This window comes from Micromonospora sp. M61 (genome assembly GCF_018070245.1).
Lineage (GTDB): Bacteria > Actinomycetota > Actinomycetes > Mycobacteriales > Micromonosporaceae > Micromonospora > Micromonospora zamorensis.
Genome location: NZ_JAGPYA010000055.1, coordinates 1 through 47,371, shown reverse-complemented (window position 1 = coordinate 47,371; position 47,371 = coordinate 1). Strand labels below are relative to the sequence as shown.

42 protein-coding genes are annotated in these 47,371 nt (G+C 69.4%); 27 read left to right on the top strand and 15 right to left on the bottom strand.

Annotated elements, in window-relative coordinates; genetic code table 11:
• Positions 1-108: 108 nt before the first annotated feature.
• Both KBX34_RS25960 and KBX34_RS25955 read left to right on the top strand, forming a co-directional pair.
• Positions 109-393: a hypothetical protein gene (locus tag KBX34_RS25960; RefSeq protein ID WP_210792697.1), complete on the top strand. Its 285-nt coding sequence runs from the start codon at positions 109-111 to the stop codon at positions 391-393.
• A gap of 179 nt (positions 394-572) precedes the next feature.
• Positions 573-1,100: a cupin domain-containing protein gene (locus KBX34_RS25955; RefSeq protein WP_210792696.1), complete on the top strand. Its 528-nt coding sequence runs from the start codon at positions 573-575 to the stop codon at positions 1,098-1,100.
• 45 nt (positions 1,101-1,145) lie between these two features.
• Here KBX34_RS25955 and KBX34_RS25950 read toward each other — a convergent pair whose 3' ends face one another.
• Complete coding sequence (locus KBX34_RS25950; RefSeq protein WP_307871496.1) at positions 1,146-1,658, bottom strand: DUF1772 domain-containing protein; 513 nt, start codon at positions 1,656-1,658, stop codon at positions 1,146-1,148.
• A gap of 194 nt (positions 1,659-1,852) precedes the next feature.
• Here KBX34_RS25950 and KBX34_RS25945 point away from each other — a divergent pair, with 194 nt between their 5' ends.
• Both KBX34_RS25945 and KBX34_RS25940 read left to right on the top strand, forming a co-directional pair.
• Complete coding sequence (locus KBX34_RS25945; RefSeq protein WP_210927487.1) at positions 1,853-3,001, top strand: sensor histidine kinase; 1,149 nt, start codon at positions 1,853-1,855, stop codon at positions 2,999-3,001.
• Entirely contained in the window at positions 2,998-3,660 is a 663-nt protein-coding gene (locus tag KBX34_RS25940) for a response regulator transcription factor (RefSeq protein ID WP_141908968.1), read from the top strand. The genes KBX34_RS25945 and KBX34_RS25940 overlap by 4 nt, the downstream gene beginning before the upstream one ends.
• A 53-nt stretch (positions 3,661-3,713) precedes the next feature.
• Here the strand turns inward: KBX34_RS25940 and KBX34_RS25935 are convergent, their stop codons facing one another.
• The 3 genes from KBX34_RS25935 to KBX34_RS25925 all read right to left on the bottom strand — a co-directional run bounded on the left by KBX34_RS25935 (position 3,714) and on the right by KBX34_RS25925 (position 5,536).
• Positions 3,714-4,118 carry an alpha/beta fold hydrolase gene (locus KBX34_RS25935; RefSeq protein WP_210927485.1) on the bottom strand — a complete coding sequence of 135 codons (405 nt, stop codon included), beginning with the start codon at positions 4,116-4,118 and terminating at the stop codon, positions 3,714-3,716.
• A gap of 176 nt (positions 4,119-4,294) precedes the next feature.
• On the bottom strand, positions 4,295-5,359 hold the full coding sequence (locus tag KBX34_RS25930) for an N-acetylmuramoyl-L-alanine amidase (protein WP_088947661.1): 1,065 nt from the start codon (positions 5,357-5,359) through the stop codon (positions 4,295-4,297).
• A gap of 9 nt (positions 5,360-5,368) precedes the next feature.
• Entirely contained in the window at positions 5,369-5,536 is a 168-nt protein-coding gene (locus tag KBX34_RS25925; RefSeq protein WP_210927483.1) for a hypothetical protein, read from the bottom strand.
• A 230-nt stretch (positions 5,537-5,766) separates the two neighbouring features.
• Here KBX34_RS25925 and KBX34_RS25920 point away from each other — a divergent pair, with 230 nt between their 5' ends.
• Entirely contained in the window at positions 5,767-6,048 is a 282-nt protein-coding gene (locus KBX34_RS25920; RefSeq protein WP_210927481.1) for a hypothetical protein, read from the top strand.
• A 541-nt stretch (positions 6,049-6,589) separates the two neighbouring features.
• On the opposite strand, the gene KBX34_RS25915 is transcribed toward KBX34_RS25920, so the two are convergent.
• A complete protein-coding gene (locus KBX34_RS25915) occupies positions 6,590-9,772 on the bottom strand; it encodes a penicillin acylase family protein (RefSeq protein ID WP_210927479.1) in 3,183 nt (1,060 codons plus the stop codon).
• 385 nt (positions 9,773-10,157) lie between these two features.
• On the opposite strand from KBX34_RS25915, the gene KBX34_RS25910 reads away from it, so the two are divergent.
• Complete coding sequence (locus KBX34_RS25910; RefSeq protein WP_210927476.1) at positions 10,158-13,817, top strand: family 78 glycoside hydrolase catalytic domain; 3,660 nt, start codon at positions 10,158-10,160, stop codon at positions 13,815-13,817.
• 69 nt (positions 13,818-13,886) lie between these two features.
• Here the strand turns inward: KBX34_RS25910 and KBX34_RS25905 are convergent, their stop codons facing one another.
• Complete coding sequence (locus tag KBX34_RS25905) at positions 13,887-14,918, bottom strand: LacI family DNA-binding transcriptional regulator (protein ID WP_210927474.1); 1,032 nt, start codon at positions 14,916-14,918, stop codon at positions 13,887-13,889.
• Positions 14,919-15,143: 225 nt separating this feature from the next.
• Between KBX34_RS25905 and KBX34_RS25900 the strand changes: the two genes are divergently transcribed.
• The 9 genes from KBX34_RS25900 (at position 15,144) to KBX34_RS25860 (ending at position 26,539) form a co-directional block, all read left to right on the top strand.
• Positions 15,144-16,664, top strand: coding sequence for a sugar ABC transporter ATP-binding protein (locus KBX34_RS25900; RefSeq protein ID WP_210927473.1), 1,521 nt, complete (start codon positions 15,144-15,146; stop codon positions 16,662-16,664).
• A complete protein-coding gene (locus KBX34_RS25895; protein ID WP_088947656.1) occupies positions 16,661-17,722 on the top strand; it encodes an ABC transporter permease in 1,062 nt (353 codons plus the stop codon). The genes KBX34_RS25900 and KBX34_RS25895 overlap by 4 nt, the downstream gene beginning before the upstream one ends.
• Positions 17,712-18,767, top strand: a complete 1,056-nt coding sequence (locus KBX34_RS25890; RefSeq protein ID WP_210927470.1) for an ABC transporter permease — start codon at positions 17,712-17,714, stop codon at positions 18,765-18,767. The genes KBX34_RS25895 and KBX34_RS25890 overlap by 11 nt, the downstream gene beginning before the upstream one ends.
• A 44-nt stretch (positions 18,768-18,811) precedes the next feature.
• Positions 18,812-19,894, top strand: coding sequence for a rhamnose ABC transporter substrate-binding protein (gene rhaS, locus KBX34_RS25885; protein ID WP_088947654.1), 1,083 nt, complete (start codon positions 18,812-18,814; stop codon positions 19,892-19,894).
• Between the two features lie 65 nt (positions 19,895-19,959).
• A complete protein-coding gene (gene rhaI / locus KBX34_RS25880; protein ID WP_210927469.1) occupies positions 19,960-21,141 on the top strand; it encodes an L-rhamnose isomerase in 1,182 nt (393 codons plus the stop codon).
• 36 nt (positions 21,142-21,177) lie between these two features.
• Positions 21,178-23,211: a bifunctional aldolase/short-chain dehydrogenase gene (locus tag KBX34_RS25875; protein WP_210927491.1), complete on the top strand. Its 2,034-nt coding sequence runs from the start codon at positions 21,178-21,180 to the stop codon at positions 23,209-23,211.
• On the top strand, positions 23,211-24,647 hold the full coding sequence (locus KBX34_RS25870) for a rhamnulokinase family protein (protein ID WP_210927467.1): 1,437 nt from the start codon (positions 23,211-23,213) through the stop codon (positions 24,645-24,647). The genes KBX34_RS25875 and KBX34_RS25870 overlap by 1 nt, the downstream gene beginning before the upstream one ends.
• A gap of 148 nt (positions 24,648-24,795) precedes the next feature.
• On the top strand, positions 24,796-25,944 hold the full coding sequence (locus KBX34_RS25865; protein ID WP_210927466.1) for a zinc-dependent alcohol dehydrogenase: 1,149 nt from the start codon (positions 24,796-24,798) through the stop codon (positions 25,942-25,944).
• 19 nt (positions 25,945-25,963) lie between these two features.
• Complete coding sequence (locus tag KBX34_RS25860) at positions 25,964-26,539, top strand: hypothetical protein (RefSeq protein ID WP_210927465.1); 576 nt, start codon at positions 25,964-25,966, stop codon at positions 26,537-26,539.
• Positions 26,540-26,734: 195 nt separating this feature from the next.
• Here the strand turns inward: KBX34_RS25860 and KBX34_RS25855 are convergent, their stop codons facing one another.
• Positions 26,735-27,280: a GNAT family N-acetyltransferase gene (locus tag KBX34_RS25855; RefSeq protein ID WP_307871495.1), complete on the bottom strand. Its 546-nt coding sequence runs from the start codon at positions 27,278-27,280 to the stop codon at positions 26,735-26,737.
• Between the two features lie 123 nt (positions 27,281-27,403).
• Between KBX34_RS25855 and KBX34_RS25850 the strand changes: the two genes are divergently transcribed.
• Complete coding sequence (locus KBX34_RS25850) at positions 27,404-28,744, top strand: carbohydrate-binding protein (RefSeq protein ID WP_210927461.1); 1,341 nt, start codon at positions 27,404-27,406, stop codon at positions 28,742-28,744.
• A gap of 180 nt (positions 28,745-28,924) precedes the next feature.
• On the opposite strand, the gene KBX34_RS25845 is transcribed toward KBX34_RS25850, so the two are convergent.
• The gene (locus KBX34_RS25845; protein WP_210927459.1) at positions 28,925-29,956 is read right to left on the bottom strand and encodes an NADAR family protein; all 1,032 of its coding nucleotides are present in this window, start codon (positions 29,954-29,956) and stop codon (positions 28,925-28,927) included.
• A gap of 178 nt (positions 29,957-30,134) precedes the next feature.
• Here KBX34_RS25845 and KBX34_RS25840 point away from each other — a divergent pair, with 178 nt between their 5' ends.
• Positions 30,135-30,962, top strand: coding sequence for an SAM-dependent methyltransferase (locus KBX34_RS25840; protein WP_210927458.1), 828 nt, complete (start codon positions 30,135-30,137; stop codon positions 30,960-30,962).
• A gap of 109 nt (positions 30,963-31,071) precedes the next feature.
• Here the strand turns inward: KBX34_RS25840 and KBX34_RS25835 are convergent, their stop codons facing one another.
• Both KBX34_RS25835 and KBX34_RS25830 read right to left on the bottom strand, forming a co-directional pair.
• Complete coding sequence (locus KBX34_RS25835; RefSeq protein ID WP_210927454.1) at positions 31,072-32,412, bottom strand: hypothetical protein; 1,341 nt, start codon at positions 32,410-32,412, stop codon at positions 31,072-31,074.
• Positions 32,413-32,516: 104 nt separating this feature from the next.
• Complete coding sequence (locus tag KBX34_RS25830; RefSeq protein WP_210927452.1) at positions 32,517-33,362, bottom strand: helix-turn-helix transcriptional regulator; 846 nt, start codon at positions 33,360-33,362, stop codon at positions 32,517-32,519.
• A gap of 102 nt (positions 33,363-33,464) precedes the next feature.
• Here KBX34_RS25830 and KBX34_RS25825 point away from each other — a divergent pair, with 102 nt between their 5' ends.
• The 6 genes from KBX34_RS25825 to KBX34_RS25805 all read left to right on the top strand — a co-directional run bounded on the left by KBX34_RS25825 (position 33,465) and on the right by KBX34_RS25805 (position 38,041).
• Positions 33,465-34,145, top strand: a complete 681-nt coding sequence (locus tag KBX34_RS25825; RefSeq protein ID WP_210927451.1) for an SDR family NAD(P)-dependent oxidoreductase — start codon at positions 33,465-33,467, stop codon at positions 34,143-34,145.
• 18 nt (positions 34,146-34,163) lie between these two features.
• Positions 34,164-34,556 carry an ester cyclase gene (locus KBX34_RS25820; protein WP_210927448.1) on the top strand — a complete coding sequence of 131 codons (393 nt, stop codon included), beginning with the start codon at positions 34,164-34,166 and terminating at the stop codon, positions 34,554-34,556.
• A gap of 169 nt (positions 34,557-34,725) precedes the next feature.
• A complete protein-coding gene (locus tag KBX34_RS25815; RefSeq protein ID WP_210927446.1) occupies positions 34,726-35,274 on the top strand; it encodes an aspartyl/asparaginyl beta-hydroxylase domain-containing protein in 549 nt (182 codons plus the stop codon).
• A gap of 343 nt (positions 35,275-35,617) precedes the next feature.
• Positions 35,618-36,781, top strand: a complete 1,164-nt coding sequence (locus KBX34_RS25810) for an IS110 family transposase (protein WP_210927445.1) — start codon at positions 35,618-35,620, stop codon at positions 36,779-36,781.
• A gap of 203 nt (positions 36,782-36,984) precedes the next feature.
• Positions 36,985-37,110: a hypothetical protein gene (locus KBX34_RS34110; RefSeq protein WP_282102678.1), complete on the top strand. Its 126-nt coding sequence runs from the start codon at positions 36,985-36,987 to the stop codon at positions 37,108-37,110.
• 7 nt (positions 37,111-37,117) lie between these two features.
• The gene (locus tag KBX34_RS25805; RefSeq protein WP_210927441.1) at positions 37,118-38,041 is read left to right on the top strand and encodes an AEC family transporter; all 924 of its coding nucleotides are present in this window, start codon (positions 37,118-37,120) and stop codon (positions 38,039-38,041) included.
• A gap of 67 nt (positions 38,042-38,108) precedes the next feature.
• Here the strand turns inward: KBX34_RS25805 and KBX34_RS25800 are convergent, their stop codons facing one another.
• Both KBX34_RS25800 and KBX34_RS25795 read right to left on the bottom strand, forming a co-directional pair.
• A complete protein-coding gene (locus KBX34_RS25800; protein WP_210927440.1) occupies positions 38,109-38,819 on the bottom strand; it encodes an alpha/beta hydrolase in 711 nt (236 codons plus the stop codon).
• A 111-nt stretch (positions 38,820-38,930) separates the two neighbouring features.
• Positions 38,931-40,019 carry a hypothetical protein gene (locus tag KBX34_RS25795; RefSeq protein WP_210927438.1) on the bottom strand — a complete coding sequence of 363 codons (1,089 nt, stop codon included), beginning with the start codon at positions 40,017-40,019 and terminating at the stop codon, positions 38,931-38,933.
• 449 nt (positions 40,020-40,468) lie between these two features.
• On the opposite strand from KBX34_RS25795, the gene KBX34_RS25790 reads away from it, so the two are divergent.
• On the top strand, positions 40,469-41,224 hold the full coding sequence (locus KBX34_RS25790) for an SUMF1/EgtB/PvdO family nonheme iron enzyme (RefSeq protein ID WP_210792672.1): 756 nt from the start codon (positions 40,469-40,471) through the stop codon (positions 41,222-41,224).
• Between the two features lie 109 nt (positions 41,225-41,333).
• Here the strand turns inward: KBX34_RS25790 and KBX34_RS25785 are convergent, their stop codons facing one another.
• The 3 genes from KBX34_RS25785 to KBX34_RS25775 form a co-directional block, all read right to left on the bottom strand.
• The gene (locus tag KBX34_RS25785; protein ID WP_247672243.1) at positions 41,334-42,077 is read right to left on the bottom strand and encodes an alpha/beta fold hydrolase; all 744 of its coding nucleotides are present in this window, start codon (positions 42,075-42,077) and stop codon (positions 41,334-41,336) included.
• Between the two features lie 97 nt (positions 42,078-42,174).
• Positions 42,175-42,744, bottom strand: coding sequence for a DJ-1/PfpI family protein (locus KBX34_RS25780; protein ID WP_210792670.1), 570 nt, complete (start codon positions 42,742-42,744; stop codon positions 42,175-42,177).
• A gap of 89 nt (positions 42,745-42,833) precedes the next feature.
• Positions 42,834-43,577 carry a GntR family transcriptional regulator gene (locus KBX34_RS25775; protein WP_088947638.1) on the bottom strand — a complete coding sequence of 248 codons (744 nt, stop codon included), beginning with the start codon at positions 43,575-43,577 and terminating at the stop codon, positions 42,834-42,836.
• A gap of 462 nt (positions 43,578-44,039) precedes the next feature.
• On the opposite strand from KBX34_RS25775, the gene KBX34_RS25770 reads away from it, so the two are divergent.
• From KBX34_RS25770 to KBX34_RS25760, 3 genes are all read left to right on the top strand, one after another.
• Positions 44,040-45,404, top strand: coding sequence for an extracellular solute-binding protein (locus KBX34_RS25770; protein ID WP_247672240.1), 1,365 nt, complete (start codon positions 44,040-44,042; stop codon positions 45,402-45,404).
• 80 nt (positions 45,405-45,484) lie between these two features.
• A complete protein-coding gene (locus tag KBX34_RS25765) occupies positions 45,485-46,351 on the top strand; it encodes a carbohydrate ABC transporter permease (RefSeq protein ID WP_225854939.1) in 867 nt (288 codons plus the stop codon).
• Positions 46,351-47,262 carry a carbohydrate ABC transporter permease gene (locus KBX34_RS25760; RefSeq protein WP_210927432.1) on the top strand — a complete coding sequence of 304 codons (912 nt, stop codon included), beginning with the start codon at positions 46,351-46,353 and terminating at the stop codon, positions 47,260-47,262. The genes KBX34_RS25765 and KBX34_RS25760 overlap by 1 nt, the downstream gene beginning before the upstream one ends.
• Positions 47,263-47,371 lie beyond the last annotated feature (109 nt).

The window sequence follows — 47,371 nt, the reverse complement described above, 5'->3', positions numbered from 1 at the left end:
CCCGGGTCCTGTCCTGGGCGGCGCACGGCCGCTGTGCCGCCAGGGGCGCGCAGTGTCCCGGTTGCGCACCGCTGATTAGATGTGCTGATGGGTCCGTGGGAAGCAACATTGCTCGTCATCGCCACGATCGGGTCGGTCGGGGCAGCGGTCGGAGCCTGGTTCCAGGACAAGCGCAGCTCGGCGACCCAGCTCGCGGCCGTGCAGCACAAGCTCGACCTGGTTATGGATCACCTCGGCATCGTCGCGCCCGTGGAGTCGGAAGTGGTCCGGCACCTGGAGAGCGGCCGCGTGATCCAGGCTGTACGCGTGTACCGCCAGCAGACCGGCGCGAGCCTGGTCGAGGCGAAGCAGGCGGTGGACCGTATCGCCGCCGGGCTCCATCTCCAGCGGTAACGACGCGGCCCACGTCCTCTCGACACGTCGGAATTCGGCGCGGCCGGCGCTGTCCGCGTACCTCAGAGGTGGCGGTGATTCTAGGATTCGGGCAGGGCCGCGCAGCCCGGAGACCAAGGATCACCTCGGGCGACGGCTGCGCGCCTACTCGGAAGAACCACGGCAGGAAGGACAGCGGCATGACCGACCGCGAGCGCGCCACCCCGGCCATCCCGGACGACGATCCGAGCCGAACCCTGACCGTGGCCAACCCCGACGACCCCGCAACCACCTACATCTCTCTCGCCGGTGGCACCTACGCCATGCTGATCACCGGTGAGCAGACCAACGGTCAGTACTGCCTCATCGACATGCGCATCCCCGACGGCGGAGGACCGCCGCCACACCGGCACGACTTCGAGGAAATGTTCACCATTCTCGAAGGCGAGATCGAGTTCACCTTCCGCGGGGAGAAGCACCTCGTCCGAGCCGGTTCCACAGTCAACATCCCGGCCAACGCGCCGCACAATTTCCGCAACACCTCCGGCGCACCCGCCCGCATGCTGTGCGTCTGCACCCCGGCAGGCCAGGACGAATACTTCCTCCGCGTCGGCGACGAGGTCGCCGGCAAGGACGCACCGCCGCCGCAGCTCACCGACGACGAGATGGCGGAGCGCCGGCAACGCGCAACCGATCTGGCACCCGAGTACCGCACCGAGATGCTCTGACCGACCAGGGCCGGCCAGGAGACCCGAGAGTACGACGTCCGGCGCTCATCGCTCGACCCGTACCGGCGCGGTCTCCCGGGCGAAGCGCAGCAGGGCGGTGAATGCCAGCGCGGACGTCACCGCTCCACCGGCGAGGCGTACCCAGTGGCCGGCGACGAACTCCTCGGCGACCTGGCGCAGATACTCCGGGGAGTGCGTGCCGACCGGGTCGACGAACATGATCTCGTTGCGCGGCCAGAAGAACACCACCGAGAACAGGAACTCGCAGGCGATGAAGACCACCGCGGCGGCGGCTACGTACCACCGCAGCCGCCGATTGCGCCACGTGAGGGCGGTCGCGGCGACGCTCGTCAGGACGACCGAGGCGCCCAGCGGCGGGAAGTAGTCGCTCGGGCCGCCGGCGACCAGGAACTCACGGGCCCGGTCCAGCGAGGCGGGGGCGTCCCCGAAGATGTTCGGGTAGAGCATCACGGTCTCGGCCGCGACCCCACCAAAGGACATCATCGCCGCCCAGACGAGCACGATGAGCACGATCCAGGTCAGCTTGATACGGGACACAGCAGCACTTCTCCTTGGTTTTCGGGCCCTGCAGGCACGATCTGTGCGGTCGTCGTCGACGCTAGGTCGCCAACTCGGGACCGTCTGCCGCGCAGACGCGCGAGCTGGCATCGCTTCTCGACGTACGGGCCGGGGCGGGGATGATGCCTGCGGACGGCAGCGGCGCGGGCCCGCACCGACTTAGGCTCACGAACGTGCAGGCCACCTCACCCACCCGAACCGAGGCGCTGCTCGCCGTGGCCATCCTGGGCCTGGTTACGGCGGCGGTCGTGACCGAGGGCGCGTCAACCTCCCAGGCGGCGTTGGCCGGTGGATTCGGGATCGGACTGGCCGTACTGCTGCTGGTGGCCCGTCGTTGGACGGTTCCCGCGCTGCTGGCGACGGCCGCTGGCATCCTCGGCTACTACGCGCTGGAGCTGCCGCCGGTCGGCGTGGCCGCACCGGCCGCCCCCATCCTCTACGTGGCCGCGCAGCGGGGCCGCGTGGTCCCGGCCGCCGCCGTCGGCGGGAGCCTCCTGATCGTCTCGGTGGCCGCCCGGCTCGTCGAGGGAGACGACATCTCTGTCGTGATCGGTGCCGGTCTGGGCTCCGAGGCAGCCCTGATACTCGCCGTCATCGCTCTGGGTGACGCCGTCCGCAACCGGCGTTCGCTTCGGGCCGCGCTGGCCCGGCAGGCCGCCTTCGCGGCCGAGGAACGCCGCCGGGAGGCCGCCCGGCAGGTCGAGGCCGAGCGGCTGCGCATCGCCCGGGAGGTGCACGACACGCTCGGACACACCATCTCGGTGATCACCCTCCAGTCGGCTGTGGCGCGGGAGGCACTTGCCGATGCCGAGCCCGGGCAGGCCGAGGCCGCCCTGGCCGCGATCCACTCGGTGAGCGGCAGCGCCATGGCCGAGCTGCGCGCAACGTTGGGCACCCTGCGTCGCGAGCCCGGGCCACGCGAGCCGGCCCCCGGTTTCACCCAGCTGCGTACGCTCGTCGAGGGCGTCCGCCGAGGCGGGCTGCCGGTCGAGCTGCGTCTCGACGGCTCGGTCGACGCCCTGCCCACGGTGGTCGGCAGCACCGTCTACCGGATCGTGCAGGAGGCACTGACCAATGTGTTGCGCCACGCCCACGCCACCCGCGCCACGGTGACGATCCGGGCGACCCCGTCCGGGTTGTCGGTGGAGGTCGTCGACGATGGTCGGGGATCTGCCGGCGGCGCGGCAGGTGAGACGGGTCAGGGGCTGCGCGGCATGTCGGAGCGGGTTGCCCTGCTCGGCGGCACCCTCGATGCCGGCGAGGCCGCTGACGGCGGTTTCCGGGTCTCGGTCCACCTACCGCTGGCCGGGATCGCCGCATGAGCGACGTACGCGTCGTCCTCGTCGACGACCAGCACCTGGTGCGCACCGGGCTCCGCGCGTTGCTGGAACGCGCTCCGGACATCACAGTGGTCGGCGAAGCCGGCGACGGCCGGGCCGCGGTGGCAGTCGCCCGGGAGCAGCGGCCCGACGTCGTCCTGATGGATGTCCGGATGCCTGGTGGCGACGGCATCGAGGCAACCCGTCGCATCCTCACCGACCCGACGCTGGCCGACGTTCGGGTGGTCATGCTGACCACCTTCGACGACGACGAGTACCTCTTCGAGGCCATCCGCGCCGGCGCCGCCGGCTTCCTGCTCAAGGACACCCCGCCCGACGCCCTGCGGGACGCTGTCCGTGTGGTGGCCGGCGGGGACGCGCTGCTGTCACCGGCGGTGACCCGGCGGGTGATCGCCGCGGCGGCCCGCTCCCCCGTCGCGGATCCAGCCCGGCTGACCGGGCTCACCGGGCGGGAACGCGACGTCCTGGCACAGGTCGGCACCGGACGGTCGAATGTGGAGATCGGGGCGGCCCTGCATCTCAGCCCGGACACCGCCCGCACGTACGTGAGTCGCCTGCTGCACAAGCTGAACGCCCGCGACCGCGCCCAGCTCGTGGTCATCGCGTACGAGAGCGGGCTGGTCCGACCCGGCGACGGCTGAGCCTGGGTCGGCGAGCATCGGTCGTGGTGCGCGCCCCGACCCCCTATCGTCAATCAGCGATCTGGGTCGACGCTGTCCGGCTCGTCGTCGGGATCGTGGGCGGGCGGGGCACCGGAAATGCCGGGGCACGCCAGCACCATCCCGCGAACTCGATCCGGCTCGGCGAGGGCGAGGTCGAGCGCGGTGCCGCCGCCCATGCTGCAACCGACGAACAATGCCGGCCCGACGCCGAGCCGGTCAAGCACCCGACGCAGATCGTCCAACCGGGAGAATGGCCCGGACGGCGGCGCGGAGCGGCCGAAGCCCCGCACCTCGTACCGGATCAGCCGGTGCTGCCCGGCGAGTCGCTTCCAGACGGGGTCCCAGATGCGAGAATCGCCCTCGCCCTGGGTGCAGGAGCACGACCGGCGGCAGGCCGCCCCCGGTGTCTTCGGCCCAGACGGACCCGTCCCGCACATTGATCAACTGCCCCACGGCGACGAGCCTCCCACACGGGCGGCGCACAGACGCGGGGATATCGACTCGAGTGCGAAGTTCCTGCTTGGTCGCAGAACAAATACCGGAGACATCTTCTGTTATCGATCACTGCCACGCCGTGACCTCGACGCTGCCGGCCTGACTTACGAAACACGCCTCAGACTCGGGCAACCCGGACGGCGTCGGCCACGACGTAGCCGGCTGCGCTCGTCCACCGACTCACCGCAACCAGGTTGCGGTCACCGGCAGCGAGCGCAAAGGTGCCGAGCGAACGCCAGACGCCACCGTTGGAGCGCTGGTCCACGTTGAGTGTCTGGTTGCCGGAGGCGGTGACGATGACGTGCGGGGTGGTGCTGTTGTAACCCGGGTCGGCCGGGTGCCGTACCTCGATCCGATAGTTCCCGGCCGCCGGGATGTCGACCTTGAACCAGGCGGCGTCGCTGGCGGGGGTGGGGCTGGCGAAGCGGTAGTCAGCGCCGTAGCGCTGGCTGGAGTAGGCCGAGCTCCCCCAGTTGGCGCTCGCCGTGAACCGTCCTGCGGTGGCGTTGTCCACGATGACGCTGAAGGTGGGCGGGGTGGTACTGCCCAGTCCCAGATAGCTGGCGATGCCCTGGGCGTGCGCGCGGGCGGTGGCAGTGATGAAGTCGGCCCGTTTGAGCAGGTTCGCGTCCGCCACGGTGTCGATGAAGAGGTTCTCGGTGAGCACCGCGGGCATGGTCGTCTCGCGCAGCACATGGAAGTTGGCGCTCTTCAGCCCTCGGTCGGTGACTGCACCGACCGACCGCATACCGGCGATCACTCTCGGATGCAACGCGTTGTGCAGGTTGGTGGTGGCGGCGTCCGCCGTCAGGTACCGGTAGCTCTCGAAGCCGGTGCCGCCCCCGGAGTTGATGTGCACACTGACGAAGAGGTCAGCGCCCCAGGCATTGGCGTCATCGGTGCGGTAGGCCAGGCTGCGAGTGATGTCGGTCGTTCGGGACATGCGGACGTCGACGTTCCAGTTGGCCAGCAGAATACTGCGCAGTTGCAGGGAGATGTCGAGCGTCAGGGCCTTCTCCTGCAACCCGTTGCCGACCGCCCCAGAGTCGGTGCCGCCGTGGCCGGGGTCGATGTAGACCTTGGGCGACGCGGCCCGCGCGGGGCTTCCGAGAATGGGGACGGCCGCAGCACCAGCGAGGGCCGCCAGGAGGGTACGCCGCCGCAGCGCCAAGTCGTCGAACATGTGCACCTCTCAAGGGAAACCGAAGAGATCAACGATGCGCAAAATATAGCGGATCATCGATGGTCTTGAAAGATGTCTACGTGTCGCGATCTGATCGCCGGAGGTTTCCGCCAGCGCGCCGCCCGGTGCACCAATCATCAGGTGACGCACTGTGTTGGCGAGCCGCGCGTCCCACACGTTCGGTCCCATGTGTGGCGCGACTGGGCGTTGATCGCAGTCATCGCGCCGGCGATCATGTTGGAAGGAATACTCCGGCCCGATCTGCCGTGGCGGGTGGGCTGCGTCGTCGTCGCGCTCGCGCTGCTGCCGACGCTCCTTCGCGGCGTACGAAGCCGCTCGCGATGGTGGCGATAGCGTTCGGCCTCACGACGGTCGGCCCATTCGTGCGGCCCGGCGATGCCTGTCAGATGTTCACGGCGAGCTTCCTGGTCCTCCTGGTCTCCGCGCTGTTCCGCTGGGGCTCCGGCCGGGATGCCGTGATCGGTTCGTTCTTCGTGGTGGCCAAGGTGGCCGCCGCCAGCCTGGCCGGCTCGATCAACGGCGGCGAGTTGGCCACCGGCTTCGCGGTGATGTTCGCCGCCGCCACGCGGTTGGCCCGGACGTCAGCCACGGTCCTTCCGGCCAGTTCCCGCCGTCACGCCAGGTCGGCACCTCGCATGGCCTGGGTGAACGCCCAGGACCGTCGATAGTCGACGCCCGCGTGCTCGCCCGGCCCTTTGCTGAGGATCTGGTCGCACTGGAACAGCTCCTCCGCCCTGACCAGCAACCGCACCCTGCTCAAGCACGGCACCGACGGTGCGCGCCGCCACACCTGCACCGAGGTGCACACTCTGCACAAGGGAGACGCGCTCTTCGTCCCGCCGAACATTCCGCACGCCTTCGCCCCCGCCGACGGCCAGGATGCCGACTTCCTCGTCGTGATCACCCCCGGCAAGCCCCGTTTCGACTACTACCGACTGCTGGCCCTCCACGCCGCCGCGGGCGACAGCTCCCGACGAATGAGCCGAGCAGAAATAGGGTGTACGCGCGGACCTCGGGAGACTTCTAACCGCGCCCGTCCGGAGGCTGCTCTTTCGTCAGGTGGAGCAGGTGCCGATGTCGGCGATCGACTTGTCGGCATCCTCGTAGGTGAGGTGATCGAGGTGGTGGTCGGACACGGTCGCGCTCCATGGCGCTGCGCACGCCCCGAAAGGGCCGGCGGGTGGTTTCCGCCGGCCCCTCCGGCTGTGGTCACCGTCCGTAGAGCTCGAATTCGTAGAGCGAGAACCCGTACGAGGTGGCCCGCTTGACTCCGTACACCCGCACGTAACGGGCATTGACCGGGGCGAAGGTGGCGTTGTCGACGCCGCCGTTGCCGGTGGTGGTGCTGAACACCGGTTGCCAGGAGGTGCCGTCGCTGGAGACCTCGATCCGGTACTCGCTGCCGTACGCGGCCTCCCAGCGCAGCACCGCCCGACTGACGGTCCGCGTCGAGCCGAGGTCCACCCGGAGCCACTGGTTGTCGTTGTAGCTGCTGGACCACCGGGTGCCGAGGCTGCCGTCGACCGCCTTGTTCGGGGTGTTGCTGGTCAGGAACTGGGTGCTCGACGCGGTGGCCGGACGGCCCTGCGCCAGGTTCGTGAGGTTGTCGCCACGTCGCGCCGGGAACGACACGACCTGCTGGTAGGTGGGGCGGTTCTGCCAGGCGATCAGCGGCTGGGTGATGCCGCCCAGCCCGGACTGGGCGATGGAGTCGGCGCACCACTGGTCGCCGGCTCCGCAGGACGCGTCACCCGGGTAGACCGTGGCGGTCGGCACCGCGGCGGCCTGGCCGAGCGCGTCGAGCAGGGCCTGCCGGCACGCGCCGAGGTTGCCGTTGCCGCAGTACGCGCGCCCCGGCCCGCCTGCGACGGGGTCGCCGAGCACGGTGCGCAGGTCCTTGTCGACGTAGCCCCACCAGCCGTACTGGAACGACGAGCCCTTGTGCGCCTGCCCCTGCGGCGCCCAGCTCACGGTGCCGTCACGCCCGCCGTTCTGGCCACCGGACGGCGCCTCGTTCACCTCGATCGCGTCGACCAGGGCGGCGTACAGGTCGGGCCCGAGACCGGGGCGGAACTGGGCTGCGGCCAGCAGCGGCCACCACGCGTCGAAGATCCGGATGGCCTCGGCGTGCTGGTAGACCTTGGAGCCGGGTGCCGTCTCCACCCGGCGGGTGCCGGCCTGCTGCCAGGCCCGCAGTTTGCTCACGGCGGCGGTCAGCGCCGGATCGGTGACCGGCGTGCTGTCGAGCACCCGCAGCAGCTCGCCGAGGACCTGCTGGCCGCGCAGATCGGTCACCGCCGCGTCTGCGGTGATCTTCGCGACGTCGGCGCGGCCGAGCTTGCGTTGGGCGATGGCGGCGCGCACCGGACCGTCCAGCAGTTGAGCCCTGTGCACCGCGCCGTAGCTGAAGTTGCCGTCGGCCGCGCCGAAGTCACGCGCCTGCTTGTTGTTCCAGCTGACGTAGTAGTCCTGGTTGACCGACTGGGGGTGGGTCGACGCTGCGGCGTAGGTCGCGTCGTTGGTGTCCGGGTTCCAGCCCACCCACTCGTAGGCCTGCTCGGCCTTCGTCGGCAGGTTCGGGTCGGCGGTGGTGGGCCGGAGCGGGTTCGAGCCGGAGTTGTAGTACGCCGCCTGGGTCGAGTTGACGTAGAACCAGTTGAACGCGTACCCGACGTTCGCCGCGGATGCCTGGAACGCCGCCGCGCTGCCCATCGCCGACGGGTCGTTGAAGGCCTGGAAGCCGATCGCCGAGTCGGCCTCGTGCCGGTAGGTGGACCGCAGCTTGGTGAACGCGGTCGGCTGCCCGTTGACCAGGCCCCGGTAGGCCACCAGCCCGTACTTCGTGCGCAGCGCGCGCAGTGTGTAGGAGCCGGCCGGGGTGGAGTCGGCGAGCGTCGGTTTCCAGGAGTTCCGCTGCTCCAGCGTCTCCATGGCGAGGCACTGCCCGTGGTAGAGGTAGCGGTTGCTGCGCAGCGTCGGGGCGCTGCCGTCGGTGGTGCACAACGGCACCGCGTACGTGTCGGTCAGATCCTGGGAGGCGGAGGTGGCGCTCCAGGCGTAGTCCTGGCCACGACCGAGCAGCACGTAGAGGTTGAGCCCGGCGAACGCGGCACCGCGCGCGCTGATCCCCGGCCCCTGGAGTTCCTGGAGCATCAGCAGTTGCGGGGCGAAGTAGCCGGTCTGCGGGCCGAACACGGCCACCGGGTTGCCGGTGGTGCTGTGCCGGCCGGAGACCACCACCGCGTTGGACATGCCGTGCGCGCGCAGGTTGGACAGCCCGCCGAGCAGGTCCTTGGTGGCGGTGCTGGCGCCGGTGCGGGCGGCGGCGCCGCCGCTGGCGTCGTAGGCGAGCGGTTCGGGCGTCACCGTGCCGGCGTCGGGCAGCACCGCGCTGGTCGCGCCGCTCGGCGTGGCGCCGTACGGGAAGCTCTGCCCGTCGTGCAGCGTCAGCACGGTCTCCGGGTCGTTCTGCGAGCGGAATCCCTGCCAGATCCGGTCGCCCTCGGTGGCACCGTACTTGGCCCGGGCCGCGACCCGGACCAGCGCGGACTGGATCTCGCTGCCGCCGCCTCCGCCGAAGAGCCCGCCGACCACGCCGGCGGTGGCGATCAGGTCGGTCATGGTGAAGTGCGTCGGCTTGCCGGCACCGGTCAGCACGTACTCGCCGGGGTAGTTGTCGTCGGCGATCGACTTGTCGATGTAGGCGTTGATGCCGGCGATGTAGTCGACGACGTCGGTGTAGAGCTGCTGGCCCCGGGCGCCCTTGGTGCGCAGCGCGTCCACCTGGGCCTGGAGGTCCGCCTCCGTGTAGGGCGAGTTGGCCCAGACGCTCTGCTCCAGCTCCCGGTTGCCAGGCGCGCCGCCAGCGAACGAGGTGACGTTGCCGCGGCCGACGTGTCGCAGCAGGTCCATCACCCAGAGCCGGTCCTGAGCCCCGGCGTAGCCGGCGCCGAACATGGTGCCGCCGCGGGTGGTGCCGGTGACGTGCGGGACGCTGGTGGCCTTGTCCCGCACGATGGTGACGTCCGAGCGCGGCGACACGGTGCTCTCGACCTGCGCTGCGGGGACGCCGAACGAGGCGTCGTTGTAGAAGTGGGCGATCTGCTCGTCGGTCAGCCCGGCGTAGTTGTAGACCAGGTTGGCGTACTCGTCGAGTTGGTCGCTGGAATGCGCCGGGCGGGTGCCGAGCGCCTGGTGGGCCAGGATGTCGACCAGCGTGGCGTTGCCGTTCTGCCCGGGGGGCAGGATGTCCGCGCACTGGCCGAGGCAGTAGTCGTCGGGGGTGAAGGTGGCGGCGAGCGCCGGTGACGGCGGGATGGCCGTCAGGACGCTCGCAGTCAGGACGGCGGTGGTGAGCGCCGCGAGGCGGGCGCGCAGGGCGGGTCTGGGCATGACGGTCCTCCGGGGACGCGGAGTCGGGCCGTTCGGGTACGCCCGGCTGCCGCTGCCGACCTGTCGCCATCCGTGCCCGGGCGTCCTACCCGGAGGCGAGAAAGACTCACGTCGATCTCGACAATGATCGGCACAGGACGAGCCTTCGGGATAGTTCTCGTGCACCAGCTGCCAATGCCGACGTTTCGCCGCCCGCCGACGTCGGTTCGAGCCAGCTCATATTGATTGCCGTGAACGTCTTCACTTGACCAACGTGAGCGCGTAATCTTCGTGAAACACATACTGAAACGATTCATCCCAGCCCACCGCCCCTCCCCCGTTCCGGGCCAACCACCCGCCTGCGCCCGTGCCGGGAGACCGCCGCCCAGAAGGATGAGGCCCTGGAATGATGCGCAGAACGCGCCGTCGCGCCGCAACCTCCGCGCTTCTCGTGCTGCTGCTCGGCCTGACGCCGTTGGTGGCTCCCGGCCCGGCCACCGCAGCGCCGGCAGCCGCGACGCTGACCGCGACCGACCTGACCACCGAACGCGCCACCGAACCGATCGGCCTGGACGTGGCGCAGCCCCGACTCGGCTGGCGGATCGACGCCACCGCCCGGGGCGTGCTCCAGGAGTCGTACCAGGTGCGCGTCGCCACCAGCGCGGAGCGCCTCAACGCCCCCGATGTCTGGGACAGCGGCCGGGTCCGATCGCGGCAGAGCGTCCTCGTCCCGTACGCCGGCCCGCAACTGCGACCCCGCACCCGGTACGCCTGGCAGGTCCAGGTCTGGGACACCGCCGGCAACGCCTCCGGCTGGAGCGCGCCCGCGTCCTGGGAGACCGGCGTACGCGGTGGCGCTGGCTGGCAGGCCGACTGGATCGGCATGCCGTCGGTGACCGAAGCCTGGACCGACTACACGGTGCAGACGACGGTACGGCTGGAACGCGACGCGGCCGGGATCTACCTTCGTGCCCGGGGCGCGGCGAACGCGTACATGTGGCAGTTCTCCATCACCAACGGCAGTGCCAAACTGCGCCCGCACGTCCGGGTCAACGGCGCCTGGACCGTGCTCAAGGAGGTGCCGCTCGGTGGAGTCGTCCCGGCCGACAGGCTGACCACGCCGCACACGCTTCGCATCACCGCAGCCGGGAACACCATCACCACCTGGGTTGACGGCACCCAGGTCGACGTCACCACCAGCACCGCGCACCAGGCCGGCTCGGTCGGCCTGCGTACCAACGGGTTGGAGTCCGGGGTCTTCTCCAACTTCTCGGTGACCAGCGGCGGCCAGACGCTCTTCGCGGCCCCGCTCACCGACGGGGTGAACCCGTTCGGGGCGGGCACCCCCACCTCGGCCGGCCTGCGGGTCGGCGGGGACACCGAGGCCATGCTCACCGCGTTGGACGCGAACCCACTGCTGCGTCGGGGCTTCCGCGTCGACGGCACTGTCGCGCGGGCCCGGGTCTACGCCACCGCGCTCGGGGTCTACCAGCTCTCCCTCAACGGCCAGCGCGTCGGCGACCACGAGTTGGCGCCCGGCTGGACCGACTACCACAAGCGGGTGCAGTACCAGACGTACGACGTGACCCGCCAGCTCCAACCGGGCGACAACGCCCTCGGCGCCCTGCTCGGCGACGGGTGGTACGCCGGCAGCATCGCCTGGTTCGGCACCGACAACTACGGATCCCGCCCGCACCTGAGCGCCCAACTGGTCATCGACTACACCGACGGACGCAGCGCGACGGTCGGCACCGATGGCTCGTGGCGCGTCACGGGCGGGCCGTTCCTGCAGAGCGACCTCATTCACGGCGAGACCTACGACGCGCGGCGGTTGCCGGCCGGCTGGGACCGGCCCGGGTTCAACGACGCCGGCTGGAAGCCCGCCACGGTCGACGACGTCGACGCCACCGACAAGATCGTCGCCCAGGTCGACCCACCCGTGCGGGTCACGCAGGAGCTGCCGGCCCGGACGCTGACCCAGCCCACCCCCGGCACCTGGATCTTCGACCTCGGCCAGAACATGGTGGGCAAGGTACGGCTGAAGCTCAACGGCCCGGCCGGCACGACGGTGCGCATCCGGCACGCCGAGGTGCTCAACCCGAACGGCACCGCCTACACCGCCAACCTGCGCTCGGCCCGGGCCACCGACCAGTACACGCTGCGGGGTGGCGGGGCCGAGGTCTACCAGCCGACGTTCACCTTCCACGGCTTCCGTTACGTCGAGCTGACCGGCTATCCGGGCACCCCCGACCTGTCCTCGGTCACCGGGCTGGTGATGCACACCGACGGGGACCTCACCAGCGAGTTCCAGACCTCCAACGCCATGGTGAACCAACTGCAGAGCAACATCACCTGGGGGCAGCGCGGCAACTTCCTCTCCATCCCGACCGACACGCCGGCGCGCGACGAGCGGCTCGGCTGGACCGGTGACATCAACGTCTTCGCCAACACCGCGACGTTCAACATGGACAGCCTGACGTTCCTCAGCAAGTGGTTGCAGGACCTGCGCGACGCGCAGTCGGCCAACGGCGCGTACCCCGACGTCGCGCCGCGTGCCTGCTGCGGGGACGGCGCGACCGGCTGGGCCGACGCCGGGATCACCGTCCCGTACGCGCTGTGGCAGCGCTACGGCGACACCCGGGTCGTCGAGGAGCACTACGCGTCGATGGTGCGGTACGCGTCCTGGTTGGAGAGCACCAGCTCCGGCAACCTGCGGACCAACGCCGGCCCGTACCTCGACTGGCTCAACCTTGAGGACCCGACGCCGGCCGGCGTGGTCGGCACCGCCTACTACGCGTACAGCATCCGGCTGCTGGGAGAGTTGGCTGCCGCCATCGGGCGCGACGCCGACGCGACCCGCTACGCGGCGCTGTCCAGGACCATCACCCAGGCGTTCGTCAACGCCTACGTCGCGGCCGACGGCACGGTGCAGGGCGACAGCCAGACCGGTTATGTGCTGGCCATCGGCATGGGCCTGCTGACCGATCCGCTGCGGGCCAGGGCCGCCGACCGGCTGGTCGCCAACGTGCAACGGCACGACTGGCACCTCTCCACCGGCTTCCTCGGCACCCCGGATCTGCTGCCGGCGCTGACCGCCACCGGGCACCTGGATGTCGCCTACCGGCTGTTGCTCAACGACACCTACCCGTCGTGGGGCTACGAGATCGGCAAGGGCGCGACCACGATCTGGGAGCGCTGGGACTCGATCAAACCCGACGGCAGCTTCGGTGACGTGGGGATGAACTCCTTCAACCACTACGCGTACGGCGCGGTGGGCGACTGGATGTACCGGACGGTCGCCGGCATCCAGCCCGACGCCGCCAACCCCGGGTACGAACACGTCACGTTCGCCCCTCAGCCGGGAGGTGGGCTCACCTCGGCCAAGGCGTCGTACCGCTCGGCGTACGGAACGATCGGCAGTGACTGGGACCTCGACGCACGCGGCGACATGCGGCTGCGTCTCACAGTGCCGCCCAACACCACGGCGACGGTGCGTTTCCCGACGCCCGGGCGTGAGGCGGTCACCGAGGGCGGCCGGCCGGCGGAGCAGGCTGCCGGGGTGCGGTTCGTCCGGATGGACGGCGCGGTCGCCGTGTACGAGATCGGGTCCGGTTCCTACTCCTTCGCTGTCGTCCCACCGACGGGCGCGTACGACCACGTCGACCTCGGCGTCGCGGCGTCCGAGCAGGCGCACCGACTCGCCGCCTCCACCTACTCGGCCACCAGCACCGAGGCCGGGTTGACCCGCCGGTACACCGACGTGACCCGCCCCGGCGGTTGGTTCGAGTTCGACCTCGCGGTCAAAGCGGGTGAGCCGTTCGCGCTGCGCTCGGTGGAGACGTACGACGGGCCGCAGCTCAAGGACTATCAGGTGATCGTGGACGGGGTGGTGGCGCACACCCGCTCGTGGCAGCGCACCGCTGGCGGGCCGGGCACGGTCAGCTACCAGTTCGTCGTCAACCTGCCGGATGCGACCCGCGACGGCGTGGTGCGGGTGCGGTATCAGGACACCGGCACCGGGTACGACCCGTCGATCGCCGACGTCTGGGCGATGCCCGCGGCCTGACCGGGCTGGGTGTTGCGGAGAGGAGCCGGGCGGGCATCCGCCCGGCTCCTCTGTCGTCGGTGCGGCCGGTCAGCGCCGGGTGCGTCGGGGTTGGTCGCTGGATCGGCGTACGACCAGCTCGGGCTGGAACACCACGTGTCGGTGCCGGTGGGTGTCGCCGGAATCGGCCTCTTCGAGCAACAGCTCGGCTGCGGCGCGGCCGAGCTGGTCGCGGGGCTGGCGCACCGACGACAGTGGCACCGCCGCGGCACCGGCGAACTCGATGTCGTCGTAGCCGACGATGGCCACGTCGATCGGCACCCGCACGCCGCGCGCGGTCAGCTCCTGAAGCACACCGAGCGCGATCAGGTCGTTGGCACAGAACACGGCGGTCGGGCGCTTGCGGACCGGCAATGCGAGCAGCTCTTCGGCGGCGCGCCGACCAGCGGCGACCGTCAGGCTGGTGGTCATCGCCACCCGGAGGTCAGCGGTGCTGCCGCGGTCCCGCAGAGCTGCGGCGGCCCCGGCGTGCCGGTCGGCAACCTGGGCGATGGTGAGCGGGCCACCGAGGTAGGCGATGCGGTGGTGGCCCTGGTCCAGCAGGTGGTCCATGGCGAGTCGGCCGCCGAGCACGTCGTCGACCGCCACCGAGCATCGGTTTGCCCGACCCGCTCCCCGGTCCACCAGCACCACCGGGATGCCCCGCTCGATGAGCCTGTCCAGGATGGGCTGCGGGCCATGGCCGACCGGGGTGATGAGCACACCACGGACCCGCTGCTCCTCCAGCAGCTCCAGGTGGCGGCGCTCCCGGGCGCTGTCCTCGCCGCTGTTGCAGACGACGAGCATGGCGCCAGCCCCCTCGATCGCCTGTTCGGCACCCCGGACCACGTCGGTGAAGAACGGGTTGGCCACGTCCAGGACGACGATCGCGACGGTGCGACTGCGCCCGGCTCGCAGTTGACGAGCGGAGTCGTTGCGGACGTAGCCGAGCGTGGAAATGGCGTCCAGCACCCGCTGACGAGTGGCGGGGGCGACCGTGTCGGGTCGGTTGAGCACGTTGCTCACGGTGCCGAGGGAAACCCCGGCGTGCCGGGCGACCTCCTTGATGTTCGCCGTTGCCATGGCTCCCCAGATGCTCCCTACGGTGGTCGCGGCCCGTGCCGACCGGGTCGCTCGGCAGTGTATAGCGCCTAAAACGTTTCATCGAGCGCACCGGCAGCGCTGCGAGCTGGCCCGGAGCCCGCGTCAGCAACGGCGAAGAAATAGCATCGAAACTCTTGACGCTCTCGGAGACCTACCCCTACCGTCCATGCAAACGACGCATGAAACGATTCAGGAGGGGTTCGGATGACCGCCGACGCACCGGCCACCCCGGCTCCGCTGCTGGTCCTCGACGGCGTGACGAAGTCCTTCGGGGCCGTCGCCGCGCTGCGCGGGGTGCACCTGGCGCTGCACCCCGGTGAGGCACATGCCCTGGTCGGCGAGAACGGTGCGGGCAAGTCCACTCTGGTGAAGGTGCTGGCCGGCGCACACGCGCCGGACTCCGGCTCGATGACTCTGGACGGGCAGCCGCTGCGGCTGCGCGGTCCCGCCGACGCCCGGGCCGCCGGCATCGCGGTCATCTACCAGGAACCGACGCTCTTCCCGGACCTCTCCGTGGCGGAGAACATCTTCATGGGTCGGCAACCGCTGCGCGGTCTGCGTCGCATCGACACCGCCGCGATGAACCGCGACGCCGAGCGGCTGTTCCAGCGGCTGGGTGTGCGCATCGACCCGACCCGGCCCGCGCGTGGCCTCTCCATCGCCGACCAGCAGCTCGTCGAGATCGCCAAGGCGATCTCGTTCGACGCCCGCGTCCTGGTCATGGACGAGCCAACCGCCGCGCTCTCCGGTGTGGAGGTCGAACGGCTCTTCGCGGTCGCCCGGTCGCTCTGCGAGGGTGGGGCGGCAGTGCTGTTCATCTCGCACCGTTTCAACGAGGTGTTCGACCTGTGCCACCGCGTCACAGTGCTGCGCGACGGCGCCTGGGTCTCCAGCGACGACGCCGCCGACCTGACCGTCGACGAGGTGGTGCGGCGCATGGTCGGCCGGGACGTCTCCGCGCTCTACCCGAAGCAGGCCGCCGAGCTGCGGGACACCCTGCTCGAGGTCCGTGGGTTGACCCGGGCCGGCGTCTTCACCGATGTGTCGTTCTCCGTCCGGGGTGGGGAGATCGTCGCGCTCGCCGGGCTGGTCGGCGCCGGGCGCAGCGAGGTCGCCCGCGCCGTCTTCGGTGTCGACCGCTACGACACGGGCGAGGTGCTGGTCGCCGGTCGCGCCGTCCCGGCGGGGAACCCGGGCCGGGCGATCGCGGCCGGCATGGCGTTGGTCCCCGAGGACCGACGGCAGCAGGGCCTGGTCATGGAGCTGTCGGTGGAGCGCAACGCCACGCTTGCCCGCCGCCGGGCGCTGAGCCGGCTGGGCCTCCTGCTCGGCGGCGCGGAACGCGCCGAGGCCCGCCGCTGGACGCGGCGGTTACAGGTGAAGGCCTCCCGGCTCGGCGCGCCCGTGGCGACCCTCTCCGGGGGCAACCAGCAGAAGGTCGTGCTCGCCAAGTGGCTGGCCACCGAACCACGTGTCCTGATCATCGACGAGCCGACCCGCGGCATCGACGTCGGCACCAAGTCCGAGGTGCACCGGCTGCTCTCCGAGCTGGCCGGCGAGGGCCTGGCCATCCTCATGATCAGCAGCGAGCTGCCCGAGGTGCTCGGCATGGCCGACCGGGTTCTCGTCATGCACGAGGGACGACTGGTCCGCGAGCTGCCCCGGGCCGAGGCGGACGAGGCCTCCATCATGTTCGCCGCCACCGGGCAAGGAGCGACCGCATGAGCCTCACCGACGCCGGTGCGCCCGAACGGGCCGCCGGGAACGCCCCGACCCACCCCGGTCGGCAGCGCCGCAGCCTCACCGAACGGCTGTTCGCCGTACGCGAGCTGAGCCTGTTGATCGCGCTCGGCCTGCTGGTCCTGGTGACCACACTTCGCAACGACAGGTTCCTGAGCGGCCAGAGCATCAAGGACCTGCTGCTGGGCTGCGCGATCCTGGTGATCCTGGCGGTCGGCCAGACCCTGGTCATCGTGACCCGCAACGTCGACCTCTCCGTCGGCTCGATCCTGGGTCTGGTCGCCTTCGCCACCGGCTCGCTGTTCCTCTCCGCACCCGCTACGCCGTGGCCCGTGGCGCTCGTCGTGGGTGTCGCACTGGGCGCGCTGTGCGGCGCGGTCAACGGCGGCCTGATCGCGGTGGCCCGGGTGCCCGCCCTGGTCATCACGCTCGGCACCCTCTACGCCTTCCGCGGCGTCGACTACTACTGGGCGTCCGGCCGGCAGATCAACGCCGCTGACATGCCCCAGTCGTTCCTGCGGCTGGGCAACCAGACGGTGCTCGGCGTACCCGTGCTGTTCCTCGTCGCGCTGGTCGTCGTCGCCGCCGTCGGCTTCTACCTGCGTTCCTACCGCAGCGGCCGGGAGCTGTACGCGATCGGCTCCGAACCGGCCGCCGCCCGGCTCTCCGGCATCCCGGTGGGGCGGCGGGTGTTCACCGTCTTCGTGGCCAGCGGAGCCCTCGCCGGGCTCGCCGGCGTGCTGTACGCGGCCCGGTTCGGCACCCTCGACGCGGCGGCCGGCAGTGGCCTGGAACTCCAGGTCGTGGCCGCCGCCGTGGTCGGCGGGGTGGCGATCTTCGGAGGCAGCGGCAGCGCCTACGGCGCGGCACTCGGTGCCGTGCTGCTGACCACGATCGGCAGCTCGCTCGCCGTCCTGCGCATCGACCCGTTCTGGCAGCAGGCCGTGGTCGGCGCACTCATCCTCGCCGCCATCGGGCTGGACCGGCTCCTGGCCCTGCGGGTGGCGGCCCGGCTCCGAGGGAGAAGCGCGCATGGCGCATGACAGCCTGTACGCCGCACCGACCACCGCCGAGGCCGAGCCCGGAGCGGACCGCCTCGCCGGCCTGCGCGGGCTGTTCGGCTCCTGGGACGCGGTGATCGTCGCTGCCCTCGTGGTGGCCGTGCTGGTCGCCAGCCTGACCGTGGAGAACTTCGCCACCGGCCGCAACGCCCAGTTCCTGCTGCTGGACCTGATGCCGCTGGCGCTCATCGCGCTGCCGATGACCCTGATCGTGATCACCGGTGAGATCGACCTCTCGGTGGCCAGCATGGTCGGGCTGTGCAGCACGTTGATGGGGCAGCTCTGGCTCTCCAGTGGGCTGTCCCTGGAGTTGATCTGTGTTCTCGTGGTGCTGCTGGGCGCCGTGCTCGGCGCGGTGAACGGTCTCTTCGTCACCGGCTTCGGTCTGCCGTCACTGGCGGTGACCATCGGCACGCTCGCCCTCTACCGCGGGTTGTCCTTCGTGGTGCTCGGCGACCAGGCGGTCGCGGACTTCCCGGCCGACTGGACCGCTGCCGCCGTGCGCGCCATCCCCGGCACGTCGATCCCGGTCGTGGTGGTCCCGCTGTTGCTGCTCGCCGTGGTCTTCGGCGTCGTGCTGCACGCCACCGCCGCCGGTCGCGCGCTCTACGCCATGGGGAACAACGACCAGGCCGCCACGTTCACCGGCGTCTCGGTGGCCCGAACGAAGTTCTGGCTCTTCGTGGTCTCCGGTGCGGTGTGCGGGCTGGTCGGCATCTTCTGGACGCTGCGGTACGCCAGCGCGCGCGGTGACAACGCCACCGGCCTGGAGCTGACAGTGGTGACCGCTGTGCTGCTCGGCGGTGTCTCGATCTTCGGCGGCCGGGGTGCTCTGCTCGGTGTGGTGGCCGGTGTGCTGCTCCTCGGCGTCCTGCGCAACGCGCTGCAACTCGCCGACGTCGACGCCAACGCGCTGACGATCGTCACCGGCAGCCTGCTCATCGCATCCGTCGTGCTGCCCAACGCCGTCGCGGACGTCCGCGCCCGGTTGCACCGCCGACGACAGCGGCACCCCGTCGCTTCGTGACGCTCCCCCGCACACCCACCACCCACCCCCCGGAAAGGTCGACGATGTCCGCATACCGCAGAGGCCTCCGGGTCGGGGCCACCAGCCTCGCCCTCGCCGCACTGCTGCTCAGCGCCGCCTGTGGCGGCACCACCCGGGACAACTCCAACGACGACGCCGGCGCCGGCAACCAGGCGAGCGGCGCCGCCAACCCGGACGCCGCCATCAAGGCGGGGTTGAAGATCGCCTTCCTGCCGAAGGCCCTGAACAACCCCTACTTCACCGTCTCGGACAACGGTGGCAAGGACGCCGTCACCGAGTTCAAGGGCGAATTCAAGGAGGTCGGCCCCTCCGAGGCCAGCGCCTCCTCCCAGGTCAGCTACATCAACACCCTGTCCCAGCAGGGCATGGACGTGATCGTCACCTCCGCCAACGACCCGAACGCGATCTGCGGGGCGCTCAACCAGGCGAAGGCGGCCGGCGCGAAGATCGTCACCTTCGACTCCGACACCAAGCCGGAGTGCCGCCAGATCTTCGTCAACCAGGTGACCGCCGAGGGCATCGCCGAAAACCAGGTCAAGCTCATCTCGCAGCAGATCGGCGGCGAGGGTGAGATCGCCATCCTCTCCGCCACCGCCAACGCGACCAACCAGAACGCCTGGATCGCGCTGATGAAGACCGAGCTGGCGAAGCCCGAATACAGCAAGATCAAGCTGGTCACCGTGGCGTACGGCAACGACGACGACCAGAAGTCCTTCCAGGAGACCCAGGGTCTGCTCCAGTCGTACCCCAACCTCAAGGGCATCATCTCGCCAACCACTGTCGGTGTCGCGGCGGCCGGCCGTTACCTCAGCGGGTCGCAGTACAAGGGCAAGGTCAAGCTGACCGGTCTGGGCACCCCGAACCAGATGCGCCAGTACGTCAAGGACGGCACCGTCGACGCGTTCGCCCTGTGGAGCCCGGCCGACCTCGGCTACCTCGCCGCGTACGCCGGCGCGGCACTGGCCTCCGGTCAGATCACCGGCGCCGAGGGCGACAAGTTCAAGGCCGGCAAGCTCGGCGAGTTCACCGTCGGCAAGGAGGGTGTGGTCATCCTCGGCCCGCCCACGGTCTTCGACAAGAACAACATCGACCAGTTCCAGTTCTGATCGCCCTCCCGGTCGGTGCCGGCACACGTCGTGCACCGACCGGGGGAGCCGACGGGAGAGACATCATGACGCAGCCCGACGCGCGGACCCTCGAACGGGTCAAGCTGGCTCTGCGCTCGCAGCGCATCGAGACGCCATCCTGGGCGTACGCCAACTCCGGGACCCGCTTCAAGGTCTTTCCGCAGGAGGGGGTGCCGCGCAACCCGTACGAGAAGGTCGCCGACGCGGGGGTCGTCCACCAGCTCACGGGCGTCGCACCCACTGTGGCGTTGCACATCCCGTGGGACCGTGTCGACGACTACGCCGATCTGGCCACGTTCGCCGGGGATCACGGGGTCGCTCTGGGCGCGATCAACGCCAACGTCTTCCAGGACAACGACTACAAGCTGGGCAGCGTCACCAACCCGGATCCGGGGGTGCGCCGCAAGGCCATCGACCACCTGCTCGAGTGTGTCGACATCATGGACCGCACCGGTTCCCGCGACCTGAAGCTCTGGTTCTCCGACGGCACCAACTACCCCGGGCAGGACGACATCCGCGCCCGGCAGGACCGGCTCGCGACGGCGCTACGCGAAACCTACGACCGGCTCGGCGACGACCAACGGCTGCTGCTGGAGTACAAGCTGTTCGAGCCGGCCTTCTACGCCACCGACGTGCCGGACTGGGGCACCGCGTACGCGCACTGCCTGGAGCTCGGCCCGAAGGCCCAGGTGGTCATCGACACCGGGCACCACGCACCGGGCACGAACATCGAGTTCATCGTGGCGTTCCTGCTGCGCGCCGGGAAGCTCGGCGCGTTCGACTTCAACTCGCGCTTCTACGCCGACGACGACCTGATGGTCGGGTCCGCGGACCCGTTCCAGCTGTTCCGGATCATGTACGAGATCGTCCGTGGCGACGCGTTGGCGCCGGAGGCCGGCATCGCGTTCATGCTCGACCAGTGCCACAACATCGAGGCGAAGATCCCGGCGATCATCCGCTCGGTGCTCAACGTGCAGGAGGCGACGGCGAAGGCGTTGCTCGTCGACGCGGACGCGCTGGCCGCCGTGCAGCGCAGCGGTGACGTGCTCGCCGCCAACGCCGTGCTGATGGACGCGTACAACACCGACGTCCGACCGCTGCTCGCCGAACTCCGTACAGACCTGGGGCTCGATCCGGACCCGATGGCCGCGTACGCCCGCTCCGGCTACTTCGACAGGATCCGCGGCGAACGCGCCGGCGGCCAGCAGGCCGGCTGGGGCGCCTGACCACGCTTGAGAACGCAGACTGGGGACGTGAGGGACATGCAATCCGAGGTTCAGGCGCTGATCGCGCGCAGCAACCGGCTCGGCGCCGACCCGACCACGACGAACTACGCCGGGGGCAACACCTCCGCCAAGGGCGCGGCCACCGACCCGGTCACCGGCGGCCCGGTCGAGTTGCTCTGGGTGAAGGGCTCCGGCGGTGACCTCGGCACCCTCACCCCGTCCGGGTTGGCCGCTCTGCGGTTGGACCGGCTCCGCGCGCTCGTCGACGTCTACCCGGGCATCGAGCGGGAGGACGAGATGGTCGCCGCGTTCGACTACTGCCTGCACGGCCGGGGCGGAGCCGCGCCGTCCATCGACACCGCCATGCACGGGCTCGTCGACGCCGCGCACGTCGACCACCTGCACCCCGATGCCGGTATCGCGATCGCCGCCGCCGCCGACGGGCCGGAGCTGACCAAGGAGATCTTCGGCGACCGGGTGCTGTGGGTGCCCTGGCGGCGGCCCGGCTTCCAGCTCGGCCTGGACATCGCCGCGGTGGCTCGGGCGAACCCGCAGGCGATCGGCGTGATCCTCGGCGGTCACGGCGTCACCGCCTGGGGCGCGACCAGCGACGAGTGCGAGCGCAACTCGCTGGAGATCATCCGGTCGGCGCAGGCTTACCTCGACGAGCGGGGTCGCGCCGAGCCTCTCGGGTCGGTCATCGCCGGCTACGAGCCGCTGCCCACGGACGAACGCCGACGTCGAGCGGCGGCGCTGTTCCCGGTGCTGCGGGGCCTGGCGTCCACCGACCGGCCGCAGGTCGGACACTTCACCGACAGTGACGTGGTGCTCGACTTCGTGGCGCGGGAGAAGCACCCCGCCCTCGCCGCCCTCGGCACCTCCTGCCCGGACCACTTCCTGCGCACCAAGGTCCGCCCGATGGTGCTCGACCTGCCGCCCACCGCGCCTGTCGAGGAGGTGATCGCCCGCCTTCGCGAGCTGCACAGCGCCTACCGCGACGACTACCGCGCCTACTACGAACAACACGCCGACGCGGACAGCCCACCGATGCGGGGCGCCGATCCGGCCGTGGTCCTGGTGCCCGGTGTGGGGATGTTCAGCTTCGGCGCCAACAAGCAGACCGCCCGCGTCGCCGGCGAGTTCTACGTCAACGCGATCAACGTGATGCGTGGCGCGGAGGCCGTGTCGCGCTACGCGCCGATCGACGAGGCTGAGAAGTTCCGGATCGAGTACTGGGCCCTGGAGGAGGCGAAGCTTCAGCGGATGCCGAAGCCGAAGGCCCTCGCCACGCGGGTCGCGTTCGTCACCGGCGGTGGTTCCGGGATCGGCCGGGCGATCGCCCACCGGCTCGCCGCGGAGGGCGCGTGTGTCGTGGTCGCCGACCGTGACGCGGAGGCGGCCACCGCCGTCGCCGCACAGATTGGCGCCACCGACGTGGCAGTTGCCGTCGCGGCTGACGTCAGCGACGGTGACGCCGTGGCCGCTGCCCTGCGCGAGGCGGTGCTGGCCTTCGGCGGGGTGGACCTGGTCGTCAACAATGCCGGGCTGTCGCTGTCCAAGTCATTGCTGGAGACGACCGAGGCCGACTGGGACATCCAGCACGACGTGATGGCGAAGGGCTCGTTCCTCGTCTCCCGGGAGGCCGCACGCGTGCTGCTGGCGCAGGGGATGGGCGGCGACATCGTCTACATCTCCAGCAAGAACTCCCTGTTCGCCGGCCCGAACAACGTGGCCTACGGTGCGGCGAAGGCCGACCAGGCCCACCAGGTCCGGCTGCTCGCCGCCGAACTCGGCGGCCACGGCATCCGGGTCAACGGTGTCAACCCGGACGGGGTGGTCCGCGGCTCCGGGATCTTCGCCGGAGGATGGGGTGCGCAGCGGGCGGCCGTCTACGGCGTGCCGGAGGAGAAGCTGGGCGAGTTCTACGCCCAGCGCACCCTGCTCAAGCGCGAGGTGCTGCCCGAGCACGTCGCCAACGCGGTCTTCGTGCTCACCGGCGGCGAGCTGTCGCACACCACGGGCATGCACGTCCCGGTGGACGCCGGTGTCGCAGCGGCCTTCCTCCGCTGATGACCGCCGTGCGACTGGCCGCCGTGGACGTGGGCGCGTCCAGCGGTCGGGTCATGCTCGCGCGTGTCGGGCCGGGGAGGTTGGAGCTCGTGGAGGCGCACCGGTTCCGCAACGAACCGGTGCGGGTCGCGGGCACCCTGCACTGGGACATCCTGGCGCTCTACCGGGGTGTGCTGGAAGGGCTCAGGGCTGCCGGCCCGGTCGCCGGCATCGGCATCGACACCTGGGCGGTCGACTACGGGCTGCTCGACGCCACCGGCGCTCTGCTCGGCAACCCGGTGCACTACCGCGACGAACGGACCGAGGGCGTCGGCGACCGGGTGGCGCAGCAGCTCGGACCGGAGCGGCTCTATGCCACGACCGGGCTGCAACACCTGCCCTTCAACACCCTCTACCAGCTCGCCGCCGCCGCCGGCACACCCCAGCTGGAGGCCGCGCACACGCTGCTGCTGGTCCCGGACCTCGTCGCGTACTGGCTCACCGGTGAGGTCGGCGCCGAAGTCACCAACGCCTCCACCACTCAGCTGTACGACCTGCGTCGCCGCGCCTGGGCGACCGACCTGATGACCGACGCCGGGATCCGCAGCGAGCTGTTCCCGCCGCTGCGCGAGCCGGGCACCCGGATCGGCCCGGTCCTGCCCGCCCTCGACCTACCCGGATCGCCCGACGTCATGGCGGTGGGATCGCACGACACGGCCTCCGCGGTGGTGGGTGTGCCGGCGGTCGATGGGCACTTCGCCTACATCTCCTGCGGCACCTGGTCCCTGGTCGGGGTCGAGCTGGACGCCCCGGTGCTCAGCGAGCCCAGCCGGCGGGCCAACTTCACCAACGAATCCGGCGTCGACGGAACGATCCGCTACCTGCGTAACGTGATGGGCCTCTGGCTGCTGCAGGAGTCGCTGCGCACCTGGGGCACCACGGACCTGCCCGCCCTGCTCCGGCAGGCGGCCGAGGAGCCGGCCTTCCGCTCCGTCGTGGACCCGGACGACCCCGCCTTCCTGTCGCCCGGCGACATGCCCGCACGCATCAACCGCGCCTGTTCGCGCATCGGGGAGCCCGTGCCGGACAGCCCGGCGGCCACGGTCCGGTGCATCCTGGACAGCCTCGCGCTGGCGCACCGGCGCGCCGTCTGGCAGGCGCAACGGCTCTCGGGTCGGCACGTCGACGCCGTACACGTCGTCGGCGGTGGCGCCCGCAACGATCTGCTGTGCCAGCTCACCGCCGACGCCTGCGGCCTGCCGGTGCTCGCCGGGCCGGTCGAGGCCACCGCCCTGGGCAACGCGCTGGTGCAGGCCCGCGCCCTCGGCGTGATCGGCGGTGACCTGGCGTCGCTACGGTCCGTGCTGCGCGAGACCCAACAGATCGTGCGGTACGAGCCACGCAGCGACACCGCGGCATGGCGGGCGGCTGCCCGACGCCTCGGATGGGACGACTGACCCGGCGAACAGCTCCGGTACGGCCGGCTGAGTCATCGCTCATCGCGGCGCCGGTTTGTGGGCAGAGGACAGGGGTACCGATTTCGCAGTGCTTCGGACGGAACCCGGGCCGACACATCCGCTACCCCTTCGGTCCAGGAGGCAGCCAATGCGAGCAATGGTCTACCGCGGTCCCTACCGCCTGCGCGTGGAGGAGAAGGACCGTCCCGCCATCGAGCATCCCAACGACGCGATCATCAAGGTGACGCGTGCGGCGATTTGCGGTTCTGACCTGCACCTCTACCACGGAATGATGCCCGACACCCGGGTCGGGATGACCTTCGGTCACGAGTTCGTCGGCGTGGTCGACGAGGTCGGTCCGTCGGTGCGCAACGTCCGGCCGGGTGACCGGGTCATGGTTCCCTTCAACGTCTACTGCGGGTCGTGCTTCTTCTGCGCCCGAGGTCTGTTCAGCAACTGCCACAACGTCAACCCCAACGCCACCGCCGTCGGCGGCATCTACGGTTACTCGCACACCTGCGGCGGCTACGACGGCGGCCAGGCGGAGTACGTCCGGGTGCCGTTCGCCGACGTCGGCCCGAGTGTGATCCCCGAGTGGATGGACGACGACGACGCCGTCCTGCTCACCGACGCGCTCGCCACCGGCTATTTCGGGGCCCAGCTCGGCGACATCGTCGAGGGTGACGCGGTCGTGGTCTTCGGTGCCGGACCCGTGGGTCTGTACGCCGCGAAGTCGGCCTGGCTGATGGGTGCCGGCCGGGTCATCGTCATCGATCACCTCGACTACCGGCTGGAGAAGGCGGCGGCGTTCGCCCACGCCGAGACCTACAACTTCGGCGAGTACGACGACATCGTCGTACACCTGAAGAAGATCACCGACCACCTGGGCGCCGACGTGGCCATCGACGCCGTCGGAGCCGAGGCGGACGGCAACCTCCTGCAGCACGTCACTGCCGCGAAGCTGAAGCTGCAGGGTGGCTCCCCGGTCGCCCTCAACTGGGCGATCGACTCGGTCCGCAAGGGCGGCAACATCTCGGTGATGGGCGCGTACGGGCCGATGTTCAGCGCCGTGAAGTTCGGCGACGCGCTGAACAAGGGGCTGACTCTGCGGATGAACCAGTGCCCGGTGAAGCGTCAGTGGCCGCGCCTGTTCGAGCACATCCGCAACGGCCACCTCAAGCCCAGCGACATCGTGACCCACCGGATCCCGCTGGAACACATCGCCGAGGCGTACCACATCTTCTCCGCCAAGCTCGACGGCTGCATCAAGCCGCTGATCGTTCCGAACGCCGCCTGACCGGACCGGGAGACCGACCATGCCCTACACAGCCGACAAGCCGAAACTGGCCGAATCCAGCGACGAGCTGCGTGCGCGTATCCCTGGGTGGGGTGTCGACCTCGACCCGAAGGACCGGCCTTCGGTGCCGAAGGAGCGGTTCGACCCCACTCTCAACGGTGCGCACTGGGAGTTCCCCGAACGGCAGCCTGAGAAGTGGCCGAGGGAGAGGTCGATCGAACACAAGTTCCTCACCCCGGTCTTTGGCACCTCGTGCCCACCCAAGGGGCTCTCCGGGCTGATCCGCCGATACTCCTACCGCACCTACAGCGAGGGACGCGCCGCCCACTGGCTGCTCCTGCTCGCCGCCGACCGGGTGGACGTGGTCGAGAGCACCTTCGCTTCGTTCCTGAGCCGCCATCCCGACAACCCGGTCACCGAGACCGGCGTCCTGAGTGAATTCACCCACCACGGTCTCCCGTCACGGCTGCGCGGCAAGCGGGTCGACCGCGTACACCACCTGCTCGACCCGGTCCTCGTCGCCACACCCTGGGTGCTGGCCGCAGGGGTCGGCTATCTGGCCCTCCGTCGAGTCGCCAGCCGCGGGCGAGACTAGGGCCCGTTTCGCAAGGACTGGTCGGCCGTCGACGGGCATGGTTCGGCGACGGTCGACCGGCTCCACCGCCCGGCGACCCGGGTGCAGCGCCGGGGCAGCGCCGCGTCGGCAGGCCCGACACCACCGATGCAGGCGGTCGCGGTGATTCCGGCGGCACGTCGCTCGGGTACGAAGACACCCTGCGCGCGATCCGTCCTACAGGTCCATGGCGTACACCCGGACCTGGCGGCCGGTGTCCGGCTGCACGGTCTCGCGCTCCAGCGACATGCCCAGCTTGACCATTACCCGGGCGGACGACTCGTTGCCGACGATGTGGATGCTGACCAGCCGCCGCAGGTCCAGCTCGGAGCGAGTGTGGGCGACAACGGCCTGGGCCGCTTCGGTGGCCAGGCCCCGACCCCAGTACGCGCGGCCGAGCCGCCATCCGATCTCCACGGCCGGCATGATCTCGGGTAGGAAGGTCGGCACCGCCAGTCCGGTGAAACCGGCCACCTCGCCGGTCTCCTTGATCTCCACCGCATACAGGCCGAAGCCGTGCTCGTCCCAGTGCCGCTGATAGTTGGCCAGACGCTTTGCGGTCGCGGCACGGTCCAGCGTGTGCCCATCATGGATGTAGCGCATCACCTCCGGCTGCGCGTTGACCGCGGCGAGCGCGTCCAGATCATCGCTTCGCCAGCGGCGCAGAAGCAGTCGCGGAGTCTCCAGGGACGTGGCACCAGCAGAACTCGTCGGGTCGGACACGTCCTCTTCGTAGCAGATCGGCACTCCCCCAACTTCCCGGGATCTGTAAACAACCCTTGATATTAAACTTCACGAACGTCAATATGTGGAGGTCGCGGGTCGCCGAAGCCTGGGGAGTGAGCCATGAGAAGCCGTCGGATTTTCGCAGTGGTAGCCGGGGCGGCGATGACCCTCACGGCCGCCGTCGCCTTCGTACCCAGCAGCATGGCGGCCGTGTCCTCGGCCACCGCCGTCCCGATGGTCGCCTGCACCGCCCCGGCCTGGGCCGAGGGCACCACCTACCAGGCGGGCGGCCAGGTCACCTACGGCGGCCGGCTCTACCAGGCACTGGTCACCCACACCGCGCACCCCGGCGCCGGCTGGAACCCCGCCGCGACCCCCTCGCTGTGGCGTGACCTGGGCGCGTGCTCGGGAAGCACCCCGCCGCCCACCACGCCACCACCGACGACCCCTCCCCCGACCACACCACCACCGACCACCCCTCCCCCCACCACGCCGCCGCCAACCGGGGGGACCTGCGCGGTGAAGTCGCGGCCCACCGGCAAGGTGTTGCAGGGCTACTGGGAGAACTGGGACGGCGCCTCCAACGGAGTACACCCCGGCCTCGGCTGGATCCCGATCACCGACAGCCGGCTCAACCAGCACGGCTACAACGTGATCAACGCGGCGTTCCCGGTGATCCGCTCAGACGGCACGGTCCTCTGGGAGAACGGCATGGACGCTGGCGTGAAGGTGGCCACCCCGGCCGAGATGTGCCAGGCCAAAGCGGCCGGCGCCACCATCCTGATGTCGATCGGCGGTGCCGCCGCGGGCATCGACCTGAGCTCCACTGCGGTCGCCGACCGGTTCATTGCGACGATCGTGCCGATCCTGACCGCCTACCACTTCGACGGCATCGACATCGACATCGAGACCGGCCTGACCGGCAGCGGCAACATCAACACCCTGTCGACGTCGCAGGCCAACCTGATCCGGATCATCGACGGCGTGCTGGCACGGATGCCGTCGAACTTCGGCCTGACCATGGCACCGGAGACCGCCTACGTCACCGGCGGCAGCGTGGTCTACGGCTCGATCTGGGGCTCGTACCTGCCGATCATCAAGAAGTACGTGGACAACGGCCGGCTCTGGTGGCTGAACATGCAGTACTACAACGGCAGCATGTACGGCTGTGCCGGCGACTCGTACCCGGCGGGCACCGTGCAGGGCTTCACCGTGCAGACGCAGTGCCTCAACAACGGCCTCACCATCCAGGGCACCACCATCCGCGTCCCGTACGACAAGCAGGTCCCGGGCCTGCCCGCCCAGATCGGGGCGGGCAGCGGCCACATGTCCACGTCGTTGGTCACGCAGGCCTGGAACTCCGTGCCCGGCCTCAAGGGCCTGATGACCTGGTCGGCGAACTGGGACGGGTCGAAAGGGTGGACGTTCGGCGACAACGTGAAGCGCCTGCAGGGCCGCTGACCGACTCCGCTCCGAATCGCCGGCCCGGACCTTTCCGGGCCGGCGATTTCGTTCATCGGCAGTCCCGGGACCTTCACAGGCCCTCGGCCCTATTCGGGCTTGACCCGCTTATCGGCCCGCCAGCTCTGATCGCACCAGCTCCAGCAGCCGCCCCAACCAGTTGGCGCCGCCCGAGTGCCATTACCCCGATCCCCAATCGTTGTAGAGCAGCCGAGCATCGCCGGTCTTCTCCAGTTGTTGCGCCATCGCCGGATGCCGGCCGAACTTGTCCCGAAGCAGCGCGGCCATCACACCGAGCCGGATCGTAGGCCAGTCGTCCCGCCGTGGTGCGTTGGTGGCCAGGGTCCGGGCGTCAAGGCCGCGCTCAATGGAGGCGATACGGTCGTGCCAAGCGGCATCGTCGGTCGAGAGTGCCCAGTAGGCGTGCATGACGGTCGGATACTCCTGGCCGCCGTGCACGACTGGCGCCGGATAGTCGATCTGCAGGACCTCTAGACCCGGCGGTTCCGGCCAGCCGTTCGGATAGACGCGGCCGCCAGGCCGCAGCGGAATCGTGGTCGCGGTCTCCGGCCCGTCCGCCGCGTTCTGCTCCTGCGACTCGGCGACAGCACGCTCGCTCCGGCGGAAGTATTCCAGCGCCCGCTCCTGCATCTCAGGAGTCACGGAGAGCGTATGGTCCGGGTGCCTGGCCGGGATCGTCTCGCCCGACGCGGCGAGCAGGATCCGCACCGGCACGTCGTTCTGGTCCATGTCGCCGAGCATGTAGATCCGCCGGTGTTCGGGCACCGCAAAGTACCGCTCACGGACGATTTCCAGGTTGCCGGGGCTCGGCTCGGCAGCGTACGAGATCAGAGCGTCCCAACAGCGTCCGGAAGAGTCTGGCCGGTCATTGAGCCGATCCACCTCGTCGACGAGGTCACCGATAACCAGTTCCGGTGTCAGCCAGGACGCCAGCTGCGCCGGACCGGCGGCGGTGCCGGTGACGATGATCTTCGCGTCTTCCGGCGGCGCCAAGGTTAGGGTGCCGTCTTCAAATGCGGCACGAAGGCCGTCGAAGTCGGTCGGATTCCACCGCCAGACAACGACGCCGTCCGCGTAGACGCAGAGTGGGGTCAGAACGTAGTGGTCTCGTTCACGGACGAAGATCAGGCGTTGCCGCCCTCGCACAACATCATTTTCGACGGTGCGCCAGGTCGCAGTGGTGTCCGGCATGCGGCAAGTCTAGAGATCTTGGACGATCCGGTAGGCCCAGCGTCATGGTGAGGGGACGATTCACTGGGAGCGATACCAGACGGGGCGGAATTCAACCTTCCCGATCGCTACACTCGCCGCAACGCCGGCACCGTCCGCAGACCCCAGCCTGCGCCATCCCCATCGAATGGAGACGCCTGTGACCCGCGACAAGGCGGCACCCCCCGGCATCGACCCCAACATTCCCAGTGTGGCGCGGGTCTATGACTTCTTCCTGGGGGGCAAGGACAACTTCGAGGTCGACCGAAAGGTCGCCGAGCATGCCCTGCGGATCACACCGGACGGGCCGGCAGCCGGCCAGGCGAACCGGGCCTTTCTGCGTCGGGTGATCCGCTTCCTTGTCACCGAGGCGGGCATCGACCAGTTCCTCGACATCGGATCGGGGCTGCCCACCCAGGGCAACGTGCACGAGGTCGCCACCGAGCAGAACCCGAAGGCTCAGGTGGTGTATGTGGACAATGACCCGATCGTCCTGACACACGGACGGGCCCTGCTCGCCGCGGAGGGCACCGCGACGGTGATCCAGGCGGACATCCGGGAGCCGGACGCGATCCTCAACCACCCGGACGTACGTCGGTTCCTCGACTTCGACCGGCCGATCGGGTTGCTGCTCTTCGCGATCCTGCACCACCTCGGCGACGACGAGGACCCGCGAGCGGTGGCGGCCGCGTTGATCGACGCACTGCCCTCCGGCAGCTACGTAGCGATTTCGCACTTCCGCGACCCGGGCGAGCGAGACCCGGAGGGCTCCCGCAAGGCCCGCGAGGTCGAGCGAATCTTCAACGAGTCGCTGGGCACCGGCCGCTGGCGCACCGACGAGGAGATCCTCTCGTTCGCTGACGGGCTGACCGTGCTGGAGCCGGGACTGGTGCCGCTGGCCGAGTGGCGCCCAGAGCCGGATGCACCGGCTGCGGCGCAGACCGACACCTATCACACCTTTGTCGGGCTCCTCGCCCGCAAACCGTAGGCTCCGCCTTCCGTCGAGGTCCGTCGGCGAGGGGACCCCCGCCGACGGACCCGGTTGGTGCACAGGCCGGCGTACGCGGCCAGGTATCGGCGCAGGGCGGTCGCAGTTGTCAGGTACGGGCCTGCAGCCAGGCCCGGAGCCGGTCCAGCAGGTCCCGGTCGGGCGGCGGGGGCAGGGCTCGGAGCAGTTCGTCCTCACTCGCGGGACGGGCCGCCAGCGCCGCGTCTCGCAGCAGCGACCGGTCGACGGAGACGCCGCCGGTGACACCGACGTCCACATCACCACGGCGGAGCACGTACGCGTGGCTGTCCTCGCGCCGAACGTACGTGAGCCCGGCGCCCTCGGGCGTGCAGGTGGCCTGGAAGCACAGGTCCTGTCCGGCGAAGGTGACGTGCAGCGCCACCCGCACGCTGGCGGCACCGCCGGTGTGGTCGGCGGGTGCGTAGCCCACGCCCGGAGGGATGCCGAGTGGTTGGGCCCGGTAACCCGGTAGGTCGACCACGAACAGGCCGGCTGGCCGTTCCTCGGTGGGCAGATCGACGGCGGTCGCCGGGCGTAGCGTGCGGGTGGCGCGGCGCAGCAGGTCGCGGTCGACGGCCAGCGAGCCGAGGACGACGACGCCACGGTCGCCGCGGGTCACCTGGTATCCGTGCTCGACGACCCCGCGAAGATAGACCGCCCCACCCGGTTCGGTGGCGCAACTCTCGACCGTCGGGGCGGAGTCGAGGTGCGGCTGGCCACACTCCCCCCGCGCGTCGCCGACGACAGGGCCTGCGATCACGTTGACGTGGCGCGCTGGCGGCACCGCGGCGAGATCGGCGGGCGCGAACTCCCCACCACCCAGTGCGCCGCCGTAGGCGGGATCGACCGGGCGGTATCCGGGAACCTCGACCACGTACGCGGTCCGGTGGTCCTGGGTCGCGTACCGCAGCCGCTCGGTGACCTCGTCCGGGCCGGAACGGGCGAGCGCGACCATGCCAAGGCCCAGAAGGCCGACCAGCGCGAGCCCGGCGGCGAGCCGCGGTCGCCACCCGCGCAGCAGCAGCCCGGCGACGAGGACGTACGGCACGCCGCCCAGAAGCAGGGTGAGCGTCCCGTCGGAACTGACGCCGAGCCCCACCTCGTCGGTCCAGCGCCAGGCGAGCCGGGCCAGGGCCAGCCCACCGACGAGCACCAGCAACGCCCAGAGGCCGGGACGGGTGCCGAGGACCGTGACGGAAGCCGTGGACCGGGCGATCAGGCGCAGTAGCCCGACGCCGAGGACGACCACGACCAGCAACCCGACCAGCACCGCGCCCCAGCCGACGAAGAGCAGCGGGGCCAGCGCGGGAATGGCAGTGGTCAACAGCGCCGACCCGAGCATCCAGACCGCGCCGAGCTGCCCCAGGGCGCGCCACCCGGGGGTCGACTGGCCGCCCCAGGCCCCCGTGACGTCCGGCTCCGCACCCATACAGGAGGTTGTAGCAGCAGGCCGCCAACGGTCGCGACGCGACGTGAACGCCGGCACCACCGGGACGACCTGCGTACGAGATCGGCTCGGGCACGACGTGGGTCCTAACCCGGCCGCCGCTGAAGCTGCTGGAGCCCGATGACGCGAAGAAGGTCGAGCTTCTGCTCGTCCTCGGAGTCCGGCACCGCCGTCATCATCACTATCGTCTGGTCGCCGGGGCCGCCGGTGAACGTGTCGCAGTCCACGATGATGTCCCCCACCAGCTCCGTGTGCAGGGTTTTGCGGCTGGTGCGTAGTTCCCCGACCGTCCCGGCCTTCCAGCGCCGGGCGAAGCCAGGGGAAGCCTTGAGCAGACGATCGATCAGCTGGGGGATATCCGGATCGTCCGGGTAGCGGCCGGCCGCTGTACGCAGGTGACCGACGAGGTCTCGCGCGTACGCCTCGTCGTCCTCGGGGGTGTGCGTCACCGGGATGGAACCCGCGAAGTACATCCAGGTGACATTGCGCTCCAGCCGGGTCAGGCTGGACGGGTCACCGAACAGAGCCGCCCAGAGTGGATTCCACAGCACCAGTTCACCGATCGCGGTATGCACCGCCACAGCCACCGGGGCGTTGCGGAACCGGTCCACCATCCGCTGCGCGCTCGGAGTCACCTGTCGGGGCACGAATCCCGCCGGCGGTACGGCCGCGCCCGCGACCCGGAACAGGTGGTCGCGTTCCAGGTCGTTCAAGCGCAGCGCCCGGGCCAGCGAGGCCAGCAGCTGCGGCGAGGGGTGACGGGCCCGGCCCTGCTCCAGGCGGACGATGTAGTCCACGCTCACCCCGGCGAGCAGAGCCAACTCCTCACGACGCAGCCCGGGAGCGCGACGGCCCAGGCCCGGGGGCAGGCCCACATCCGCCGGGCGTACCCGGTCCCGCCATGCCCGGAGGACCTGCGCGAACTCATCCACGTCATCCATGATGCCCGGCATCCGGCGCAGTGGGTGGTACTGCTGGTCCCACCGTCGAACAGGGCCTGCCGGTCGATCCGGCGGCGGCGCACATTGGGTCGCATGACCACAACTTTGGTGACCGGAGCCAACAAGGGCCTCGGTCTGGAGACCACCCGCCGCCTGATCGCCGCTGGCCACACCGTCTACGCCGGCATGCGTGACCTGGCCTCCGGCGATGCCGCCCGCGACCTCGGAGCCATCGCGGTTCAGCTCGACGTCACCGACCAGGACAGCGTCGACAAGGCGATCGGGTCGCTGCGAACCCTCGACGTATTGATCAACAACGCGGCCGTCGTGGGACCGTCGTGGGGCCTCGACGACCTGGACGTCGACGCGATGCGCGTGGCCTTCGAGACCAACGTCTACGGCGTCGTACGGGTCACACAGGCCGCCCTGCCCCTGTTGCGGCAGTCGTCCGCGCCGGTGATCGTCAACGTCGCCTCCGGACTCGGCTTCCCCCGCGCCCTGCTGGACCCGGAGGACGACTCCTTCAACGGATACATGATTCCGTACGCCAGCTCGAAGGCTGCGGTGCTCGCGCTCACCATTCAGTACGCCAAGAACCTGCCCGAAATGCGGATCAACGCCTCCGACCCCGGCTACACCGCCACCGACCTCAACAGTCACAAGGGGCACCAGACCGTCACCGAAGGCACCGACGCCACTGTCGCCCTGGCCCTGATCGGCCCCGACGGTCCCACCGGTGAGTACCACAACCGCCAGGGCCGGATCACCTACTGAACGAAAGGAACAATTGCAGTGACCGTCAGCGATAGTCGTGACTGGTATCTGCGGTACATCGCGACACTCAACGCCCATGAGCTCGACCGGATGGACGAGTTCATCGCCGACGAGGTCATGCTGAACGGCGAGCCGGGGACGAGGGACGATGTCCTCGCCGACATGCGGTCCATCGTCAACGCCGTTCCGGACATGCACTGGGAGGTCCAGGAACTGCTGTTCGACCGCGACCGCATCGCCGCGCGTGTGGTCAACACCGGCACCCCGGTAAAGGAGTGGCTCGGCGTCGCTCCGACCGGAAAGTCGTTCGAGATCGTCGAGTACGCGATCTACAAGGTCAACGACGGCCGTTTCGTGCAGATGACCAACCTGCACGACTCAGCCGATGTGAGCCGGCAGTTGACTGCCTGACCGCAGGACGATGGTCGGGCGGCCGCAGGGCCGTCCGACCATCGCCTGGGTGTCCCGGTTCGGAACACGGCCTGGTATCCCGCTCGACTGATGGTTGGCATGATCGTTGGAGTCGGGTCGTGCGGCGTCGTACCCCACACCACCCGACATTGGTGCATCATGGTTTCCCATGTTCGTGGACCAGCGGCAGTTCCCTTTCCTGGCCGACCTTCGGGCACGGTGGGATGCCATTCGAGATGAATGCCTTGCTCTCCCGCTTGAGACCTACCAGCCGTGGGTCCAACGCGAGATGTACGGCCAGGGCTGGAGCGTCTATGGACTTGTCGCCTTCGGGGAGCGGATCGAGGAGGCGCTCGAAGCATGCCCGAACACTGCCTCCGCGTTGACGAAGATCCCTCACCTGACGACCGCTGGGTTTTCTCGGATGGCTCCTGGCACCCACATCAAGCCACATCAGGGATGGGTTACCACCGTTTACCGCGCGCATCTCGGACTCGTCGTGCCGCAGGACTGCGCGCTGCGAGTGGGCGACGAAACTCGACAGTGGCGCGAGGGTGAAACCTTCGTCATCGACGACACCGTCACCCACGAGGCGTGGAACTACGGCACCAGTGACCGCGTTGTGCTCCTGTTCGATTTCGTCCGTCCCGGCTGCGAGGACATGCCGCAGGATGAACTGCCGGCCTCGGTGGCCGGCTTCGTACGGCGCGGCGGATGAGCCAGACCACACCAGAGCACTCCACGGCGATGTCTCATCCCCCGTCCCGAGAACCCCGCCGACCGCCGGGCGCGAGCTGCAGCACCCCCTGGGCATCACGCTCGATGCAGCGCGGTACGCGGCTACCTATTGACTGGTGGTACGACCGCAGCCCGGCCAGGCTTGGTCGAGGTGACCGGTGGGGTCGCTCTCATCGCGGCTGCCCACCGCAGGTTGGTGTGGCTCTCATCTGGCGTGCGCCCCGCCGGTCACCGCGGCGGTGAGAGGCTCAAGAGGGGACTGCCCGGCTCAAGGTAGCGCTGCCCTCCCGTCGACGAACACCGTCGGATCGAGGGAGGACACGGTGGCCCAGGTCATCATCGGCGTGGACCCGCACAAGCGTTCCGCCACCATCGAAATCATCAACGCCCGGGAGAAGTCGCTCGGGCAGGGCCGGTTCGGCACCGACCGCGACGGCTACCAGGCCATGCTCGCCGCCGGTCGCAAGCACAAGGACCGCCTGTGGGCGGTCGAGGGCTGCAACGGCATCGGCCGGCACGTCGCTCAACGCCTGGTCGCCGACGGCGAGACCGTCGTGGACGTCCCTGCGAAGCTGTCCGCCCGGGCCCGGGTGTTCGCCACCGGCCAGGGCCGCAAGACCGACCCGGTCGACGCCCGCAGCGTCGCTGTGGTCGCCCTGCGCACCGACGGTCTGCGGCAGGTCGTCGCCGACGACACCACAGTCGCGTTACGGCTGCTGGTCGACCGTCGTGACCAGCTCGGCCGAGCCCGCACCGACGTGGTCTACCGGCTGCACCACCTGCTACTCGAACTGGTGCCCGGCGGCGCGAAGAAGGACCTGTCCGCCCAGCAGGCCCGCGCCCTGCTGGGCACCGTGCGCCCGCGTGACGTGGTCGGCAAGACCCGCCGGCGGCTGGCCTCCGAGCTGATCGGCGAACTCGTCGTCATCGACAAGAAGATCAAAGCCGCGAAACAGGAGCTCACCGACCTGGTCGCCAGCACCGGAAGCCGGCTGATGGACCTGACCGGCATCGGACCGTCCGGCGCCGCCCGCCTGATCGGCGACATCGGAGACATCGCGCGGTTCACCAGCCGCGCCCACTTCGCCTCGTGGAACGGCACCGCACCGATCGATGCCTCGTCCGGCGATCAGAACCGGCACCGGCTCTCCCGGGCCGGGAACCGGCGCATCAACCGGGCGCTGCACATCATGGCCATCGTCCAGCTACGCCGTGACACCGAAGGGCGCCGCTACTACCGGCGCAGACTGGCCGCGGGCAAGACCCCGATGGAGGCCCTGCGGGCACTGAAGCGGCGGCTGTCCGACATCGTCTACCGACAGATGGTGGCCGACGCGAAGCTGGTCAGGACGGGTCCGGGAGGACACGCGGGGGCGACTCTGCAATCCAGCGCGGCCGACCTGAACCCCGAGATCGACACTTCGGAAAAGTCACTTCCCGGACCCGCCACACCCCAGCCTAGAACAGCCCTCACCGCGGCCTCTTGACACAGAGGGGTGCCAGATGCGCACGTTGGGGATGACCCCGTGAAGTTGTGGATGAGCGGGATGTTTGCCCGGTCCGGACGGGATGCGAGGCTGAACGCGTGGCCTCCCGATCGACGTACACGTGGACGACCCCGGCTGCCCGGCGGCTTGGTACGCACCTTGGACGCGTCGATGTATCTGATGACCGGCGAAAACGCGGTGGAGTGTCACGGAAGCGGGCTCACCCTGCGCAGCTCGATGACATCCTCGCCCAGGTGGAGATCGTCGCCGGGTTTCTCGGCTCGTACGCCCGCCAGTCCCTGAGCCGGCGCGACGCCCGCCGCCGGTGACGCCCGGATGAGCTTGGTGTCGGCGTTCGTACCGATCTGGATCCTTACTGCGGTCGGCTACGCGGCCTGTCGTTGGGGCCTGCTGGGTGAGGCGGCGGCGGCGGTGCTCGGCCGATTCGTGTTCCAACTTGCGATGCCGTCCGCCCTGTTCCTAGCCCTGTCCCACATGCCGCTCTCCGGGTTCGCCGGCCGCCCCCTGCTCGCCTTCGGGGTGAGCACGGCCGCGGTCGTCGGGTTCGGCTGGGCCGGCGCGAGCTGGCTGTTCGGTCGCAAGCCCGGCGAACGGCCCATCTGGGGCATGGCCGCCGGGTACGTAAACTCGGCGAACCTCGGCATCCCCATCGCAACGCAGGTTCTCGGCAACGTGTCGTTCCTGGCGGAGGTGGTGCTGCTGCAACTTCTGGTGGTGACGCCCGTGATCCTGATCGCCCTGGACCGGCACAGCGACCCGGCCGGGCGGGTACGGGCCCGCCGTCTCGCCTCCCTGCCGGTACGCAACCCCGTGATCCTGGCGTCGCTGCTCGGTGTCGCGTGCTCGGCTACCGGCCTGCACCTGCCGTCGACGGCCAGCGCGTCACTCACCCTGCTGTCGGGCGCCGCGGTGCCGACCGCCCTGGTCGCGCTCGGCGCGTCGCTGCACCGCACGGCGCCGTCGCGGGACGAGCCGGCCAAGCCGGGCGAGCTGGCCATGATCACCGCGCTGAAGCTCGTCGCACAGCCGGTCATCGCGTACGCGGCCGGGCTGGCCTTGCACCTGTCCGCACCGCAGTTGCTCGCCGTGGTGGTGTGCGCGGGCCTGCCGACAGCGCAGAACACGTTCATCTACAGCCAGGAGTACGGCGTCGGCGAGACGGTGACCAACCGAGCGGTGGTGGTGACCACGACGCTGTCGCTGGCCACCCTGGCCGCGGCGGCGACGCTGCTCGGGTAGGCCCGGCGACGTCGTCAGTCGAGGCCCGCCGTCAGCGGCAGATCAGTGCGTCGGATCAGGTCGGGACTCAGGACGTAGAGGATCGCCAGTCACGGGTCATCGCCATGATGCGCTCCGTCACAGCTTGCGGGTCCACCAGCTGGTTCAGATGCCTGCCTGGAACGTGGTCGACGGCCCAGCCGCGCTGCCTCGCATCGATGGCGACCGGCTCGTACGGTGGACCGAACAGCAGGTAGCCGCACGGCCGGTCGTCCCAGCCGGCCGGGGTGGGCACAAGTTCCTCGTAGTAGCTCAGCGGCAGCCGGGGCTGTTCGGCCGACACAGCTCTGCGCGTCTGCGCGTCCGGGAACATCGGCGCGACGTCGGACTCGTCCCACCACGCCGTCCATTGCGGAAGCCGACCGTCGGTCACCTTCGGGCCTAGAAACTCCAACAGCTCAGGTGGCGCGACAGGCGTCGGTCCGGCGGGTGACGGCAGCGCCGCATCGACGAACAGGCAGCCGACGATCCGTCGGGAGGTTGCTTCCACGATCACCGGCACGAAGAGGCCAGCGTTGCTGTGCGCCACGATGACGACGGGTTGGTCCGGCGGTAGCCGGTCGATCGCGGCTCTGACCTTTTCGGCGACGGACCGCCAGAACGGCGGACGCGCATCCGCGACGCCCAGGAGTGACGGCACGATGGCCACCGCGCCCGAGTCTTCGAGTGTCTGCGCTGTCGACGCCCAGGTGAGGGGCCCGACCGACGGACTGTGCACGAGAACGTAGGCGGCGTTCATGACCACACCCTTCACGATTCGGCCCGCAGGCCGCCACCCCACTCGCCGACCAGCGATACGTGCCCATCCCGCCGCAGCAGAGATGCGCTCGGACCGGAGAGACTTTGTTGGCTAACCATTGAACTGTTCCCATTCGAGGCGAGAGCGTAGGGGCCTCAGGGCTGAGCGTTGCCGGCTGCCGACGCTCAGCCAGATACCACTCTCGCCGTAGTCGGCGGCCATGGCGACCAGTCCGGGAGCCACCCAATGGCGGGTCGGGTCGCCAGGTACACGCATCGGTTGCAGCGGAACGGGAACCAGATCCTCGACGAACCGGTCCAACACCTCCGGGGTGACCGTGGCGAAGCCGGTGAACGGTGAGGTGCTCACCGCTTCGTTGAGGGCGAACTGGAGCAGGAAGCCGCTGAGGCGTTCCCGTTCGCGCAGCCGCTCCGGGCCGCCGTCGTACCAAACGACCGGATCGTCGTCGGTAGGGTCGATCAACGCCACCCAGACGCCCTGATTCTCGGCCGCGAAGACCACCAGCGGCTCGTCTTCCAGGTACTCGATCCCGTCGAGCGGCTCGATGAAGTCCTGCTGGCCGAGGATTACCTCGCGGCTGGCGGCAATGCTGTGGAACGCCAGCAACGGCGCCGGAAGTTTCATGGCCGCTTGTTGGGGTGTGGCCGGTGGCGCCGGCACATCGACGTACCAGGCGGTCAGAAACGAGCGCAGTGCCCGGGTCAGGTCCTGCGGCACATCGTCCAGCCAGTCGATACCGGGTACCGGCAGCGTCGTCGTCGGTCGCACCTTGTCCAGCAGTCCGGGGGGAAGGCGCTCGCCCCACGTCAGTTCAGCGAACTTGAGTGACCGCTGTTCCCCCGTGTACGGGTCCATTCCCCGGTAGATGCTGCAGGCTTGGTAGAGCTTCCCGAGAGCCAGGCAGCCATCGGCCATCTTGACAAAGCCCAGAAGCGGCTGATTGGACTCGTTCTTCGAGGTCATCCACTGAGTCGCCTCGCTGGGCAAAGGCTCCCGCAGCACCAGTGTGTTCTCGTTGTCGACTGCGTTGCCGTGGGGCCGGTCTCCGGCGTCGACGATCACGACCAGAGCGTCGGCCCCGTACGCGAAGGTGACCCCATCACCATGCACGACCTCGACGTTCAGGCCAGCAGCACCCACCGCCGCCCGCTCCGGGACAACCGACCATCCCTCGATCATCGGGCGAGTATAGGAGCCCGGATCGAACCGACATCGTGCGCTGGCGCTGGCAACTTGCCGTTGCAGGGGTGCCTGGCATACCGACCGCGCTGACAGTAGCGGGACCGGGACGGACGTCTATGCCTCGGCACCAGCGACGGGCGGATCTCGGATTGTTCGGCGAGATAGCTGCGACCTGCCGAGTCCAGGGTTGACCACCAACCGTCGCCGCCTCCGCAGACAGACTACGGCGGTGACACGCGCCGGCCGCGGCCGGCGCGGCGAGGAAGAACTGGCTCCTGACAAAGACGCTGGTTGGCCATTCAGTTGGTCGTCGGCCAGCGCCGCTATGCCTTTTCGGGGTGTCGGTACCTTTCGGTCAGAGGCTTCACCAGGCGGTTGGCGCGGGCGCGAGCGGCGGGGTCGTCGGGACAGACCGCCGGGCGGATTGCCTGCTAGCCTTCGCCGCCATGTGGACCGAGGAGATCGTGGCCGGCCGACCGGCATGGAGGCATGTCCCGTCGGGGGTCGTGTTTCGCGAGGTTCCGGGCGGCACGTTTCAGATGGGCCTGTCCGAGGCAGAGCTCGACGCGGTACGCGCTATCGAGCGCAGTGGTGGCGTCGAGGACACGGTCGAGCCGTTCCTCGCCAACGCTAAGGACGCACAGCCGGTACGCGAGGTGCGGGTCGAGCCGTTCCTGCTCGCGCGGCACCCGCTGACCGTGGCGCAGGTCCGGCACTGGCTGCCCGAGTACGAAGACGACTACGCCGAGGCAGACACCGGCACCGCCCGGCTTGAAGGCGATCTGGAGGACCTGCTCAAGTTGTTGCCCTTCCAGCTGCCCAGCGAGGCGCAGTGGGAATACGCGGCGCGGGCCGGCACCACCACGCTCACCTTCCGCGGTGACGGGAAACCCGACGAGGACCAGCTCCTCGACGACTTCGGAGACGAAGCGCGGACGGCCGCCAGCGAGAACGCGTTCGGGCTGGCGGCGCTGGGCTCGGCGAACGAGCTCTGCGCCGACGTGTGGACTCCCGGGTTCGACGGCGCGCCGGCAGACGCGCTGCCACGGACCGGTGACGGGCCCCGGACCGTACGCGGTGGAGCCGCCGACCTCTACCCGTGGCAGGGCTGTGACGAGTGGCTGCTGCTGCTCTCCGCCACCCGGTACGAACACGCCGACTTCACGGCGGTACGCCCAGCCGCACCACTGCCACCCCAGTGATGGTGGTCTGAGCGGAGGGCCGACGACGGGCGGCAAGCCAGGGACGGGCCTGGGCGTCGGATCGGTGCGCCTGATGCTCTTCAGCCCGGCCGCGGACCTGCCGCAGCAATCAGTGATCTCGGTCCCGGCCGAGGAAGCACGACAGCAGGTCCCTGAACTCGTGCGGGTGCTCGATCGCCGGCACGTGCCCGCATCGGCCGAGCACGTGCAGGCGGACATCGGTCAGGTGTTCGAGCAAGGGCTGGGCTGCCGTCTCAAGTGGGGTGACCCGGTCCTCGGCGCCGTGTACGAGCAGCACGGGTGCGCACACCGCTGCCAGCGTTTGCGCCGAGAGGGTGAGCTCGTCGACCCATCGTGCCCTGGGTGGAGGGAACAACGACGCGAATGCGGCCGCCCCCGCTCGCATCGCAGCTGCACGGGCATCGACGGCCGAATCGGTCACGAGCGCTTGGTCGAGGACGAGGCGACTCAGCATGTCTCGTGCCCCGACCGTGCCGGCGGGGGCGGCCCAGATCGCGTCGAGCTCGGCGGACAGCGGCGCCCCGGGGGCGCCCATCGTCGAGACCGCCACGACACGGGTGACCTGCTGGGGGCGCGCAGCCGCCAACGCCAGCGCCACGGCACCGCCCATGGAGTGGCCCACTACGGCGTAGTGCTCGAACCCGAGAGCATCCATCAGGCCCGCGGCCTGCTCCGTCCACAGCCGGAGCCCACCCCTGGAGCCCGCCGGGACAGGCGTGCGGCCGAAGCCCGCCTGGTCAGGAGCCACCAGGTGCCAGGACGTGCCCAGCGCCTGGGCCGTCGTTGCCCAGGCGCCGGACCCGGTCGTGCCGGGTCCGGAGCCGTGCAGCATCAGCACCGCGGGCCCGGTGCCGCTCTCCAGGACGTGGATGGGTGAGCCGTCGACTGTGACGGTCCGAAGTGCCGTCACCGGGGCAGGGCGGGTGCGCTCATGCCGATGCGGGGCTGACGGACTTCGAGAAGACCTCCATCATCGCCCTGCCGAATTGCGGCATGTCGGGCCATCCCCGGCAGGAGACGAGGTTGCCGTCCACGACGTCGGGAGCGTCGATGACCGTCGCGCCCGCGTTTTCCATGTCACCGGTGATCGGGGGGAAGCACGCCGTCTTTCGACCCTTCAGCAGCCCGTACACCGCTGGCACCTGCGCGCCGTGGCATACCAGCGCGATGGGGAGGTTGCGCGCGAAGAAGTGCTCGGTGATGCGCCTGACGTCGGCGTCGACCCGGATCCACTCGGGGGCACGTCCCCCGGGGATGATCAGGGCGTCATAGCGCTCGACGTCGACCTCGGCCCAGGGCACGTCGACCGGCAGCTTCCGGCCGCTCTTCTCCACGTAGGCGTCGGAGTTGGGGTCGAACTCGTGGATGACCAGTTGCACGTCACGCATCGTCCGTGACGAGACGTCAACGTCCCAGCCGCCCTCCTGCACGCGATAGTAGGGGTACATGGTGTCGAGCTCCTCGGCGGCGTCGCCGGTCAGGAGCAGCGCTCTGGGCACCTGCTTCTCCTCGCATCTGGGGGCGGGTGAGGTGGATCCAATCCGATCCGATCAGGATTGGGTTAGCATTCCTCGGCCCAGCGTGCCCGTCAAGCCTCTACCGCCACTCCTTCCGCGCCCTCGACCTCGTCGAACAATCGTCGGAAACGCTCGCCGGACCGCAGGATGTGCCGACGCATCGCGTAGGCGGCGGCGTCGGGGTCACGCGCGGCGATCGCGGCCACAATGTCCTCATGCTCGGCCATGGCCAGGTGAGTGACCTGGGTGTCGTGGTGAAGCCGGAAGAGGTGCACATGGCTGTGCAGGCGAGCGAGCGCTTCACGGATGACCTGGTTCTCCGCGCTCAGGGCGACGAGATCGTGAAAAGCGGCGTCGCGTAGCCCGAAGGCGCCATAGGCCATCGGCTCGTTGCCCCCCTCCAACTCCGCCATCTCCTCCAGCATTCGTCGCAGACCGGCCACCTGCTCCGAGGACGCGCGTTCCGCGGACCTGCGCGCCGCCGCCGGTTCGAGGAGCAGCCGGACCTCGAGCATGTCCTCGAATCGGTGACGAGTGATCTGGGGAGGAATGCGGTAGCCGGCATGAGGAACACGTACGACCAGGCCCTCGGCCTCCATGCGGTTCAGAGCGTCTCGGATCGGCGTCTGCGAGACTCCCAGCTCTCGCGCGAGGACGTCGATCGTGACGCGGGAGCCAGGCTCGATCCGTAGCGACATCAGCTGTCCGAGCAGCGTGTCGTACACCTCGTCGGCGAGCCGGCCACCAGATCTTCCCGGCGGCATTCCGCCCGTCACGGCCCTACGGCCCCGCGCGGTCATCGCTTCGTCGTCCATCGTGGCGTGAGGTCCTTCCTTGCGTCTTCGGGAAGCTGTTGACATCGATCGCAGCGCTGCGGGATGCTGACGCCCCCACTCGGATCGTATAGGAAAGGTGTCGGATGCCCGCCATCCCGCACCCATGGCGGGGCCGCCAGCCATCGCTCTACTTCGATCACCTGAAGCTCCCCTAGGCATGTTCGACGTCCTGCTCGGTTCGTCACCCGGCCGTAGATGGGCCGAAGGACTGTTCGACAGCATGACGACCCAGTACATCGCGGCGCACTCGTGACGCCGGTCCGCGGGTCGGCCCCCGCGGCAGCCGGGCAACACGCCTGCACAACCCAGCAACTGCTCGGCGAAGCACATAGCGAGGTTCTAGAAGTCCCCACCCAGAAAGCAGGCATAAAAATGCGCTATCCGAAGCGAATAGGAAGAATGTCCGCTCCCGGCCGAAAGGTACGGCTGGCGACGGCGGCCATGCTGCTGGTGGCCACGACCGTGACGGCTTGCGGCGATGACAAGGACGACGGCGGGAAGACGAGCGCCCCCAAGGCGCCGGCGACCATCCCGGAGCTCACCAAGGACCCGCTGAACCTCAGCTTCATCTGGTTCGACTGGCCGCCCGCCCAGGCACTGGAAGCCTTCGCGAACGCGGAGTACAAGAAAGAGCGGCCGAACGCGACCATCAAGGTCAACACCGTGCCGAACGCCAACTGGCACGACGCGATGTTCACCCAGTTCGCCGCGCGCAAGACCGACTTCGACATCGCGATCCTGGACTCGCAACACATCGGCGAGGCCGTGACGAACGGCAACATCCTCGACCTCACCGACTTCGTCAAGAACAACATCGACGTCGCGGCCTACAACCCGTACCTCCTGGCGGCGTACGGCCAGTTCCCCCAGGCGGAGACCGGCAAGCGCGACGAGAACGCCAGCTTGTACGGACTGCCGCTGCTCGGCGACACCTGGACGATGATCTACCGCAAGGACCTGATCGGCGACAAGCCACCGCAGACCTGGGACCAGATGATCTCAGCCGCCGAGAGGTGCCAGGCGGACAACCCTGGCGTCAGCGGGCTGGCTTTCCACCAGGCCAACGGCTCCGACGCCGCGGCCGTCACCTACAACACGGTCAACGGCGTCTACGGCGGCAACCTCTGGGACCCCAAGAACCGCAAGATCGAGGGCGTCCTCAACGACGCTGCGGGCCAGGAGGCGATGGACGTCCTGGTCAACAAGATGAAGCCGCTGACCGCCAAGGGCTCCGGCAACTGGTTCATCGACGAGGTGAACGCGGCGGTCGCTCAGGGCAAGGCCTGCATCGCGTTCAACTGGATCGCCGCGAGTGGGGGCCTGCTCGATCCGAAGCAGTCGACACTCGGCACCACGCGGGAGCAGATTCTCAACAAGCTGGGGTTTGCCACCCTGCCGAGCCAGAAGACGAACCTGGTGCCGCTTGGCGGTATGGGTATGCACGTGTCGGCCTACTCCTCCACGGCAAACCAGGCGGAGGCCCTGAACTTCATGAAGTGGTTCGAGCGGGCTGACATCCAGAAGAAGTGGGCCGCGGCGGGTGGCGTGCCATCGCGTACGGACGCCCTGGAGTCGCCCGAGTTCCTCAATGCCGGGCCGTTCAACCAGGTGTACACCGACTCGGTTCCGCGGATGCGGGACATGTGGAACGTGCCCGAGTACGCGCGCCTCGTCGACATTGAGAACACCAACGTGAACGCGGCTCTCAACGGCGCGAAGAAGCCGAAGGATGCGCTCGACGACATCGCCAAGGAGCAGCAGAGCGTGCTCGACTCGAGCAGCCGCAAGGGCGGCGGCGGACTGTGAGTGACGCCGTCCCTCTGAAGACCGATCACCCCGGGCAGGTGGCGTCCGCGACGCCACCTGCACCGGGTCGGTCCCGCCGGTTGAGCGACCGCTGGCTCGCCGTTACCTTCATCTCCCCCGCGATGCTGCTGTTGCTCGCCATGTCGGTGTTCCCGTTGCTGTGGGCGTTGTACCTGTCTTTCACCGACTACTCGGCCACTCGCGGAGGGCCCGCCAATTTCATCGGGTTCGGGAACTACACCGCCATCCTGACGTCGGCGCAGGTCCACACGCGTGCCTTGACGACGTTGATCTACGTGGTCGGCGCGGTCGGCCTGCAGACCGTGCTCGGGTTCGGCATCGCCTACCTGATCTCACGGCGCACGCATGGGCGAGGAGTGCTGACCACTCTGTTCCTGGTTCCGATGATGCTGTCGCCGGTCGTGGTCGGGCTGTTCTGGCGATTCATGCTCGACGCGCAGTTCGGTGTGGTCAACAGCATGCTCGGCTCGCTCGGCCTGGGGCAGGTGGAGTGGCTCACCCGGCAGCGAACAGCACTGCTCTCCCTGATCGTGGTCGACACCTGGCAATGGACGCCGTTCATCATGCTCATCGCACTCGCGGGCCTTACCGCGGTTCCCAAGTACCTCTACGAGGCCGCCTCGATCGACCGGGCGTCGGAGTGGTTCCGGTTCCGCACCATCACTCTTCCACTGGTATGGCCACTGCTCCTCATTGCCGTGATGTTCAGGGCCATCGAGGCATTCCGGCTGTTCGACCTCGTCTACATCCTCACCAACGGAGGCCCGGGTGTCTCCACCGAGACGTTGTCGTTCCACATCTACAAGGTCGCGTTCCTGGGCTTCAACACCGGAACCGCTTCGGCGTACGGGATCCTCATGGTCCTCGTCGTCATCGTCCTCACGCAGTTCTACCTGCGCTACCTGAACAAGCTCAAGGAGGGCTGATGGCCGTCTCCGTCGACGAGGCCGTGTCCACAGGTCCTGCCCGGGATCACACTCCCCCCGCGCGCCGCCTGGGCGGACGGGGCCGCTCCGCGCTGGAGGTCACGCTGCTGACCGTGCTGGCCGTCGTGATGCTCTTTCCGGTGCTGTGGATGATCGAGACGTCCATCAAGGAGAACCGGGACGTCTACGCCATCCCGGCCAAGTTCTTCGACTTCACTGTCACTCTGGCCCATTACAAGGACGTGTTCATCGCCCCCGACGGCGGTCGCTCGGCCTTGTCCGTCTCGTTCCTCAACTCCGTCGTGGTCGCCGGAGCTTCCACGGTGCTGGCCACCGTGCTGGGGGTCCCGGCGGCCTGGGCCTACTCACGCTTCGCCGTCAAGGCCAAGAAGGACCAACTGTTCTTCATCCTGTCCACGCGCTTCATGCCGCCCGTGGTGGTCGTGATCCCGATCTTCCTCATGTACCGCCAAGTCGGACTCATCGACAACAAGCTCGGCTTGATCCTCATCTACAGCGCTTTCAACGTCCCGTTCACGATCTGGATGATGAAGGGGTTCGTCGACGAGGTGCCCGCTGAGTACGAGGATGCCGCCATGCTCGACGGCTACACCCGTTTGCAGGCGTTCCGGCGATTCACCCTCCCCCTGCTCGTGCCCGGCATCGCCGCGACGGCGGTCTTCGCACTCATCTTCTCGTGGAACGAATTCGTGTTCGCCACCTTCCTCACCTCCAGCGACGATGTCCGCACGGCCCCACCCGCCATCGCCGGCCTCATCGGCGGCACCACCACGGACTGGGGTCTCGTGGCCGCCGCCTCCGTGGTGTTCGCCCTACCGGTGCTCGTCTTCGCGTACCTCGTGCGCAGGCACCTCATCGCCGGTGTGACGCTCGGGGCGGTGCGACGCTGATGGCGGGCATCGAGGTGACCGCCCTGCACAAGCGCTACCCGGACGGGACGGTCGCGGTCGACCACGTGGACCTGTCCATCGACGACGGCGAGCTGTTCGTGATGCTCGG

What these genes read in the sequence shown, in the direction of transcription:
- KBX34_RS25955 (WP_210792696.1), top strand. Translation starts at nt 573, where the DNA reads ATGACCGACCGCGAGCGCGCCACCCCGGCCATCCCGGACGACGATCCG.
- KBX34_RS25940 (WP_141908968.1), top strand. Translation starts at nt 2,998, where the DNA reads ATGAGCGACGTACGCGTCGTCCTCGTCGACGACCAGCACCTGGTGCGC.
- KBX34_RS25935 (WP_210927485.1), bottom strand. Translation starts at nt 4,118, where the DNA reads ATGTGCGGGACGGGTCCGTCTGGGCCGAAGACACCGGGGGCGGCCTGC.
- KBX34_RS25930 (WP_088947661.1), bottom strand. Translation starts at nt 5,359, where the DNA reads ATGTTCGACGACTTGGCGCTGCGGCGGCGTACCCTCCTGGCGGCCCTC.
- KBX34_RS25920 (WP_210927481.1), top strand. Translation starts at nt 5,767, where the DNA reads ATGTTCACGGCGAGCTTCCTGGTCCTCCTGGTCTCCGCGCTGTTCCGC.
- KBX34_RS25915 (WP_210927479.1), bottom strand. Translation starts at nt 9,772, where the DNA reads ATGCCCAGACCCGCCCTGCGCGCCCGCCTCGCGGCGCTCACCACCGCC.
- KBX34_RS25910 (WP_210927476.1), top strand. Translation starts at nt 10,158, where the DNA reads ATGATGCGCAGAACGCGCCGTCGCGCCGCAACCTCCGCGCTTCTCGTG.
- KBX34_RS25905 (WP_210927474.1), bottom strand. Translation starts at nt 14,918, where the DNA reads ATGGCAACGGCGAACATCAAGGAGGTCGCCCGGCACGCCGGGGTTTCC.
- KBX34_RS25900 (WP_210927473.1), top strand. Translation starts at nt 15,144, where the DNA reads ATGACCGCCGACGCACCGGCCACCCCGGCTCCGCTGCTGGTCCTCGAC.
- KBX34_RS25895 (WP_088947656.1), top strand. Translation starts at nt 16,661, where the DNA reads ATGAGCCTCACCGACGCCGGTGCGCCCGAACGGGCCGCCGGGAACGCC.
- KBX34_RS25890 (WP_210927470.1), top strand. Translation starts at nt 17,712, where the DNA reads ATGGCGCATGACAGCCTGTACGCCGCACCGACCACCGCCGAGGCCGAG.
- rhaS (WP_088947654.1), top strand. Translation starts at nt 18,812, where the DNA reads ATGTCCGCATACCGCAGAGGCCTCCGGGTCGGGGCCACCAGCCTCGCC.
- rhaI (WP_210927469.1), top strand. Translation starts at nt 19,960, where the DNA reads ATGACGCAGCCCGACGCGCGGACCCTCGAACGGGTCAAGCTGGCTCTG.
- KBX34_RS25875 (WP_210927491.1), top strand. Translation starts at nt 21,178, where the DNA reads ATGCAATCCGAGGTTCAGGCGCTGATCGCGCGCAGCAACCGGCTCGGC.
- KBX34_RS25870 (WP_210927467.1), top strand. Translation starts at nt 23,211, where the DNA reads ATGACCGCCGTGCGACTGGCCGCCGTGGACGTGGGCGCGTCCAGCGGT.
- KBX34_RS25865 (WP_210927466.1), top strand. Translation starts at nt 24,796, where the DNA reads ATGCGAGCAATGGTCTACCGCGGTCCCTACCGCCTGCGCGTGGAGGAG.
- KBX34_RS25860 (WP_210927465.1), top strand. Translation starts at nt 25,964, where the DNA reads ATGCCCTACACAGCCGACAAGCCGAAACTGGCCGAATCCAGCGACGAG.
- KBX34_RS25850 (WP_210927461.1), top strand. Translation starts at nt 27,404, where the DNA reads ATGAGAAGCCGTCGGATTTTCGCAGTGGTAGCCGGGGCGGCGATGACC.
- KBX34_RS25845 (WP_210927459.1), bottom strand. Translation starts at nt 29,956, where the DNA reads ATGCCGGACACCACTGCGACCTGGCGCACCGTCGAAAATGATGTTGTG.
- KBX34_RS25835 (WP_210927454.1), bottom strand. Translation starts at nt 32,412, where the DNA reads ATGGGTGCGGAGCCGGACGTCACGGGGGCCTGGGGCGGCCAGTCGACC.
- KBX34_RS25825 (WP_210927451.1), top strand. Translation starts at nt 33,465, where the DNA reads ATGACCACAACTTTGGTGACCGGAGCCAACAAGGGCCTCGGTCTGGAG.
- KBX34_RS25815 (WP_210927446.1), top strand. Translation starts at nt 34,726, where the DNA reads ATGTTCGTGGACCAGCGGCAGTTCCCTTTCCTGGCCGACCTTCGGGCA.
- KBX34_RS25805 (WP_210927441.1), top strand. Translation starts at nt 37,118, where the DNA reads ATGAGCTTGGTGTCGGCGTTCGTACCGATCTGGATCCTTACTGCGGTC.
- KBX34_RS25800 (WP_210927440.1), bottom strand. Translation starts at nt 38,819, where the DNA reads ATGAACGCCGCCTACGTTCTCGTGCACAGTCCGTCGGTCGGGCCCCTC.
- KBX34_RS25795 (WP_210927438.1), bottom strand. Translation starts at nt 40,019, where the DNA reads ATGATCGAGGGATGGTCGGTTGTCCCGGAGCGGGCGGCGGTGGGTGCT.
- KBX34_RS25790 (WP_210792672.1), top strand. Translation starts at nt 40,469, where the DNA reads ATGTGGACCGAGGAGATCGTGGCCGGCCGACCGGCATGGAGGCATGTC.
- KBX34_RS25785 (WP_247672243.1), bottom strand. Translation starts at nt 42,077, where the DNA reads ATGCTGCACGGCTCCGGACCCGGCACGACCGGGTCCGGCGCCTGGGCA.
- KBX34_RS25775 (WP_088947638.1), bottom strand. Translation starts at nt 43,577, where the DNA reads ATGGACGACGAAGCGATGACCGCGCGGGGCCGTAGGGCCGTGACGGGC.
- KBX34_RS25770 (WP_247672240.1), top strand. Translation starts at nt 44,040, where the DNA reads ATGCTGCTGGTGGCCACGACCGTGACGGCTTGCGGCGATGACAAGGAC.
- KBX34_RS25760 (WP_210927432.1), top strand. Translation starts at nt 46,351, where the DNA reads ATGGCCGTCTCCGTCGACGAGGCCGTGTCCACAGGTCCTGCCCGGGAT.